Below are 52,541 nucleotides of genomic sequence, written 5' to 3'. Positions count from 1 at the left end.
GCTGTTTTTAGCGGCTTCGTTGCCTGCCTCAAACGTGGGGCGCATTTTAGAGATTTAACTTGTCCCGTCAAGCGCTTTTTCAGAGATTTCTTTGCTTTTTTTGTCGTTCGCTGGGTTTTTCGTCAATTGTTAATGAAAGCAACAAAAAACACCCGCCAAATGGCGGGTGTCGGATTTTTAAAAATACCCTTAGGTATTAATTTTTGGTGTTTTTAGGGCCGCCTTTGCCGCCTTTACCACGACCATTACCACCAGTTGTTCCACCAGTAGAAACGGTAGGGCAACCATTCGAGGTTAACTCGTCAACTGCCGCTTTTGCTTGAACCAGACCAAAACCATAAGCATTGTCACGTCCAGCAGTGCCTAAGTCTTCTGCAGTCATATCCAATACCTGACGGATTTGTGGCGCTGTACATTCTGGGAATTGGCTCCAAACTAATGCCGCGACACCCACAACATGCGGTGTAGCCATAGAGGTACCATCAAAATATGCCCAGTCACTGGCTTCCACAGACACACTCGCAGTTTGTCCCAATAGGTTCAACAATTGCGCACCCGCAGTATCGCTAACACCCACCGAAGGGATTGACGTGACTGTAGTACCCAGCGTGCCCGAAAGAGGACCTGCTTCGTTATTGTAAATGATGGCAGCAACACCACCACCAGCTTCACAGGCCTGTACCTTCTCAGCAAAACTAATTGTGCCACGCTGAATTAAGCACACATCACCTTGAGCATTGGCACATGGCGCGTCGCCAATACCGCAATCGCTCAATAGACCGGTTGCACTACTCTGTGGTGAGCCTTCCATTGCCAACGTGTCGAAATCGGTGCCGGCAACGTTTGCAGAGGACGTTTGCCCAGTACCACGAGGAACCGTAGACAATACCGCTACACCCGGGCCAGATAACTCAACTTGGCTGGTTTGCTGTGAAAAGCTAGCGACTTGCTTGTTGCTATCGATAGCGGCAACTGAAACTACGCTATCGTAAGAGGCAGGGTATGAATCACGGGTGTTGCCGTCGTTACCCGCAGCAGCAATGCTCAAAATGCCGTTGGTATATAATGAGGCAAACGCTTGATCTTCCGTACGGCTAGCACGTGTTCCGCCTAAGCTCATGTTGATCACGTTCGCACCTGCGTTCTCACATTCTGATGCAGCCGCAACAAGCGATGATGAGTAGCCCCAACCATCCGCATTGAAGACTTTTACAATGTGCAAGTTAATGGTGCCGTTCGGCATTACACCGACTACACCAGATCCATTCGCTAGTGCAGAAATCGTTCCCGCAACGTGAGTACCGTGGTGATTGAAATCTTCGTACCAGTTGCCTGTACCACTATCAAATGAACCAGTGACAGTTGCGGAAGGCAAGTCTGGATGGCCTAGATCGATGCCCGAATCGATAATACAAACGGTACGGTTACCCGCAGCCGCGTCACTGACTAAGTCAGCTTGGACTTGCTCAATACCGTAAGGCTTGTTCGGCTCGAACTCATTAGTCGATAGCAACTTACGCTTAACGTCTTCTTCTACGTAAAGCACGTTTGGATTATTGCGTAATCCGTTCAACGCAGCTTCGGGAACCGAAATTGCCATTGCATCAAAACGTGATAAGTCCACTTTTAGATGACCACCCGCCGCTTTGACCGTTTTTTCCACAGCCGCTTTTGCACCAGGTTGGAATTTAACGATAACACGCTGTTGATCCGCTTTAGCAAACGCAGACGCGCTCATTCCCGCAGCAACAAGTGCCGCGCCAACTAAAAGATGGCTCTTTAACTTTTTAGATAACATAGATAATTAACCCTGTTTGTTTTATTGGTTTTTTCCTTCAGGGCCAACACAACATGAGCAAGGGAGATTGCTCGGAGGCGAAGTTAGTATGACATCAAATGACGTAAATGTAACAAATTGTTACATAGCTTTACTGAATAATTACATAGCGTTGCTGCATAAGTGGCGTTGAAGTTGGACTTTAAGCGCTAAAATTCTACAATGCGCCTCGGATTAACGAGGGAGTACTCATGACCTATAAAACGATCGACCCAAGCACTTACGAACAGCAGTTAGCGCAAAAGGTGCAACGGTTAACAGCAAAGCTTGCCGCATTTGATGCGCCAGCACTTGAGGTATTCCCCTCTCCGCAAACGCACTATCGTATGCGCGCAGAATTTCGCGTCTGGCATGAAGGTGATGACCTTTACTACATCATGTTTAATCCGGAAACGCGCGAAAAAATCCGGATGGATGAGTTTGTTCCGGGCTCTCGCTTAATTAACCAGCTAATGCAACAGTTAATAGAACGCCTGAAACCCAACGATATTCTCCGTCGCAAACTATTTCAGGTCGATTTCCTCACCACCAGCACCCAACAAGCGGTTATTTCATTGTTGTACCACCGGCCGTTAGATGACCAGTGGCAACAGCATGCTGAGCAACTTCGTTCGCAATTAGAGGATGCTTGTGAACTCGAATGCTTGCACATTATCGGCAGGGCGAGAAAGCAGAAGCGAGTGCTGGAAAGTGACACAGTTACCGATAAAGTAAACGTTGCAGGACGTGACTATTGGTTGCGCCAAACCGAGAACAGTTTTACTCAACCAAACCATGCCATTAATGAAGCGATGCTAGCTTGGGCTGACAAGCACACCCAATCTAGCGACGGCGATCTGCTCGAGCTTTATTGCGGTAATGGTAACTTCACCATTCCCCTTGCGCGCAATTTTACCAAAGTGCTAGCCACAGAAATCAGCAAATCTTCCGTTGCAGCCGCTCGCGAGAATGCGGCGCTCAATAAGGTCGACAATGTGACTGTGGTAAGAATGTCGGCGGAAGATTTTACCGCAGCGTTGAAGGGGGAGAAAACCTCGCAGCGGATCGCCGAAGCACAACTCGAGCAATTCTCTTGCCGCACGGTGTTAGTGGACCCACCGCGAGCAGGTTTAGACGAGCAAACACTGGCACTAGTGGCTAACTACGACACGATTCTCTATATCTCGTGTAATCCTGATACGCTCAGCGCGAACTTAGCGACGTTGTGCGAGAGTCATGACGTGGCTGCGGCAGCATTATTTGATCAGTTCCCGTACACTGAACACATGGAATCGGGGGTATTACTCCGACGGCGCAGCAGTTGACGTGTGTTGCGCCCTTAACCGTAAAGACCAGCGCAAGTTTACCCAGTGGGCGTAAATGATCATTCCCGCGCCAAGCAAGATAATAACCGGTTCACCCCAAGGGCCGAAAATATCTCGATTAGAATAAATCACGGCGCCGCCTAACAAAAGCAGCATTAGCCACCATTTTTTGTGCTTCCGAGCGCCCATGAAAAGCGCTAGTAAGCCAATCGCGATGCTGAAAGAAAGCACCGTATTTTCCAACAGATCTTCGCCAATAAATGATAAGCCGATAACGGAGAGTAGCGGTAAAATCAGCGGTAACAATAGGCAATGGATAGCACAGACAGTGGTCACCCACATGCCGGTTTTATCCAATTTACTTTGCGCCAACTGCTGTTCCATAACCCACCTTGCCGAAACCCTTTATGTAATATTATAACATACTTAGGTTTTCAGCAAGGGGATCATTCTAAGCAGATGCAGTAGTGAACGCTAAAACCTCTTCAATATGCTCAGCGCCGGTGGCGATCATTAATAACCTATCGAATCCCAGCGCCACTCCAGCACATGAGGGTAAACCATGTTCCAGGGCCGCCAACAAATACTCGTCAGCGGCCTTAGGCGGTTGTCCATGCTGCTGACGTAAACGGTTATCTTCCGCAAAGCGTTGCCGCTGTTCTTCCACGTCGGTCAATTCAAAGTAGCCGTTCGCTAACTCCACACCACGATAGTAAAATTCAAAACGGTGTGCAGTTCTGGGATCATCTGCAGCTATCTTTGCCAGTGCAGCTTGGGCTTTAGGAAAGTGTGTAATGCAGACCGGTTGGTGCGGCGCAAAAGCGGATTCCACCCATTCATAAAAGGCGACCTGCAACACCGTGCTATCGTCTTCGTTAGCAATCCAGTCACGGTATTTCGGGTCGTTGGTTAAATCGCGCCTTAGTGCGCTAATCCCTGAGTCAGTTAATGGATCATGCCCGGTGGCGTCGATAAATGCCTGTTGATAGCTCAGGTATTTAGCCGCAGGGGCATCACAGGTAAGCTGCAATAAGGCTTCCACTTCTTGCGCTAATTGCCGATCGTCGAAGCCAACCCGGTACCACTCTAAAAGCATAAATTCCGGATTGTGATAACGGCCGACTTCATCGTCTCGGACCACATGTGAAAGCTGATAGATAGACTGTTGGTAGGCTGCCAAAATACGCTTCATGGCGTACTCTGGAGAAGTCTGTAGCTGTAACTGTTGATGCCCTGCAGGAAAGCGATGGGCAAAACGGCTGGTTAAATTTTCTAGGTGCCGATCAGTCACCCCAAAGCGACACAGCAGTGGCGTATCCACCTCGGTTACGCCACGCTCGGCAAAGAAGCCCCGGATTTGCTGCAACAATTTGGCCCGTTGTTGTAACAACGCCCAACTTGCTGACGGTTGCCAGGGCAACTGCGCCATAATTACTTATTCGCTCGAGAGACGTACTCAGCCGAACGGGTATCGACTTTAATCACTTCGCCGATTTGGATAAATAGTGGTACGCGAACCACCGCACCAGTGCTCAGCGTTGCTGGTTTCCCGCCCGTTCCGGCAGTATCACCTTTCAACCCTGGGTCGGTTTCGGTCACTTCTAACTCGACGAAATTCGGTGGTGTCACCGCAATGGGGTTGCCGTCCCAAATGGTGAGCGTACACACGTCCTGCTCCACCAACCATTTGGCTGAATCGCCAACTGCTTTAGCATCGGCAGCAACTTGCTCAAAAGTATCGTTGTTCATGAAATGCCAGAATTCACCATCGTTGTACAAATAGGCTAATTCGACGTCAACAACATCTGCCCCTTCAACGCTTTCGTTAGACTTGAAGGTTTTCTCAACCACTTTACCGCTGATCAACTTACGGATTTTCACCCGGTTAAACGCCTGGCCTTTGCCCGGTTTAACCACTTCGTTTTCAACGATGTTGCATGGCTCGCCATCTTGCATAATTTTCAGGCCAGCTTTGAACTCGTTAGTGCTGTAATTTGCCATCTCTATTCCCTTTATTTATCCCTGATGGATTGTCGCCAATAATAAAACAAATGATCGACGATTTCAGTTAAAATAATGCTTTTAGTGAATTCTACTGGGGTCATTGTGACGCAACAAGCGACAACCACAACAGTATCTGTGCGAGCGCTTTGGCAGCAACAGCTTGCCGAAGCCTACCGCGATCCTGAGGCGCTCCTGCACGCACTTAAGCTTGATCCTTCGGCATTCAAACAACACAGCAAAGCACGTCAGTTGTTTCCGCTGATGGTTCCCAAGCCCTTTGTTGCGCAAATGCGCCCGGGGGATCCAAACGATCCGTTGTTGCGCCAAGTGTTGCCGCTAAGTGACGAATTCCATAGCCCCGCTGGTTATTCGGCTGACCCGTTAGGGGAACAACAATCGCCGATACCAGGCATGCTGCATAAGTATCGGTCACGGCTATTGTTAATCGTTAAGGGTGGCTGTGCGGTAAACTGCCGCTACTGTTTTCGGCGCCACTTTCCGTACGCAGAACAACGGCTAGACAATGCCACCCTTCAACAGGTGTGCGAATACATTGCGCAACACCCAGATATCAACGAAGTGATTTTAAGCGGCGGCGACCCGCTGATGGCCAACGATCGCCAGCTCGATAACTTACTCGATCGCTTAGAACAACTCCCGCAGCTACGCCGGCTGCGAATTCACTCGCGGCTTCCCGTCGTTATCCCCGCACGACTAACCGATACCTTGCGACAACGCTTAAACGCCTCTCGTTTGCAAACTATTTTGGTGTTACATGCTAACCATGCCAATGAAATCTCAGCAGAGCTAACCACAGCGCTCAAGCAATGGCACCAAAGCGGCATTCATTTACTGAACCAAAGTGTGCTGTTGCGCGGAGTTAACGATAGCGCCGAGGTACTGAGCCAGCTCTCTGAAGCATTGTTTGCTGCCGACGTGATACCCTATTATTTACATCAGTTGGATAAGGTAGATGGCGCCAGCCACTTCGCGGTCAGCGACGAACGCGCGCGACAATTGTGGCAACAAATGTTAGCGCAATTGCCGGGCTTTCTGGTGCCCAAGCTGGTGCGCGAAATACACGGCGAAGCCAGCAAGACCCCGATCATGCCGAATTTAGAAGACTCAGGAGTATAGAATGAACGAAGCCCAACAACGCGTCGACGAACAGTTGCAAAACCATCTCCAAACCCTTTATCGGCAAGTGATCGATGCCGACAAATACCTTGATGATTTGCGCAAAGAGGGAAAGGCCAAGTTCCAATCCGTGTTTGCCGACGAAACCCTGTTCGAGACCAAAGGCAATAAGCTTCAGCCCTACTTACAAGAGGTCACCGCAGACGTCGAAAAGTGGCGCGAGCAACAAGACGACGAAGCGCTTGAGAGCATTGTTAAAAAGCTACAACTGCTCACTGAAACCGTCGCCCGCTTAAAACACGTGCGCCAAGCGGGATAATTCGCAGCGCCAACCAAATATAAAAAAAGGAGCCCGCAGGCTCCTTTTTTAGTGACGTGGGAACGTCGGCTTACATCATGCCGCCCATTCCGCCCATGCCACCCATGTCGCCGCCAGGCATACCACCTTTATCATCTTGTGGTAATTCGCTGACCATCGCTTCGGTGGTGATCATCAACGCGCCCACAGAGGCTGCGAATTGCAGTGCTGAACGGGTTACTTTGGTTGGATCCAAGATACCCATTTCTAGCATGTCGCCATAAGTGTCGTTGCCCGCGTTGTAACCGTAGTTACCTTCGCCGTTGCGAACAGCGTTGACTACTACAGAGGCTTCAGCGCCAGCGTTGGTTGCGATTTGACGCAATGGTGATTCCATTGCCCGCAGTGCTAAACGAATACCCACGTTTTGGTCTTCGTTGTCGCCAGTGAGTTCACCCAGCTTGCTTGCTGCGCGAACCAAGGCAACGCCACCACCAGGAACCACGCCTTCTTCAACCGCTGCACGAGTTGCGTGTAGGGCATCTTCAACGCGTGCTTTCTTCTCTTTCATTTCCACTTCAGTCGCTGCACCGACTTTGATAACGGCTACACCGCCAGCCAATTTAGCCAAGCGCTCTTGCAGTTTTTCTTTGTCGTAGTCTGAAGAGGTTTCTTCAATTTGCTGACGAATTTGCGTTACACGGCCTTCAATGGCTGCTTCATCGCCGTTACCATCAACCACAGTGGTGTTATCTTTAGTGATAACAACGCGTTTAGCTGTACCTAGGTCTTCAAGCTGAGCTTTTTCAAGGTCCATGCCGATTTCTTCCGAAATCACGGTACCGCCAGTCAATACGGCGATATCCTGCAACATGGCTTTGCGACGGTCACCGAAACCAGGGGCTTTAACCGCAGCCACTTTAACGATGCCACGCATGTTGTTCACCACTAAGGTTGCCAAGGCTTCGCCTTCAACGTCTTCAGCGATAATCAACAACGGTTTACCCGCTTTCGCAACACCTTCTAATACTGGTAACAATTCACGGATGTTCGATACTTTCTTGTCGATCAACAAGATGTAAGGCGAATCCAGCTCTACGCTGCCGCTTTCTTGGTTATTAATGAAGTAAGGCGACAAATAACCGCGGTCGAACTGCATACCTTCAACCACTTCTAATTCGTCTTGCAACGCTTGACCTTCTTCAACAGTGATAACACCTTCTTGGCCTACTTTATCCATCGCATTGGCAATGATTTCACCAATGGTTGCGTCAGAGTTAGCCGAGATCGTACCGACTTGCGCAATCGCTTTGTTATCTGCACACGGTTGAGAAATTTTCTTCAATTCCTCAACGGCCGCGATAACGGCTTTATCGATACCGCGTTTAAGATCCATCGGGTTCATACCCGCAGCAACAGCTTTCAGACCCTCGTTGACGATGGCTTGCGCCAAAACAGTAGCGGTGGTAGTACCGTCACCGGCTTCGTCGTTTGCTTTAGACGCCACTTCTTTAACCATTTGTGCGCCCATATTCTCGAACTTGTCTTCTAGTTCGATCTCTTTCGCAACAGACACACCGTCTTTGGTGATCAATGGCGCACCAAAAGACTTATCTAAAACAACATTACGGCCTTTTGGACCTAAGGTCACTTTAACTGCATCAGCCAGCGTGTTAACACCTTTCAACATCTTCTGGCGTGCTGAGTTACCAAATTTCACTTCTTTCGCTGCCATGATTCTTTTCCTCTATCGAAATGGGTTAAGACTATGCTTATTCTTCAATCGCCAAGATGTCGGCTTCGCTCATGATCAAGAACTCTTCGCCGTCGATCTTCTCAGTTTTCACGCCGTAACCTTCATTGAACAAGACGTGGTCACCCACTTTCACATCCAATGCGCGAACGTCACCGTTGTCTAGGATCCGACCGTTGCCCACAGCAACGACTTCACCGCGAGTCGACTTTTCGGCGGCAGAGCCAGTCAGGACGATACCGCCAGATGACTTGGCTTCTTTTTCAGAACGCTTAATGATCACACGATCATGTAAAGGACGAAGTTTCATTGTTGATAACTCCTCAACCTATTGTTGTTACGAATGCGCCCGTTCGTAGTAATAAAACGAGCAGTTAAAAATCTTGTGGCATTTAAATGGGGGAGATTTTTTTCACTTCAAGGGCAAAAGCAAAATTTTTTTATGCTAAATTGGCGCACAGCGTTGTTCATCAACTCAACGAGGAGACACCGTGAGCACTGACATTAAGTTGTGGTTTTGCACTTGTCCAGATGCCAATACAGCCAATGAAATTGCCCGTGCACTAGTCAACGAAGGTTTGGCTGCCTGCGTCAATATTCTGCCTGGCGTCACCTCCATTTATGTTTGGCAAAACGAAGTGCATGAGGATCCAGAGTTGTTGTTGCTGATTAAGAGCGCCGCTAATCCGCAACAGTTACAACAGTTTGTGAGTGACGCACATCCGTATGAATCACCTGAGCTAATCGCCGCAGATATTAACGCCGGCTTGCCCGACTATTTGCAGTGGGTCGTGGAGCAAAGCCAATGAGGACGTTGCGCGCCAGTTTGCTGAAATTGCTCACAGTGGCAGTGCTATGCAGCACCTTTTTTTCCGTTCAAGGGCAAAGCTTTCTCGATAAAAAGCCGGATTTTTTAACGGTTGACCAAGCCTTCCAATTTTCCGCGCTACAAGACGGCGACGAAGTCATTGTTGAATGGCAAATAGAAGATGGCTATTACCTTTATCGCCATCGCTTTGCTTTTCAACCATCGCAACTGATTCAGCAGGGTTTTGAGTTGCCCCAAGGTGAAACTCACCACGACGAATTTTTTGGCGACTCCCAGGTGTTTCGCCAGCGCTTAACGCTGACCCTGCCGCTAACGGCAATAAAGCAACCGCAACAACTCACTATTCGTTATCAGGGTTGCGCGGATAAAGGCTTGTGTTATCCGCCACAAACCCAAACCATTGATTTAACCCCGGTAGCTACCGCAGCCTTAGCTGATAACAGCTCAACCCCAGTCAGCGATGACTGGATAACCGTTGATGGGCCATCTCTGGTTAAATTGGTGCTGTTCTTTATTCTTGGTATTGGCTTAGCATTTACCCCGTGCGTACTGCCTATGTACCCAATCATTTCGCGGGTCGTGGTCGGCGCAGGGAACGTCTCTCTGACACGAAGTTTCTATTTAGCCTTCTTTTATGTGCAAGGAATGGCGATTACTTACGCGCTACTCGGTAACCTGGTGGCTGCCGCTGGAGTAGGATTTCAAGCTTATTTCCAGCATCCAGCAGTGCTCATTTCGTTGTCCATTATTTTTGTACTGCTAGCGCTCAGCTTGTTCGGCTTTTATCAATTTCAGTTACCAAGCGCGTGGCAGTCAAAACTGCAACAACTGAGTAGCCGCCAACAGGGCGGTAGTGTGGTCAGTGCAATTTTGTTGGGTATATTGTCTGCCTTAGTCGCCTCTCCCTGCACCACCGCGCCGCTATCCGGCGCACTACTTTATATCGCCCAAAGTGGTGACCAGTGGTTTGGCGGCTGGCTACTGTATTGCCTAGCCTTGGGTATGGGTGTGCCACTGATTTTATTCGCTATTGGCGGCAATCGGTTATTACCGAAAGCCGGCAATTGGATGAATATCGTCAAGTCGCTATTCGCTTGGTTGCTGTTAGCGGTAGTGGTCGACTTCCTCAGTCGACTGGTCAGCGATAACACGACCCAATGGCTGTGGTTAGCGTTACTGTTTGGCGCTACTGCGCAGTTAGTTGGGCAAGCGCGGGCGCAATTGAGTGCACGCGGTGGCAAACTGTTCAGTGCCATTGTTGCGGTGATAATGATTGTGCTCTCAGGGTTATTATTTGTCGGTCAATCCAGTCCCTCGCAAGAGTCACTGTTAAAACGTGTGACCACACCGCAACAACTAGCACAACAATTACAACAAGCGCAGCAGGCGCAACAGCCCGTAATGGTCGATATCTACGCCGACTGGTGCGTCGCATGTAAACAATTTACTCGCTACACCTTTAATGACAAGGGTGTACAACAAGCATTGCAAAACTATCGGGTGTTGCAGATTGACGTATCCGCCAACACTCCGGCGCAACAACAGTGGTTACGTCAGCATAATGTGCTTGGGCTACCCACCATTCTATTCTTCAACCGCAACGGCGTAGAACTGAGCCAATATCGCGTCACCGGCTTTCAGGCACCTGCAACCTTTATTCAATCCATTCAGCGCTTACCCGAGTAGGCGCTGAACAAAAAAGCGTTAAATCGCCGCGAAAAGCGGTGATAAGACCAGTATTTTACTGCTTTCTCACATTTTTTCTCTATAATACCTCGAACATGCAGAAATTTTCGGTTAAGTTAGTCCGATATCGTTAATGTGTAAATTTGACGGCAGATAGCGACAAGATGACGGAAAATATGAAAGTTTTAGTGCTAAATGGTCCTAATTTGAACCTGCTCGGCAGTCGTGAACCCGCCATTTATGGCTCACAGACCCTCGCCGACATCGAGCAACAGTTGCAACAGCATGCTGCAGACCATAATGCCCAGGTTCGTTGTCAGCAGAGCAACCACGAGGGTGAGTTGGTCAGCATGATCCAACAGGCGGCACAAGACAACATCGACGCCATCATCATTAATCCTGGTGCCTACGCGCACACCAGCGTTGCCATTCGCGACGCTCTGCTTGCCGTCGCTTTACCCTTTTATGAAGTGCACTTATCGAACCCCCATGCACGGGAACCCTTTCGCCATCATTCGTATTTGGCAGATATTGCCCGTGGCGTGATCAGCGGTTGTGGTGCATTGGGATATCATTTAGCGCTGACCGCGGCACTCACGCATTGCCGCGCAGCTTCACAGTAAAACACAACAAGGTAGCAAGGTAGATCGTGACCATGGATATTCGCAAAATCAAAAAACTCATTGAACTGGTTGAAGAATCAGGGATTGCCGAATTAGAGATCACCGAGGGTGAAGAGTCGGTTCGTATCAATCGTTACAGTCAACAACCTGCTCCAGCGGCACCAATGCAATACAGCGCGGCGCCAATGCCTGCGCCACAGCAAGCTGCAGCGCCAGCAACAGATGCGCCTGCGGCTGAAACTGCGAGCGACGAAATCAGTGGCCATGTGGTACGTTCACCAATGGTCGGTACCTTCTACGAAGCGCCATCACCAGATGCTAAGCCATTTGTGGCTGTTGGTTCGCGTGTCAATGTCGGCGATACGCTGTGTATTGTTGAAGCAATGAAAATGATGAACCAAATCGAAGCGGATAAATCGGGCGTGGTTAAGCAAATCCTTGTTGCCAATGAAGAGCCGGTTGAATTCGACCAACCATTGTTTGTGATTGAATAACGGCGGGAAGCAATCATGTTAGATAAAGTAGTGATAGCAAACCGGGGCGAAATTGCACTCCGAATTTTGCGTGCCTGCAAAGAGCTCGGCATCAAAACGGTTGCAGTTCACTCAACGGTTGACCGCAATTTAAAGCATGTGCTGCTTGCCGATGAGTCTATCTGCATTGGTAAAGCCGCATCGTCAGAGAGTTATTTAAATATCCCTCGCATTATCAGTGCAGCGGAAATTACTGACGCAGCAGCGATTCATCCAGGCTATGGCTTTTTGGCAGAAAACGCTGACTTCGCTGAAGCGGTAGAAAATTCTGGCTTTATTTTTGTTGGCCCAACCGCCGACGTGATCAAATTAATGGGTGACAAGGTGTCAGCCATTAAAGCCATGAAGAAGGCAGGTGTGCCTTGCGTGCCTGGCTCAGATGGTCCGCTAGACGATGACAACGAGCGTAATTTAAAAATCGCTAAGCGTATTGGCTACCCGATTATTGTTAAAGCCGCTGGTGGCGGCGGTGGCCGAGGTATGCGTGTTGTTCGCCAAGAAAGCGAGCTACTGAACGCGATTTCCATGACCCAAAACGAAGCACGGGCAGCGTTTGGTAACCCCGTCGTTTACATGGAAAAATTCCTCGAAAATCCGCGTCATGTGGAAGTACAGGTACTGGCTGATGGGCAAGGTAACGCTATCCACTTGGGTGAACGTGACTGCTCCATGCAGCGTCGTCACCAAAAAGTGGTGGAAGAAGCACCAGCGCCCGGCATCACCCCAGAGATGCGCAAATTTATCGGCGAGCGCTGTGCCAAGGCCTGTATCGAAATTGGCTATCGCGGCGCGGGAACGTTCGAATTCTTATACGAAAACGGTGAGTTCTATTTCATTGAAATGAACACTCGGATTCAGGTTGAACACCCGGTAACAGAAATGGTGACCGGCATTGACCTGATTAAAGAGCAGTTGCGGATTGCTGCGGGTCGCCAACTTTCGATCAATCAAGAAGATGTCGTTATTCGCGGGCATGCAATAGAATGTCGGGTTAATGCCGAAGATCCTGAAACGTTTACTCCGTCCCCTGGTACAATCTCGCGTTTCCACGCGCCAGGAGGTTTTGGCGTACGCTGGGAGTCGCACGTTTACACCGATTACAAAGTGCCACCCAACTACGATTCCATGATCGGCAAACTGATTACTTACGGTGAGAACCGTGATGTCGCGATTGCGCGCATGCGCAATGCCCTAAACGAAGTGATCATTGAGAATATTAAAACCAATATTCCGCTACAAAAGTCGATTATGGCTGATGAAAACTTCCAACATGGTGGTACCAACATCCATTACCTAGAGAAGAAACTTGGCATAGGCGGCCACTGATCCATGCCGTGGATTCAGTTAACCCTATCAAGTTCTGAAGAGCATGCGCCCCGCGTTGGGGACATGCTCATGGGTAACGGCGCTCAGGCCGTCACCTACCGAGACGCCGCCGATACGCCGATTTTTGAGCCACCCAAAGGCGAATTGTTACTCTGGCAAGAAACCCTTGTTACCGGTTTGTTCGACGCCGACCATGATATGCAAAAAGTGGTGAGTAACCTTGAGAAGGCGAGAATGCTTCCCTCACCGCTAAAGTACAAACTCGATGGTTTGGAAGATAAAGACTGGGAACGCGAATGGATGGATAACTTCCATCCTATTCGCTGTGGTCAGCGATTATGGATTTGTCCAAGTTGGCGCGAAATTCCTCAACCTGATGCGGTGAATGTTTTACTCGACCCCGGCATGGCTTTTGGTACTGGCACCCATCCCACTACAGCACTGTGCCTGCAATGGCTCGACGGCCAAGATTTACAGGGCAAGACGGTGGTCGACTTTGGCTGCGGTTCAGGCATTCTTGGCATTGCCGCATTAAAGCTTGGTGCTAAGCGTGTGGTCGGTATTGATATCGACCAACAAGCGTTAATTGCCAGTAAGGACAATGCTGAGCGTAACGGCGTCGCTGACCAGTTCGAGGTCTATTTACCCAGTCAGCAACCGACTATGGCAGCCGACGTTGTGGTCGCGAATGTGCTTGCCGGACCATTGCGCGAGCTAGCCGAAACCATTCTTGGCTATGTTGGCCAGCACGGTGACTTGGTCATGTCGGGTATTCTTGAACGCCAGATTGACTCGGTAAAAGCGGCCTATCAACCGACTATCGCATTTGCTGAAGATCAATTGTTAGATTCTTGGGCGATGCTGCATGGTAAGCGTGTAAGCTAGGTATGCCGCCGCTTTTGTCAATAGTGAAAAGGCAAAAAAATGCATAAATTGGGTACTTTTTAGCCTTTTCTTTCCCCCACAAATTCCCTAAAATTCTCTCCCCTTTCGCTGAGTAGTTTTTAACCGATGCGGATTGGTCCATATCAACTCGACAACCCGATTATCTTAGCGCCCATGGCGGGTGTGACTGATCGTCCTTTCCGACAGTTATGTCGTGAACTTGGGGCCGGGTTAGCAGTGTCCGAGATGTTATCGAGTAACCCTAAAGTATGGGATACCGATAAGTCCCGGCAGCGTATGGACCATAGTGGTGAACCAGGAATTAAAGCTGTACAAATTGCTGGTTCAGAACCCGAATTGATGGCCAAAGCGGCGCAGGTCAATGTGGCCATGGGCGCGCAGATCATTGATATCAATATGGGCTGCCCAGCGAAAAAGGTGAATAAGAAAATGGCAGGTTCGGCGCTACTCCAGTATCCGGACTTGGTCGGTGAGATTGTCAAAGCCGTAGTCGCTGCCGTAGAGGTACCGGTTACGCTTAAAATTCGCACTGGCTGGGATCCTCAACATCGTAATGGCGTGGAGATAGCCAAACTTGCCGAGGCGTCTGGTATTCAGTCTCTTGCGGTACATGGTCGAACCCGTTCGTGCATGTACAAGGGCGAGGCCGAATACGACACCATTAAAGCGATAAAGCAAGCGGTATCGATACCGGTGGTCGCAAATGGCGATGTCACCACACCTGAAAAGGCCAAACAGGTGCTGGAGTATACCGGAGCAGATGCCATCATGATTGGTCGCGGAGCGCAGGGCAATCCGTGGCTGTTTCGTGAAATTGAGCACTATTTAACAAATGGGACTCTATTAGCCAAACCGAGCGTCGAAGAAGTGACTGAAGTGGTACTCAACCATGTTAGTCGCCTCCACGATTTCTACGGTGCGTTTATGGGAGCCCGAATTGCTCGTAAGCATGTCGGTTGGTACCTCAAGGCCCAGGCACCCGCCGCAGATTTTCGTCAACAGTTTAATCAAATCGATGATGCTAGCGAACAGCTCGTTGCTTTGAAGAACTATTTTGTCAATGTAGAGAAGAGATAGAGCGCAACTATGTTTGATCAAAACCTCAACCGTGAGAATGTTTCACCTTTAACCACCGTCGGTCACAACGCGCAACCTAAGCCTTTGCGCGATTCAGTGAAGCAAGCGCTGCATAACTTCCTGCAACAGCTGGAAGGCCAAGACCCAGAAGAGTTGTATGAGCTTGTGCTGGCAGAAGTTGAAGCCCCATTGTTAGAAGAAGTCATGACATATACTCGCGGCAATCAAACCCGCGCTGCCACGATGCTCGGTATCAACCGCGGCACATTGCGCAAAAAATTGAAAAAATACGGCATGAACTAATAATGCCTGCTAAAAAAGAGTGCCTAGGCACTCTTTTTTTGTTTATACGTAAGTTAAAAAGGTCTTCATCCCATGCAATCACGTCCAATTCGTCGCGCATTATTAAGCGTTTCTGATAAAACCGGTATCGTCGACTTTGCTCGTAACCTGAGCCAACAAGGTGTAGAGCTTCTCTCAACTGGCGGTACAGCGAAATTACTGCAACAAGAGGGAGTGCCTGTTGTAGAAGTGTCAGATTACACTGGCCAACAAGAAATCATGGATGGACGGGTCAAAACCTTACACCCGAAAATTCACGGGGGCATTTTAGGCCGTCGTGGCGAAGATGATGCATTAATGGCAGAACAAGGCATTGGTGCCATCGACATGGTTGTCGTTAACCTTTATCCGTTTGCTGAGACGGTTGCTAAGCCCGGTTGCAGCTTAGCTGACGCGATTGAGAATATTGATATCGGTGGACCGACTATGGTTCGGGCTGCGGCGAAAAATCATCGCGATGTCGCAATTGTGGTGAATGCGGTTGATTACCAACGCGTCCTCAACGAAATGCGTAACCAACAAGGCTCGCTGAGCTACGCAACACGGTTTGAATTAGCGGTGTCTGCGTTTGAACATACCGCCCAATATGACGGTATGATTGCTAACTACCTGGGCGCGCGGGTGGAAGCGGATACGGTCCCAGCCGAGCAACCGGCACGGTTCTCGCGAACCTTGAACTTACAATTCCAGAAGAAGCAAGATCTCCGTTATGGAGAGAACAGCCATCAGCAAGCCGCATTCTACAGTGAGCATCAGGCACCAGCAGGTTGTGTGGCTAGCGCCGAGCAATTACAAGGTAAAGCGCTGTCGTATAACAACATCGCCGACACCGATGCCGCACTCGAATGTGTGAAAAGCTTTAGCCAACCCGCCTGTGTGATTGTTAAACATGCCAACCCTTGTGGCGTAGCCGTAGGTAAAGATATTGGCGATGCCTACAACCGTGCCTTTGCTACCGACCCTACCTCGGCGTTTGGTGGCATTATCGCGTTTAATCAAGAGCTAACCGAAGCTGTCGCGCAAACCATCATCGACCGCCAATTCGTTGAAGTGATCATTGCCCCTAAAGTCAGCAAACAAGCAAAAACGGTGGTCGCGAAAAAGGCTAACGTGCGCTTGTTAGAGTGCGGTCAGTGGGATGCTAACCACACTCAGCTCGACTACAAGCGAGTCAACGGCGGTTTGTTAGTGCAAGACAGTGACAATGGCGCAGTGCAGCTAGACGATTTGAAAGTCGTTACCGACACGGCACCGACAGATGAACAATTGCAAGACCTGCTGTTCTGCTGGAAAGTCGCTAAATTTGTGAAGTCTAATGCGATTGTTTATGCCAAAGACGGCATGACCATCGGCGTTGGCGCTGGCCAAATGAGCCGCGTTTATAGCGCTAAAATCGCTGGTATTAAAGCCGCTGATGAGAATCTTGATGTAGCAGGCTCAGTGATGGCTTCGGACGCGTTTTTCCCCTTCCGCGATGGTATCGATGCCGCCGCGGCAGCAGGCATTAAAGCGATCATTCAACCGGGTGGCTCAATTCGCGATGATGAAATCATTGCGGCAGCAAACGAACATGGTATCGCCATGGTATTTACCGGTATGCGCCACTTCCGCCATTAAAGTTGCCAGTGATGTCGCCGCGGACTAGGATGTTGTCAGGCACTTTTTTAGGAGAGACAACATGCGATTAATCACTACCCTTCAGGTTGCCGCCATCGGCGCGGCAACCTTGCTACTTTCTGGCTGTGGCCAACCGCAGGCGATGGACTTAAAGCAAGCAGTTAATAGCGATGTGCGTAGCGCTGATCATAAGGCACGAGACCAATACCGGCACCCTGCGCAAACGCTGCGGTTTTTCCAAGTCGAACCGGACATGACCGTGGTTGAGATCTGGCCGGGTGGCGGTTGGTATACCGAGATTCTCGCCCCCTATTTACACGATAGCGGCACCTTATATGCGGCTCACTTCCCGAGTGATACCGAGGTAGGCTACCAACAGCGCTCGCGCGATAAGTTTGTACAACGGATGCAGCAAACACCGGCGTTTGAAAACGTCATCGTTACCGAGTTTTCGCCGATGGGTGAAAGCGCCATTGCACCACCCGCGAGTGCTGACCGTGTATTAACCTTCCGCAACCTGCATAACTGGTATATGGATGGTGGTGAAGAGGGCGTTAAGGCAGCCTTTAAGCAGTTTTATCAGGCGCTCAAACCGGGCGGCATTCTTGGGGTTGTCGATCACCGTTTGCCGGAGGACCGGGATAGCGGAGATATGCGTAGCAGCGGCTACATGAAACAACAATGGGTCATCGATATGGCGCGCGAGGCGGGCTTTGAACTAGAGGCAAGCACCGAAATCAATGCTAACCCGGCGGATAATGCCGATCACCCAAAAGGGGTTTGGTCACTGCCGCCGACCCTCACCATGGGACAAAAGTATCGCACCGAATTCGAGAAAATTGGCGAAAGCGATCGCTTTACCCTGAAGTTTAGAAAACCTGCCCAATAACAGGGCAGTCCAGAGTTGTAGAAAAGGAGTGTTATGAACGTCTTAATTATTGGTGGCGGCGGCCGTGAGCATGCCCTAGCGTGGAAAGCCGCACAGTCGCCAAAGGTTGAACAAGTTTTTGTGGCTCCAGGAAATGCCGGCACTGCGTTGGAATTAAGCCTGACCAATGTAGATATTGGCGCTGAGGATATCGACGGGCTGTTAGCATTTGCGCAAGACAACCATATCGGCTTAACCATCGTGGGACCCGAGGCGCCACTGGTGAAAGGCGTGGTTGACCGCTTTACTGAAGCGGGACTGGCGATTTTTGGTCCAACCGCAGGCGCAGCGCAACTCGAGGGCTCGAAAGCGTTCACTAAAGACTTTTTAGCACGACATAGCATTCCTACTGCAGCTTACGGCAATTTCACTGACCCTGAGCAAGCCAAAGCGTACGTGCGTGAGCAGCGCGTTCCAATCGTTATCAAGGCTGACGGCTTAGCTGCAGGAAAAGGCGTAATCATTGCAGAAACTGTGGAACAAGCGGACGCCGCTATCGATGATATGCTGGCGGGGAATCGCTTCGGAGAGGCCGGTAGCCGAGTGGTCGTCGAAGAATTCTTAGTCGGCGAAGAAGCGTCATTTATTGTTATGGTGGATGGTGAAACAGCTATCCCCTTCGCTTCCAGCCAAGACCACAAAGCCCGCGACAATGGCGATAAAGGACCGAACACTGGCGGAATGGGTGCGTACTCGCCTGCCCCTGTGGTCACGCCGGAAATCCATCAATGGGTGATGGAACATGTCATCAACCCTACGGTAAAAGGCATGGCCGACGAAGGTCACCGCTACACTGGTTTCTTGTACGCCGGATTGATGATAGCCGACGATGGCACCGCGAAAGTATTGGAATACAACTGTCGCTTCGGCGATCCAGAAACACAGCCGATCATGATGCGGTTGCAATCGGATTTAGTTGAACTCTGTGAGTATGCTATTGCGGGCCGGTTAAACGAGATTGAAGCCAGCTTTGATAATCGTGCTGCTGTCGGTGTGGTCATGGCCGCCGGGGGTTATCCAGACAGCTATCGCAAAGGGGATGTTATCAGTGGCTTACCCAGCAATAACCAAGAGGACAGCAAAGTGTTTCATGCGGGTACCAAGCAGCTAGGCGATGCCGTAGTCACCAGTGGCGGTCGAGTGCTCTGCTGTACGGCATTAGGTGATTCCGTTACCGCTGCGCAGCAACGCGCATACCAATTAGTCGAGCAAATCCGCTGGGATGATGTCTATTTCCGCACGGATATTGCCCATCGGGCGATCCGCCGCGAACAAGGCTAGTTGTCATAAAATCGTCACGCTAGGTCGGTAGCCTAAGGCCAATTGTTCCTAGCGTGACTGATAATTTTGCTCAACCAAACCCTGCAACAATCTGCACAGCAACTTCACCAGTTGCTACAACAGCGTCAACTACGTGCGCTACTCCAACCGATAGTCGATTTACACCAACAACAGCTACTAGGTCATGAGGCTTTAATCCGAGGTCCGCAAGGTCATCCATTAGAATATCCTGACCGACTGTTTAGCGTTGCTCAGCAAACAACACAACTTTCCGATTTAGAGTTGTTGTGCCGCGAAACGGCAATTCGTCGCTTTCACCAACTGCGTCCGCAAGGCAAATTATTCATTAACGTGAATCCCAATGTGTTGCGCGACCGCCACCACCCCTATGGCAACACTCTCGCGCTCATTCGCCAACTCGGCATTGCACCAGAATCGATTGTTATTGAGTTATCAGAACGTTACCCGATCGATGATCCTAACTTGCTAAAGCAGGCACTACTGCACTACCGAGAGTTGGGCTTTAATATTGCCATTGATGATTTAGGGGCCGGCTATGCGGGGTTAAAAATGTGGTCTGAGGTAAAGCCCGACTACGTTAAGATCGATCGCTATTTTATTACTGATATCGATAGCGACCCGATTAAACAGGAGTTTATTCACAGTATTTTATTGTTAGCCCAGAATATTAGTGCCAAAGTTATTGCTGAGGGCATTGAAACCGTCGCAGAATTACGCCAATTGCAGCAGTTAGGAATTCGTTACTATCAAGGTTATTTGTTAGGTAAACCGCAAGTTCAGCCTGCCGCCATTATCCAACAGGAATGGTTACTGGCAACGCCACAGCATTGCGACCAATCACAAGCCACTATCGCAGAATTAGTGAAAGACACCTTTGTGGCACACCCTACCACGCCTGCCTTGAGCGTTCTTGAGTGGTTTCTAGCCGATAAGTCATTACGCTGTATTCCGGTAGTCGACGAGCAGATACCCAGAGGTTTAGTTCGGCGAGAAGCAGTGATGGAGATATTTGCCGCTTCTTTTGGTCGTGCACTTCACGCTCATAAGTCTGTGGTGCATTTAATGGATAAACAGCCACTCACCATAGATGGTCACATGGCTTTGGAAATCGCCAGTGGCTTAATCACCGCAGAGACCGAGGTGGACGTATTCCGCAACATTATCGTTACCGCGCAAGGCAAGTATTTGGGCGTTGTGTCGGTACGAGATATTTTGAAAGCCATTACACAACGGCGCCTGCAGCAGACCCGCAAAGCGATTATGGGTGCTGATGGCTCAGCACCCAGTTATCAACGGATTAGTCATCAATGACGATATCGTCGTCGACACTTCCGCTATCAAATGCCTCGTCCGCATAACGCGTGCGACCGTACATGCTGGCCACTTTTGGACGATTAATTCTTGTTTGGTATTTTACCCAAGTCTTTTCTACAAGGGTTTCTGGCGCTTTTTCACCTTTTGCCACTTGTAATAATGACTGCTCTTCAGCATTGGTTGGTGCTAACTCACCAGTGACTAATGCCATAATCAATGCACCGTGGCGCATTAATGCTTCGCTTTCACGAATTGAGAAGTCTCCAGAACGTGAAAAACCATACGGGTAATTACGAATATCATTGAAGGTTTTCTTCGATAATAATTCACGAGTGATAATGGTCATGGCAGCCCTTCCTACAGACTAAAACCGAGCACGTTGCATGCCGTAATCACAACGCCACTGGCGTTAACAAAAACGACAGTGACGATATAGATTTTTGCAGGAAGTTTGTCAATCTTTTTTTAATGCGAAGGGACTTCAACTTTGGTGGGGCCACCAGGACCTTCGAAAATTTCCATCGATATCCAGTTCTCATCGATCGCTTTCGACAGATCGCCTTTTAACTGATCTTCGAACTGACTAAATTCAACATGCAGGTCAGTGATACCGCAAGCTCGGTTGCGACCATGCGCTTTCCCGCTGTAGAGCGCCATATCGGCCAATTGCAGCACACGCTCCCAATCGAGTTTGGACTCATCAACACCCGCAAATGGCAGCAGAATATAGCCACACGTGGCACTCACATGAACCCGTTCCCCGTCAATGTCAATCGGATCTGCGGCGATAGTCTCCAGCACACGCTGGGCGATATGACGCAACGACGAGTTATCTACGCCTTCAAAGTAGAACAGGAACTCTTCACCGCCCCAACGGACCAAGCGGTCGCTATGCCGACACATCTTCTCCAACCGTTGGCTAAGCTCAATCAATACTTTGTCACCAGAGTTGTGCCCTAAGCGATCGTTAATGCGTTTGAAAAAGTCGATGTCTAGCAGCAAGAGGCCGTCCGTTGCTTGGCTTTTTGTTTGCGCATCGCGTTGATCCCGCTGGTCCATGGTTTGCTGCAGTGCCCGGCGGTTCCAAAGCCCCGTCAACGGGTCCCGCAGGGACTGATTTGCTAGCTGGCTATTAGCTTCTTTTAACTTAATATTGGCGCGTCGCGCAGCGCGGTACATCAGTAGCAACAGGATGATGGCAAACACAACCACAACACCCACTAGCCCCCAAATCACGCTCTGCTGTTTATTGATTTCAATAGCTCGTTGCTTCAGCTCATTTTCTTTCTTAAGCAACTCGATCTGTTGCGCTTTGTCTTTCGAGTCGTAAAGCTTTTGCAACTGGCTGATATTCTGTTGTTGTTCTGCGTTGATACGTTCTTCACGCATCTTCATCCGTTGCATTAGGGCATCGGCTTGCTTTTGGTATTGACCCATTAAAGCATAAGCCTCGGCAATCTCACCGAGCAAATCTTCTACATCCAGCGAATAATCTTTATCTTTAAAATACTGCAGTACCTCTTCCATCGCCGTTAAACCAATTTTACTGCGATTTTGTTTTACGTCGATAAAGCCCAAATTAAACTTGATGGTTTGAACCATGACTTCGTCATCGTTCTTTTGTGCCATTTCCAATGCTTGGTTCAAATACGATTTTGCTTTTGCGTAATCGCCCAAGCGCAAATATAAATCGCCGAAATTATTCAGCGCAGTCAACTCAACGCCTGGATAATTTAGTTGTCGAGAGGTTTCAATCGCATGCTGGAGTGAATCTTTCGCTTGTTCAAATTGTTCCAACGATGTCTGTGCGTAGGCTAGCAGCAGCCAAAGATCGGGGTTACTGGATAATTCATTCTGCTGTTGACCAAACTTAATAGCGGCAGAGGCAGTATCAATGGTCTTTTGCCACTGTCCTAATTCCGATTGAATTTGCGCAATGCTGAGGTTTAAGTATTGGCGACGAAGAATAGTCCGTGAATTGTGTGTTTCAGCGACAGCCTGTTGCGCAGCGAGTAAATGGGTTAACGCTTCCTCATATTTATTCCAGTTAGCGTAAATACGAGAGATGAGATTGTGCACGTAATAACGCACCCTCGGGAGCTTGGCATCCTTGAGCGGCAACTCGGCATTAGCAACGAGCAAATAAGCTTCTGCCGCCTTACCTTGGCCTTGTAATAGCTCTATTTTATTGGCATAGGCCTCGGCAATGGCATCAGGGATTTCGCTTTGTTTGGCCAACCGCAGAATGCGTTCGTTCATTTCGAACGCGGCGTCCCAATCCTGTTTATAAGCCAGCGATAGCGCCTTGTATGACAGCGCACGCACTCGCGTGGATACTGGCGTCTGTGCATCCATTTGAGCAATGATGCTGTTAAGCGCCGCTAAGTTCTTATCCGGGTCGGTCTCGCCCTTGTTTAGGTAGGCGTCGAGTTGTTGTTCAATAGACTGATCAACCGCCGGCACCTTTGCATGCACCGATGAAGCGACTAACAAGCTTATAAAGAGACAGGTAACAACAAAACCATTAAGTCGCAAAAGAAATCTTGCCACGGAGTAAACAACGCCCGAATGTAAACAAATGTTACAACCGACATTACTATATGGAGGTTTTTCGTACAAGATAAAATTGGAGCGGGAAACGAGATTCGAACTCGCGACCCCAACCTTGGCAAGGTTGTGCTCTACCAGCTGAGCTATTCCCGCGCTTCAATTTTTTGGAGGGTGTGTTTGGAGCGGGAAACGAGATTCGAACTCGCGACCCCAACCTTGGCAAGGTTGTGCTCTACCAGCTGAGCTATTCCCGCAAACACGGTTCGCTGTCTTAGCGACAACGACCGCGCATTTTACGGTTTTTCTGAGGCTTTGCAAGTGATTTTGTTAGCCTTGCGCTTAGTTGCTGAAAAAATGTTCACGGTAGTAAGCTAATTCTTCAATTGACTCTCGAATATCAGCTAAAGCCTCATGCGCTCCGGACTTTTTGACCCCTTTCGCTACCTCTGGATACCAACGTTTAGCTAACTCTTTAAGGGTACTGACATCAAGGTTACGATAATGGAAAAAGGCTTCTAATTGAGGCATGTGCCGCGCTAAAAAACGACGATCTTGACAAATACTATTACCACACATCGGAGATGCGCCCGCCTCGACATATTGCGCCAAAAACGCAATAGTCGTAGCGCTGGCAGACTGCTCATCATGCTCGCTTGCCTTCACCCGCTCAACCAATCCGGACTGCGTATGCGTTCGCACATTCCAGTCATCCATCCGCTGCAGGTACTCATCAGGCTGATGAATCGCCAGCACCGGTCCTTCAGCGATAACGTTAAGATCGTTATCGGTAACAATTGTCGCGATTTCGATAACATGATGCTGCTCTGGGATTAACCCAGTCATTTCCAAATCAATCCAAATCAAGCGTTGTTTTTGTTCAGTCATTGCTCTGCTCTAGTCGCTATTTTGATGTATCATAACGATATTCGCTTAACGACAACAGAGTCACACTTTGGCAAAACGGCAAAAACTGAATAAAGGCCAGCAGCGCCGCGTTCGAGCCAATCAGAAAAAACGTCTGCAGCAAGACACCGTAGAATGGCAATCTGACCAACTCGGCCCGTTACAACAAGGGCGGGTGGTGAGTCGTTACGGTCAACACGCGGATGTGCTAACAGAAGACCAAAAGTGTGTGCGCACCCACATCCGCCGCAATATCGAATCGCTGGTCTGCGGTGACATAGTCGGTTGGCGCCCAGCAACCGTTGAACAGCAAGGCATGCAAGGCGTCATCGAAGTGGTTCATGAACGCGAAAGTTTATTATCGCGGCCCGATTATTACGATGGACTTAAACCGGTTGCCGCCAATATTGAGCAAATTTTTGTTGTCAGTAGCTTGTTACCGGCGTTTTCTTCGCAAATTATTGATCGCTATATTGTTGCTTGCGAAGACATTGGCATCGAACCCATTCTCGTGGTGAATAAGATCGATTTGATGGATGAACTGAGCGCTGAACAACAACAGCTTATTGACGACTGTTTAGCGGTTTACCAGAACATCGGTTACCAGGTTATTAAGGTGAGCAGCCAAAGCGGCGCTGGGCTTGCCAAGTTACAGCAGGCGCTCAAAGACCATACTTCGGCATTTGTTGGTCAGTCTGGCGTGGGTAAGTCTTCACTGATTAATCAAATTCTGCCCGAGGTCGAAGCGCCCACGCAAATCGTGTCGGAAAACTCCGGGTTAGGCCAGCACACCACCACCGTGGCTACTTGGTACCCTTTGCCACAAGGGGGCGCAGTTATCGACTCCCCTGGGGTTCGGGAGTTCGCGCTGTGGCATTTAGCAGAAGAACGCGTAGCTTGGTGTTACGTCGACTTCCGAGAGTACTTGGGGCACTGTAAATTTCGCGATTGCAAACATCGCGACGACCCCGGTTGTTCGTTGCAACAAGCAGTCGCCGCAAAAGAGTTGCCAGCATGGCGCTTGGACAACTATCATCGCATCATAGAAACCATGGCATCACAACGGCCATCACGCGCAGTAAGAGGAAATTAAGGTGTCGTTTTCCGACCGTATTAAAATTTTTGCCCAGTACGCTACCCCAAAGCATGCTCTGTCTCGTATAGTGGGGGCCTTCGCTGCTGCTAAAGCGGGTATTTTTACGCAATGGTTTATTCGTTGGTTTATTAAAAACTACCAAATCGACATGAGTGAAGCTGTTGCCGAAAACCCCAGCGACTATAAAACCTTTAATGCGTTCTTCACTCGGCGTTTAAAGCCTGAGCTGCGCCCCATTGATGGCAACGACAATCATCTTGCGCACCCTGTCGATGGCGCCATCAGTCAGCTTGGTGCCATCCATCAGGATCGGATTTTCCAAGCCAAAGGGCACGATTACTCGTTGCAGGATCTGTTGGGGGGTAATAGCAAAGACGCCGAGACCTTTGTCGACGGCCAATTTGCGACAATCTACTTGGCTCCCAAGGATTACCATCGTATTCACATGCCTTGTGACGGTACGCTGACCAAAATGGTCTATGTACCGGGTGACTTGTTTTCGGTTAATCCTTTAACCGCTCGTTCAGTACCCAATTTATTTGCTCGTAACGAAAGGGTGATTGCCTTTTTCGACGGTCCGGCGGGACCATTTTCCATGGTCTTGGTCGGTGCCACCATTGTCGCCAGTATTGGTACAGTCTGGTCAGGTACCGTCACTCCGCCAACCGGTATGCGTGTACAATCATGGTCCTATCCAAGCAGCGGCCCTGAAGCTGTGCATCTGAAAAAAGGTGACGAGATGGGGCACTTTAAACTCGGCTCGACCGTGGTGATGACCTTCGCCAAAGACGCTATCGAGTTCGACCCAGCGCTCCAAGCCGGCAGCGTAACGCGCATGGGCCAAGCTATGGGAACCCTAAGCCAGTGATTATATGGGCGCATCGGGGCGCTAGCTTCGAAGCGCCTGAGAACACCTTAGCCGCTTTCAGTCGGGCGCTGGATGCCGGCGCCGATGGCATTGAACTTGATGTATTTGCGGTTGATGGCGAACGCTTCGTTTTCCACGACCGTTACCTTGAGCGGCTCACTGCAACTGCAGGGCGGCTGCAAGATCTAACCGCTGATCAAATCCGCCAATTGAAAGTGTTTGGCCAACAGACCATTCCAACCCTGCGCGAAACGCTTGCACACATTGCTGGCCGTTGCTTAGTGAATATTGAATTAAAAGGTGATGTGCCGGCGGCGGACTTACTCAGCGACGTTCAATATGGCATCGAACACTGCCAGTTTAGTTGGTCGCAACTGTTGGTTTCATCGTTTAACCATCACTGGCTTAAGCGCATAAAACAGCAGTGTCCGCAGTTATCGATTGGTGCGCTAACAACCTGTTGTCCGCTCGACTACTGCGAATTTGCCGAACGCCTGCAAGCAACCTCAGTGCATATTGACGTTGGCTTTATCACCCCCGAGTTGGTCGCCGATGGGCACCAGCGTGGATTAAAAGTGTATGTCTTTACCGTGGACGAGGCTCACGACATCGAAGAGCTGCACGCGTTAGGCGTAGACGGCATTTTTACCAACCATCCGAACCACACAAAAAACGTCCTGGCGGGGCTACCGACCCGCCCAGACGAAACCTTGCTACACCTGCGTTAACCCAAGGTATAAGTGCTCGGTTAACGTTGGTAAGGATACTCTTTTTCCAGCTTTTCTAAACGTTGGCTGCGTTCTAAAGGCGATTTGGTGTTCTTCGCGAAGAGCAAATATAACGCTGGCACTACAAAAATCGTCAAAAACGCCGACACCGCGACACCGGCAAAGATCACCATACCAATCACCATTCGGCTTTCTGAGCCGGGGCCTGTTCCAATGATCAGCGGCACAGCACTCATCACTGTAGTGAATGCCGTCATTACAATGGGCCGGAGGCGTTGTTTCGCCGCTTTCAACACGGCCGAATATATTGGCATGCCCGCATCGCGCAACTGGTTAGCAAATTCGACGATCAAAATACCGTTCTTCGCTGCCAAACCAATCAACATAACAATACCGATTTGCGAGTAAATATTAATGCTCATTCCTGAAGCGTAGAGCCCGATCATCGCACCAAGTAACGCCAGCGGAACCGCCAACATGATGATAACCGGGTGAATAAAGCTCTCAAACTGCGCCGCCAGCACCAAGAATGTCACCAGCAGGGCGAGCACGAACACAAAGATGATCGACCGCCCGCTTTCTTTGTACAGTTGTGACTCACCCTTGTAGTCAATCGAGACATCGCCCGGAAGCTTTTCTTTCACCACGTTTTCCAAGAAACTCAGTGCCTCGCCCAAGGAATAGCCTTCGGCAAGATTGGCTTCAATGGTCACGCTGCGCATTCGGTTATAACGATTAAGCCGTGCCGATGTTGCTTGTTCGGTTACGATAACCACGTTGGATAACGGAATAAGCTCATCGGTACGACTCGAACGCACGTAAATGTTATCGATTGCTTGCGGGCTGCGGTAATCCGATTCTTCCCCCTCAAGCATCACTTCGTATTCTTCACCACGGTCCAAATAACGCGTCACACGGCGTTGCCCAAGAATGGTTTGGAGTGTGGTACCAATGTCGCTGACCGAAACTCCTAAGTCGGCGGCCCGCGCTGGATCGATTTTAATGAGTAACTGTGGCAAGGTTTCTTTGTAGTCCGCATCGACTTGCTGTAACCCCGGATTCTTGGCTGCCTCTTCCAGCACGATATCGCGATATTCAGCGAGCTTTTCATAAGTGTTGCCCTGCAACACGAACTGTACCGGACGGCCACCACCACCACTAATACCGCTCCGCATAAAAGCAAAGGCCTGAACGCCAATAACCTTATTCAGCTTCTCGCGAATTTCATCCATCAGCGTAAAGGTCGACCAATCTCGCTCTTCAAACGGCACGGCTCCGACAATCGCGATACCGGCCGAGCCTCCCCAACCGGGGGCACGAACAATCACTTTGTCTACTTTATTCTGGTCGATGTATGGCAGCAGAATTTTTTCAATTTCATCCATTCGCTTGGAATTAGACTCAAAGCTTGCTCCTTCCGGACCTTGGATGCTGACGTAAAAGGTACCCCGGTCTTCTGGTGGTGCAAACTCTTGTGGCACCCAGCGCATCACACCATAGGTGCAGACAGCACAGAGTAGCACCAACACCAATGCCAACCACGGGCGGTGCAAACAACCTTCAAGTAAACGCTCATAACCTGCTTCCAATTTATCGAAACCGCGTTCTAGCCATTGCCCGAACTTGCCATTACGCGATTGCTTCTGCAGGATTTTAGAGCCCAACATTGGGGTCAGAGTGAGTGCAGCGATTGCCGAGAATACCACCGCGGCGGCAATGGCTAGCGCAAATTCGGTAAATAGCCTACCGATATTGCCATCAAGAAACGCCAATGGCACAAACACCGCAATTAATACCAAAGTGGTAGCGATAACCGCAAAGCCGACTTCACGGGCTCCGCGATATGCCGCCAGTAACGCCGGTTCTCCTTGCTCTACCCGACGATAAATATTTTCCAGTACCACAATTGAGTCATCCACCACCAAACCGATGGCAAGCACCAGCGCCAACAATGTCAGCAGGTTGATAGAGAAACCCAAAGCAAACAACATGATATAAGAGGCAATGATCGCCACCGGAACAGTTGCCGCTGGAATCACTGTGGCGCGCAGGTTACCCAGGAACAAGTAGATAACGATCACCACCAGCGCCATGGCAATCAATAGGGTGTTGTAAACCTCATCAATCGACCCCTGAATAAATACGGAAGAGTCATAACTGGTAGCGAGCTCCATGGTGGGTGGCAATGTTTGCTTCACCAATGCCATTTCTTCGCGCACATTTTCAACCACAGACAACGTATTGGCCTTTGATTGCTTGATAATACCCAAGCCAACCATGTTAATACCGTTACCACGGAAGTCGGTTTTATCGTCCTCAGAGCCGAGCTCCACCCGAGCGATCTCACCTAACCGCACTAAGTAGCCATCAGCACCTTGACGAATCACCAAGTTGCGGAAATCTTTTGGACTCAAGTAGGCGCGTGCCATTCGTACCGAGAATTCACGGTCACTGGATTCTACTTCACCGGCAGGAAGTTCAATATTCTCTTCTCGCAAGCGTTGTACAATGTCAGTCACCGTCACCTTGCGTGCCGCCATGGCGTCACGATCTAGCCAAATCCGCATCGCGTAACGACGGTCACCACCGATAATCACCCGTGCCACACCATCAACCACTGACAGCCGATCAACCAGGTAACGCTCAGCGTAGTCAGTGAGTTCTAAAATCGACATTGCGTCGCTGCGCAAGTTATACCAAACCACGGTAGTTTCGTCGGAAGAGGCTTTTGACACTTCAGGCGGGTCGGCTTCTTCCGGGAGGTTATTTAACACCCGCGACACACGTTCTCGAACGTCATTCGATGCCGCATCAATATCGCGACTCAAATTGAACTCAATACTGATACTGGAGCGACCGCTGCTACTGCTCGACGAGATATTTTTAATCCCTTCAATACCACTAATACGGTCTTCGATAAGCTGGGTAATTTGGGTTTCTACAACCTCGGCAGAGGCACCAGGATAGTTGGTATTAATAGAAACCACTGGTGTATCGATATCAGGAAATTCTCGCAACGGCAGCATGGTAAACGCCACTGCACCAAACACCAGCAACAGAATATTGATAACGGTCGCGAAGACCGGCCGCTTTACCGAAACATCAGATAACCACATTACTTCGCTCCTTGCACCGTGACCGGAATACCATCACGTAAGCGAATAATGCCTTCAACAACAACCTCATCACCTGGCTTTAAACCGTTGGTGATTTCCACAATACCCGGTTTACGCCGGCCAATGGTTACTTCTACACGTTTGGCGCGTTGATCAGGGGTTACCACAAACACATATTGGCGGTTTTGAATCGGTAATAAGGCTTTTTCAGGAAGAATGATGGCGTCGTCGATGCTGCGTAATAAAATAATTTGCAACAGCATGCCAGGGCGAATGCGGCCGCTTTTGTTATCAATAATTGCCCGTACTTTGACGGTTCGAGTAATCGGGTCGATACGCGAATTGATGGTTTCAATACGACCATTGAACTGCTCGCTTGGATAAGCCGCAGAACGCGCAATAATTTCTTGGTCCACAGCCAAACTAGCAAAATACAATTCAGGTACAGAGAAATCCACTTTAATGGGCATCGCGTCATCTAGCGTGGTGATTGTGTCGCCCGGGGTGACTAACGAACCAGGACTCACCGCGCGCAAACCCAATTGGCCATCAAATGGCGCATATATGTTCATTTGCGCCAGTTGCGCCTTGGCAACTTCGAGTTGTGCTTGAGTTTGGTTAACTAACGTCTGTTGCTCTTCTAATTGCTGTTGCGACGTAACTTTTTCTCGTGCCAAGTTTTTTAAACGTTCAAGCTGTCGAGTGGCTTCGCCAAGACGGAACTGTAATTCCTGAACCTTTGCCAGTTCTTCGCGCGCATTGAGTTCGACCAACAACTGTCCTTGTTTAACGTTGTCGCCGTCTTTGAAGTAAATTTTGTCGACAACGCCCTGCTGTTGCGAAGTAATTTCTACCGACTCATTGGCTTTTGCGGTACCGAGCGCTTCGATCACGTCTCGAAATTCTTCAATAGCGACCGTTTGTGTGCGGACGGGCACAGCCGATTGTTGTTGTTGACCATTCAATTCAGTTTTTGGCTGCAAAAATAAATACGCAGCAAAACCTGCCAATAACACAATAATGATCGTAATCGGAGTAACCCAAGCGCGCTTCGCCATACACAAACCTTCTAATACTGCGGTAGTCTTTGCCGACATTGTAACGGACACGCTGTTAAATGCGTGCCCGCTTAACGCTCAGATGGCGGGGTTTATCGCAAATTAACGATGGTAGGCGGGGCTCAGACGCTGTACCGCGTCAATAAAGGCACCAGCATGCTCTGGATCCACTTCTGGATGAATACCGTGACCCAAGTTGAAGACATGGCCGCTGCCTTGACCGTAGCTTGCCAAAATGGTCGCTACTTCTTCTTCAATGCGCTGTGGTGAAGCGTACAGGATGCTAGGGTCCATGTTGCCTTGTAATGCCACTTGCCCACCAACGCGCGCTCGTGCATCAGCAAGGTTGGTTGTCCAATCAACCCCAAGCGCATCGGCGCCGGTCGCTGCCATTGCTTCTAACCACTGTCCACCGTTTTTGGTAAACAGCGTCACAGGCACTTTGCGACCATCCGCGTGCCGTGTCAGGCCATTAACAATTTTCTGCATCGGTGCCAGCGACAGTTGTTGGTAATCACGAGGTGAAAGCACCCCACCCCAGGTATCAAAAATCATCACCGCCTGCGCACCGGCAGCAATTTGTGCATTGAGATAGTCGATGACCGAGTCCGCTAGCTTATCCAATAGTAAAGCCATTGCTTGGGGCTCGCTAAACGCCAGCTTTTTCACTTTCGAAAAGTTTTTCGTGCTGCCACCTTCGACCATGTAAGTGGCCAACGTCCATGGGCTACCAGAAAAGCCGATCAAGGGTACTTCACCGTTCAGTTCTCGCCGAATGGTCCGTACCGCATCCATTACGTAGCCTAAGCTTTGCTCCATATCGGGTACGGCAAGCTTCTCGATCTCAGCCAAGCTGCGCACTGGCTTGCCAAATTTTGGACCTTCGCCCGCTTCAAAATACAATTCCAACCCCATAGCGTCGGGGATGGTTAGGATGTCTGAAAACAGAATTGCCGCATCCAACGGGAAACGTCGCAACGGTTGCAGCGTGACCTCACAGGCTAGCTCGGCATTTCGACAGAGGCTCATAAAGTCTCCGGCTTGCTGACGCACTTTGCGATATTCCGGCAGGTAACGCCCAGCTTGACGCATCATCCAGATTGGCGTGCGGTCAACAGGTTGTTTCGCCAATGCGCGAAGGTAACGGTCGTTTTTCAATTCTGTCATTTCATCCACCTAGGTCGCGCTGGCAGCTACCAGCGCCATAAAAATGTGCCGCCGAAGTTTACCAGCCTAGCCGCTATGGCTCCACGAAAAATCACTCGTCGGCGGCGCTTCGGTCATTAATTAATGTATCAATTAATTCACGGGCAATCGTTCCTGGCGGAGGGATTTCCGGTAGCTCATCAAAGGCAAACCAATCTCCGGTTACCAATTCATGCGGATCAATGTGTAATTCACCGGATTTCCAGCGCGCGGTATAGCCCATCATCAACGAGTGTGGAAACGGCCAAGGCTGACTGAAACGGTAACGTAAATCGGTGATTTCGATACCCGCTTCCTCCATGACTTCACGGTGGGCTGCCTGTTCTAATGACTCGCCGGTTTCCACGAATCCGGCCAGTATCGAATAGCGCCCAGTCTTATGCCGCTTGCCTTGAGCCAATAAAATCTGTCCGTGTTTTTCGATCGCCACAATCACGCAGGGAGAAATGCGCGGGTAACAACGGTGTTGGCAGCGCGGGCAGTGTGCAGCCAGTTCCCAATCCACCCAATCCATGCGGCTTCCACACTGACCACAAAAACGATGCGTTTGAATAAAATGGGCAATTTGGCTGGCACTGCCTGCCATCGCAAACAACTCATCATCACCGTGGCTCAATAATTCTCGTAACGGGACGAATTCACCACCTTCAAAACGGCTATCTTTATAGTCGGCGATGATCAGATAACAGTGCCGTTCGCGCAATTCGCCAATGAACATCACCACATCGTCTGCCAAGTCGGGAAATGACATTTGCTGCAGTTCACCAAACGGAACGTGCTGTTGTTCGGTCAGCCAAATTTCGCCTGCGGACACAATAAACCACCAAGCGGGCTCGTCTTTACTGGGTCTGCGATTGGGTTCTACCATGATTTGTCCTTAACTACTGGGCGTAAAAGCGGTTGACGCCTGCGCCCTGCAATTATAGATTGGTCGGAAATATCAGTACAGACTGGAGAATAGCAATGCTCAGCCGCAGTGAACAGGCAAAAAAACGTTGGGGAGGCTCTCACCAAGCGGTTGACCATTGGTTGTCAGAGCGCGCAGAGCTGCTAGTCAAATACTGCACGTTAGCAGGCTTACCGCCCTATGAACGCAGCGCGCGGCAGCTTCCTGAAGTTGACGAAATCCGAGACTTTTGTGGTGTACTAGTGGATTACGTTTCAACGGGACATTTCGAAGTGTACGATCAGATTGTCCGTGAGAGCTCGCGCAAAGGTCGCGAACTGGACGAGTTAGCCGAAGAATTGTTTCCACTTATTTCAGACACTACGGAGATCGCTCTAGACTTCAATGACCGCTACGGTGCCTTGGAAAACACCGACAATTGCTCGCAATTTGATCGCGACCTATCGGCGTTAGGCGAAGCCATTGAACTGCGTTTAGAGTTCGAAGATCGGCTGTTGGGTCAATTGGAAGAAAACGAGCTACTTCTGGCGTAAATCAAAAACGTTGAGCAATAAAAAAGCGCTGCATCGGCAGCGCTTTTTTTGTGCCTTCACGGCAACACCAATTACTCAGCGCTGTCAGTCTCGCTATCCGCTGTTGGTGCTTGTTCTTGTGGCGGCTGAATGTCTAATAACTCAACAGTAAAGATCAAGGTTGAGTTCGGTGGAATTTGACCACCACCCACTTCACGGTCACCGTATGCCAATTCAGGTGGCACAACGAAGCGATATTTCGCGCCCTTACTCATTAACTGCAGGCCTTCAGTCCAACCTGCAATCACGCGGTTTAATGGGAATACGGTTGGCTCGCCACGCTCATATGAGCTGTCGAAGACTTCGCCGTTCACCAATTTACCTTCATAATGCACTTGCACCGTATCGGTCGCTTTAGGGTGCTCGCCATTGCCTTCCTTCAATACTTCGTATTGCAAACCTGAATCAGTCACTTTTACGCCATCTTTCTTGGCATTTTCTGCAAGATACTTCTCGCCTTCTTCTTTGGCTTTTTTGCCCAATACGTTCTGGCGCTGTTCCATGGCTTGTTGGCGTAACTTGTTCAACAACTCTTCGGTTTCTTTATCGTCCAGTTTAGACTCGCCTTTCACCGCGTCGATAAAGCCGGCAATCACAACGTCACGGTCTAATACCAATTCCGCTTGTTCTTGTTGGTCTAAGTTACGACCGACAAAGCGGCCCACTGAAGCACCCAGTGCATAGGCTTGTTTCTGCTTTTCCGTTTCAGGCTGCTTTTTCGTCACCTGATAACCATCAGACTGCGAGCAGGCGGCTAATGCCAGCGCCAACGCCGAAATGGCGAGGGGCTTTGTTAGTTGTTTCATGCTATTCTCCATTGATAAAGGCCCGTTATCGACGGGGCTTCTAATAACTTATTTATGACGCCTTGGTTATACTACACAACATACAGGGGCTTGCCTATGGCTTTACCGAAGATGCTCGGGTTTGTCAGCGTAGTGGTTACCTTACTGTTAGCGGGTTGCCAACCCGCCCCCGATCTCATTGCCCAACGTTTACATTCAAACACTGGCAGTTACGTGGCTGATATAGCCGATGATGCCAGTTTCAGCGTAGTCGCAGCAGATAATTTAGGCGTCGCCTTATGGCAAGACAAGGCAAATCAGCCAAGGTTCCGTTGGTTAATCGATGCCAATGGCATGGAACAAATCATGTCCGTTGATATTTCCGCGGACGGCAGCGTAGTTGCTGCGGCCAACCGCCATACTTTTTCACTGTGGCGGGTGGAAGATGGTGAGCAGCTTGGATATTGGAAAATCAATGATGGTGAAATCGAACAAGTTGTGGTTAGCGATAAAGGCTCAACCATCGTGCTCGCCAAAGGGGATGGGACACAAATTGCCTTTAACCCGCTGTCCGGTCGGCGGATCGAATTTTATGGCCATAAAGAACGCATTAATGGTTTAGCGATTTCGCCGAACGGTTTTTACGTGCTGAGCGGCAGTAATGACTTCAAAGCGTTACTCTGGGACACTCGTAGCGGTCAGGTAATACGTTCCTGGCAACACGAAAGTCGTGTGACCCAAGTTGCCTTACAAGAAGACGGTGAATTTGCCTTTACCGCCGATAGCAAGGACAATGCCCGCATCTGGTCGATTGCCAGCGGTAAAAAGGTAAGCCAACTGCAGTTTTTTGATCGCCAGAGAATCTTCAGTGCCGCTCGGTTTGGCCACGAAGGTAAGTATTTACTTACTGGTTCGCCTTCGCGGCGAATCACCATCTGGCGCACCAGCGACGGTGAAGCGTTGCGCCATTGGCGAGCTTCGTTGCCAGAGGATACCCCGCAACCTGCCAGCGCTGCGCTGCTATCGGTAGCCGTTAACCCAAAAGCCACTGTTATTATGACCGAAAACTCCGCCGGTTTAGCGGAGTGGTGGAATATCAACCTTGCGTCACAAGAGGAGCCCTAATCGGTGTCAGACGACGTTCAGAAGCAACGCATGAATGACTTGGAAAGCCAGTTGGCGTTTCAAGAGGATATCATTGAGCAGCTCAATCAACAGGTCTATGACCAGTCACAGCAGTTGACTGAGCTACAACAGCACGTTCGCTTTTTAGCGAAAAAATTAAAACAAATTCAAGAAGATAATAGTAGCGCGGGCGTAGATCCAAGCCACGAACCGCCACCACCCCACTATTAATTCCGCACGGGTAAAGACGCTTGACCTGAGCCATCGCCAACACGTATAACAGGCGTTCAACATTTTTTTAGGATCCTTATGTCGGCTAAACATCCCATCATTGCCGTAACCGGTTCATCGGGTGCGGGGACAACGACAACCGGCCAAGCGCTGCGGCATATTTTCCGTACCTTGGACGTGACCGCGGCATTTGTCGAAGGGGATAGTTTTCACCGCTACTCTCGCCCAGAAATGGACTTAGCAATTCGCAAGGCGCAAGAACAGGGACGCCATATCAGCTACTTTGGTCCTGACGCGAACGATTTTGAGCGCCTGGAAGCATTGTTTCGCGAATATGGTGAGAGTGGTCAAGGCGAGGTCCGTCGATATCTACACAGCTTTGATGACGCTGTGCCTTACAATCAAATGCCAGGTACTTTTACTCCATGGGAAAACCTCCCGGAGAATACCGACGCGTTATTTTACGAAGGCTTGCACGGCGGTGTTTGTGGCGATAACTACAACGTCGCCCAACACGTTGACCTGCTGATTGGCATGGTGCCCATCGTTAACTTGGAATGGATCCAGAAGCTGGTTCGTGATACCGCTGAACGTGGTCACTCGAGGGAAGCCGTCACGCAAAGTATTGTGCGCAGCATGGAAGATTATATTCACCATATTGTGCCTCAGTTCTCGCGCACTCATATCAACTTTCAGCGGGTGCCAACTGTGGATACCTCGAACCCATTTAGCGCTAAAGATATTCCTTCATTGGATGAGAGCTTCGTGGTCATTCGCTTCCGTGGCATGAAAGACGTGAACTTCCCCTATTACCTGCAAATGATTGATGGCTCATTTATGTCGCGCACCAACACCTTGGTGGTGCCCGGGGGCAAAATGGTATTTGCTATGGAATTGATTTTGATGCCGTTGATTGAGCAAATTATCGAACGAAAACGGCTCGGACGCACTCAAGTCGACTGGGTTAGCGGCAACTAACCCTACTCTTCGATCAACCAATCGATGCGATAACTGGCGTCTTGGTCTTGGGCAAGGCTTTGTACCAGTAATTTCAGCATTGGCTCTAATTCGTTAAGCATACCGTATGGTGGGTTTACCCAAACAAAGCCACAGCCGTGCATGCCCTTCTCTGGGGTCACTGCGCGTGGCATAAATTCGATCACCAAGGTTTTTTCCAGTTGCGGTATGGCGCTCACATCGCGATGAAACTCGGCAATCTTGACCCGGTCTTTGATCGGATACCAAATCGCATAGCTGCCATGACTCCAGCGTCGGATGCCTTTGCTCAGCGCATCAATCACTTGGTCAAACTCGTCGGTTTGTTCAAACGGCGGGTCAATCAGCACTAAACCCCGTTTCTCTAGCGGTGGCAACGCCGCCGCCAATGCTTGATAGCCATTGGCAGGCGCTTCCACTTTAACGTTGCTGAATGCTGCTAAGTTTTGCCGCAACTGTTCGCCGTCTTGCGGGTGTAACTCAAATACCTGCAACCGGTCTTGGCGACGCAATAAACTGGCCGTCAGCCACGGTGAGCCTGGGTAAAAGCGACCACCGTTATCAGCGTTTAGACTATCTACTACGGCAAGGTAGTCTTGTAATAGCGGATGCTCGCTGTGTTGACGCAAGCGCACGATGCCCTGCATGGCTTCTTCGGTACGGCTTGCCTCGTTGCCTTGCAAATCGTAACAGCCAATTCCGCCGTGGGTATCAAGCACAAAAAAGGGCTTATCCTTTCGCTTCAAATGCTGCACCGCACTCACCCATAGCAGGTGTTTAAATACGTCGGCAAAGTTACCAGCGTGGAAGGCGTGACGATAATTCATTAAGGCGTTTCAATACGATATGAGTGGGTTATGTTTACGGCCTTTTCTAGCATTTTTGCCACTGAACAGTACTTGTCGGCAGATAAGCTAACCGCCCGTTCAACATGTTTTTCCGCGACATTGTCTCCGCTGACTACGAAGGTCAGGTGAATATCGGTAAAAACTCTCGGCGCCGAGTCGGCCCGCTTAGCACATAGTTCACAATGCACGCCGCTAACGCGTTGCCGCGCTTTTTGTAAAATGCTAACCACGTCGACCGAAGCGCAAGTACCGGCGGACATTAACACCATTTCTAATGGGGTGGGGGCTTTCAATTCGTCACCCGCATCCATAACTACGCGGTGACCGCTGGCTGAAGTTGCCAAAAACGTCATTTCACCTGTCCATTGGACAGATGCCGTCATATCAGGTTTTTCCATGGGACTATCTCTAACGTTGTCTAAGCACTAATGGTCTGGTGAATTTTGTCATCAAACAGGTTTTTCACCAAGCCAATAAATTCGTCAACGAACTGTTCTTGTTCTGGGGTAGGTTTGTTCTCGAGCACCGAGGACAGTACTTCTTCGAGATCATAGAGCACGGCATCGGCTTCGCGAACCACGTCTAATCGAACCTCTTGGGGGATATCTTGCTGCTGACAAACGGCCATTATTTTTTGCGCAAGCTGCTCTTCAAATAGCTCTCTTAAACTATAATCAGCAGTCTCAACACCTTTCTTTGATTGCTCAAAGAGCGGCAATTGTGCGGTTAAATATTGGACTAACTCAATGTAGCCGTCTGTTTCTACGATCATTTGACCTTCCGGTTCCGATAACCTAGTGCGCTTAGCAACATAACACGTTTACTATCACTTTTGCAGTAGTCTGAGCCATCAGGCTCAGACTACAAGGTTATCGGCCGCAGTGCTTAAAATTTCAGCCCTGGAGCCAAACTTTCTGGCAAAGTGGAACGTTCTGCTTCCACCGACGCTACTGGGTATGCGCAGTAATCGGCCGCGTAGTAAGCACTGGCACGGTGATTACCGCTAGCGCCAATACCGCCAAACGGCGCCGCACTGGATGCCCCAGTGATCGGTTTATTCCAGTTAACGATGCCCGCACGAATACGTTTGAAGAAGTAGCGATAATCACTCTCGGCATCACACAAGATACCCGCTGATAAACCGTAACGAGTATTGTTGGCTTCTGCGATTGCCGCGTCAAAGTCGCCGTAGCGATACACTTTCAACAATGGTCCAAAGTGCTCTTCGTCTGGCATATCATCCACGTTAGTGACATCAACAATACCCGGTGTTACGAAACCTTTTTTATCGTCTAGTTGCTTCATCCGCACTAACGAGGTAGCTCCGCTCTGCAACAAGGCGTTCTGGGCATCCACCATCTGCGCCGCAGCTTTGGCTGAAATCATTGCACCCATGAACGGTTGCGGGTCGGCTTCGTAATCATCCACCAAAATGTTCTCTGTCACTTCAACCAGGCGTTCAATAATCTTCCGACCTGATTCGTTATTTGGCACGAACAACCGACGCGCACAGGTACAACGCTGGCCCGAAGTGATAAATGCCGACTGCACGATGTTATGCACGGCAGCATCAATGTCGCTGACGTCTTTTACAATCAATGGGTTATTACCACCCATTTCTAACGCCAAAATTTTGTCTGGGCGACCGCCGAACTGCTTGTGCAACAAGTGCCCGGTATTCGACGAACCGGTAAAGTACAAACCATCGATTTGTGGGTGCGCAGAAAGGGCTTTACCCGTAGCGACCTCGCCTTGAACCAGGTTCAATACGCCCGCTGGAATACCCGCTTTTTCCCATAATTTCACCGTTTCTTCGGCAACCATTGGAGTCAACTCACTCGGCTTAAACACTACCGTATTGCCTGCCAGCAACGATGGTACGATATGGCCATTCGGTAAGTGGCCTGGGAAGTTATACGGACCGTACACTGCAACCACGCCATGCGGCTTATGGCGAATAAAGGCCTTTGCACCTGGCATAGGGTTTTCTACCGTACCGGTACGCTCTTTATACGCTTTTTCAGAAATCGCCACTTTGCCGATCATCGCGCCAACTTCGGTACGTGTTTCCCATACCGGCTTACCGGTTTCACGTGCTATCACCATGGCTAAATGTTCTTTATTCTGTTCCAGTAATGAGGCAAATTTCTGGCAGATGGCTAAACGGTCTTCAAAAGCCATATCAGCCCATCCCACAAAGGCTTCACGAGCCGCCATTACTGCTTCGTTAACTTGTGCTTCGGTCGCTGAACCTGCTTCCCAAATCACTTCATTACGAGCCGGATCGATAGATTTAAAGCTGTCACCAGCACCGGCTTGCCAACGACCATTGATAAATTGATTTTCCGCTGTCATAGGATCTCCTTATTACAGCGCGACCACGCGCGCAGTGTCGCCGTGTTGTAAATGTAAGGTTTCTGCCGTTTTCGCATCTAAGCGCACGACGCTTGCATCTCTTACTAAGCTTACTTGCCCAGCTCGGAACTGGGTCACTGAGGTATTGCAAACAATATGCGGTTCGCCGTTTGCATCGGCTTCGCCCACTTCAACCGGAAGGATACGACTATTACGCACACTCCGCAGGTTGGAAACTTCCGCTTCTACCGTCGGTCCCGCATCAAAAATGTCGACGAAACCACGGAAACGGAAACCTTCAGATTGCAACAGTTTTAACGCTGGGAAGGTATTGTCATGAACCCGACCGATGACCGCTTGTGCCTTCTCTGGGAGCATATTGACGTAAATTGGGAAGCGTGGCATCAACTCAGCAATAAAGGCCTTACTGCCAACACCGCTGAGGTAATCCGCTTTCGGGAAGTCCATGGAAAAGAAGTTATCTTCTAACCATCCCCAAAACGGCGACTGCCCATCGTCGTCACAAACGCCGCGCATTTCCGCTATCACCCAATCGCTGAAACGCTGCCGGAACTGGGCTAAAAACAGCATCCGAAAACGCGACAAGGTTCTACCGTTTAGACCTTTGCGATAGGGCTCTCGCAAAAATAGCGTACACAACTCTGATACCCCAGTGTAATCGTTACACAAGGTCAGCGTTTCGAGTGTGTTATGAATCCCCAGCTCGGCGCTGTGGTGCACCACTTTGCCTAGCCGATAGTGCCAAAACGCATCGCTTTTCCCAACCGCGGCTTCGATGCCACTTACTCCAGCGATTTCGCCAGTTTCGGTGTCTTCCATGACGAACAGGTAACCCTCTTCGCCCGGTGCTTCCAAGCTTTCCGCAGAAAATGCATGCTGAGCGCGTTCGATGCGACGTTCCAGCAAGGCTTGGTCAATCGGCAACGAAGTAAATCCATGCCCCGACTCAACGGCACAATCGTACAGTGCCGCATAGTCAGATGGACGTATCGGTCGAATTACCAACATAACGGTACCCCGGCGTTAGCCTGCGACTTTTGCCACGGCTTGTTCAAAGCGTTTCATGCCTTCCACGATATCTGTTTCAGGAATGATCAGTGACGGCGTAAAGCGTACAACGTTAGGGCCTGCAACTAGCACCATAACGCCTTCAGCGTTACCAGCTTGCAAGAAATCTCGCGCCCGGCCTTCAAACTTCTCGTTTAACGCCGCGCCAATCAACATGCCTTTACCACGGATTTCGTCGAATACGTGATATTTATCGTTGATACGCTGCAAGTGTTCTTTCACTAACGCTTCGCGGTGTTTTACACCCGCTAATACGTCATCAGTGTTGACTACGTCGAACACCGCTTCTGCAACCGCACAAGCCAGCGGATTACCGCCGTAAGTACTGCCGTGTGTACCCGGTTTCAGGTGTTGCGCGATAGCGTCAGTGGTTAACATAGCGCCGATCGGGAAGCCGCCACCTAACGATTTTGCTGATGCCAAGATATCCGGTGTCACGCCTAGCTGTTGATAGGCATACAAAGAACCGGTACGGCCAAAGCCCGTTTGCACTTCATCAAAAATTAACAGTGCATTGTGTTGGTCACATAACTCGCGCACGCCTTTTACAAAATCAGCGTCAGGGGTGATCACGCCGCCTTCGCCTTGCAACGGCTCCATCATTACCGCGCAGGTGTTGTCAGAAATCAGTGATTTCAGTGCCTCTAAATCGTTATATGGAACGTGTTCAACAGCGCCTGGTTTAGGCCCGAACCCGTCAGAGTACGCCGGCTGACCACCAACAGTGACGGTAAAGAATGTGCGACCGTGGAAACCTTTACTAAAGGCAATGATTTGCTTCTTGTGCTCACCATGCTCTTCCAGCGCCCAGCGGCGTGCCAGTTTCAACGCGGCTTCGTTGGCTTCTGCACCTGAGTTAGCAAAGTAGACCCGATCAGCGAATGTTGCGTCGGTTAATTTCTTGGCCAAGCGAATGGCTGGCTCATTGGTGAATACGTTACTTAAGTGCCAGAGTTTTTGGCTTTGCTCTTGAATGGCTTTCACCATTGCTGGGTGGCAATGGCCTAAGCAGTTAACAGCAATACCGCCAGCAAAATCAATGTACTCACGACCTTCTTGGTCCCACAACCGCGATCCTTCACCTTTCACTGGGATCATTGCCGCTGGGTTGTAGTTCGGCACCATTACATCGTTAAACATTTCGCGAGATACAGACATTTTGTCAGTCATTCGTTTGCTCCTCTGTCGCTAGGCGTAAACACCCGTTATGCGAGTCAAATGGGTTCAAATTAGCCCGTTATTATCGCAAAATTTCGGCTTGATGTCTGCGCCATTTGGCATAGGCACAGGAAAACCGCGTAACTTTTCAGAGAAACTGAATAGATATTTAGGCTGGTCGAAAATCCACCGAATGAATAGTCAAAAATTTTTTATTCGGGCACCACGATTTTCGGACGTTTGAGGTTAAGGTTAAGCAACTGGCTCAGTAATTCGGCGGGCAGCTTGTATTTGTTCAACAAATGCTTCGCTTCTTCTGCGGTCACCATATCCACATCTTTTAACATCCGATACTCGCTGTAAGCATTGGCTTGCGCCAAGGCTAATGCGTAATCGCTATAGTCTTCTAGGTTGCTGGCTTGGGTAAAACTCACCAAATGCGGGCTTAACGGCACGCGTTTGAGCTGCCAGCCTTCAACCACAATATGGCTCGCTCGTTTATCTTGCTCTAACATTAAATCGCGCAAAAACTGTTCATCAGCGGTTAGCTGAACAATCGCGTTGTGTTTGTCTTGTGCTTTATCATTGACCGTTTTTATCGACCACTCGCGTTGCACTTCGTCAAACACTTTTAAGTAAAGCTTGGTCAACGCGATTTTGCCGAGTTCATGGAACATCCCAATGGTATAAGCAATGCCTGGATCTCGCAGTCCCTTGTGTTGCGCTATTTCATGCGCCACGACTGCGGTCGCTAAGGAATGGTCCCATACTTTGCGGCGAAATAAGGTAAAAGGTTCAGTCGAGGGGGGTAACCAGTTTTGCATCACGAATGCGGGCGTTAACAGGCGCAAATTCTCAACCCCGACAAAGCTCATCGCAACCCGCAAGCTTTCAAGTTTAATCTGAGTATCTTTGCGTTTGGTACTGAACGGTGGATTGTTGACCACGCGTAAGACGCTATCATGAAACCACGGCATATTGCTTACTAGCTGCTCAACTATCGCCATTGACGCCGCTTTAGTGCTTAGGGTATCCAACAGCTCGGGTAACATTTTCGGCATCGGCACAAGGCGTTCGCGCACGTATTGTGGGTCTTCTAACGCCTTCAACACGCGGTGATACACTTCTTCATGAAGCTCTCGCGAAACGCGATTAATAAAATTTTCCCGAGCGCGCTTTAACCGCGCCCGCTCGTCGTAGTTAATTTGTTCGACTTGCAACAACTCACGGCGGCGTTCCTCCTCAGTACGAGGCTTACCATCGGCCTGATCGCGCTGCTGACGAGCAAAGGGAAAGCTGATCAAATAATTGATAAAGCGCTTTTCCAGCCGCTGCGCCGGATCTTTACTACCACCTGAAGTGGATATGGCAAAAAAATCGTACATGAAACATCCTAACGATTATGCTGCTGGCTTACGCACAACATCGATAAAATTAGCCAGCAACGGGTGTCCAGCGTCAGTCATAACCGACTCTGGATGAAATTGTACGCCGAACAACGGCAATGTCTTGTGGCGAATCGCCATAATCTCTTCTGCACCGCTTGGCGCTTGGCTGACACTATCGACAATAAACTCTGGCGATAGGCTTTCTGGTTCAATCAATAATGAGTGATACCGCGTCACCTCTAACGGTTGGGGCAATCCACTGAACAACCCCTGTCCGGAATGCTTTAGCATCGAGGTTTTGCCATGCATCACTCGTTCTGCTCTAACAATTTTAGCACCGAACACTTGCGCGAGCGCTTGGTGCCCTAAACACACTCCAAGTATGGGTAAACGCTGCGCAAAGGCGTCGATAAGCGCCAGCGATAAACCCGCTTCGTTCGGCGAACACGGACCCGGCGAAATCACAATTGCATCCGGTTTCATAGACTCTACATCGGCCAATGTCACTTGGTCATTACGACAAACCTCAACTTTTTCGTTCAATTCACGAAAATAACGTGCCAAGTTAAAGGTGAATGAGTCGTAGTTATCAAGCAGTAAGATCATCTGTTACTGGCCTTTTCTATAAAATGCAGCGAGTATTGTAATGATAACCCGTTAGGACTCAACTCCATCAAAAAAACGCCATAAATAACAAAAAAGAATATATATATTCCATTATTGACTTAAGGGTGAAAATTTAATACGCTCAAAAAATCAGCACAGCAATAATAGGAGTATTCAAATGAGCGCGGTGCAAGTAAAAGCGTTTTTGGATAACGATAGTGAAACCTTTAGTTATGTCGTCTACGACAGCAACAGCCGTGATGCCGTCATTATCGATCCGGTATTAGATTTTGACTACAAATCGGGTCGCACCAAAAATGAGGGAGCCGATAGGATTCTAGCGTTCGTTGCCGCTGAAAGTCTCAAAGTTGCATGGATATTAGAAACCCATGCCCACGCCGACCATCTATCGGCAGCGCCATACCTGCGCCGAGCGTTGGGCGCTAAAATCGGCATTGGCGAGAATATCAAGAAAGTTCAAGCCATCTTCAAAGACGTGTTCAACCTTGAGAAATCGTTCTTGCCGAATGGCGCCGACTTCGACCACCTATTCAGCGATGGCGAAACCTTTACGGTAGGTTCGATGGAGTTCCGGGTGATGCACACTCCGGGGCACACGCCAGCGGATTTAACGTATGTATTGAACGATAGCAAAGCGTTTGTCGGTGACACACTGTTTTTACCGGATGTTGGCACCGCCCGTTGTGACTTCCCCGGTGGCAGTGCACATCAGCTGTTCCAGTCGATTCAGAAAATTTTGGCGCTGGGTGACGATGCCGAAATTTATATTTGCCACGACTATCCGCCAAAGGGTCGCGAACACCAGTATGTGACTACCGTGAAAGCGCAAAAGCAGAACAGTATTCATGTGCACGACGGAGTGAGTGAAGACGAGTTTGTCGAAATGCGCGAGAAACGCGATGCGACATTAGAAATGCCGCGACTGATTTTACCCTCTATTCAGGTCAATATTCGCGCGGGTAATATGCCCCCAGCCGATGACCAAGGGCATACCTACCTGAAAATACCGATTAACCAGCTTTAACCGGCTGGATATGGCACAAACCCGACCGCGTCATACACGGCGCGGAGGGTTTGCGCAGCATCTTCACGCGCTTTATCAGCGCCTTTGCGCATCACTTCATCCAAGTACGCACGGTCGTTACGGATGGCGTGATACTTCTCTTGTATGGGCTCTAGCAATGCCACAACGGCTTCTGCCACATCACCTTTAAGGTGACCATACATCTTATCTGCGTAGCGCGGTTCGATATCACTGATCGCCTCGCCCGTCGCCGCCGATAAAATCGATAACAGGTTAGATACCCCAGGCTTCGCCGCTGGATCAAAAGCGACGCGAGGCGGTTCTTCAGAGTCGGTTACCGCGCGTTTGATTTTTTTCGTCACTTTTTTCGGATCTTCGAGCAAACCAATGAAGTTGTTCACGTTGTCGTCTGACTTCGACATTTTTTTCTCGGGATCTTGTAACGACATGATCCGTGCACCCACTTTAGGGATCATCGGCTCTGGTACTTTGAAAACATCGCCATAAAGGTTGTTAAACCGGATAGCAACATTACGCGATAACTCCAAGTGCTGCTTCTGGTCATCGCCAACCGGCACTTCATCGGCACGGTATAATAAGATATCGGCAGCCATCAGCGCTGGGTAGGTGAACAGCCCGGCATTAATATTATTGGCGTGGCGTTGGGATTTATCCTTGAACTGTGTCATACGGTTCAGTTCGCCCATTTGCGTATAGCAGTTCAGCACCCACGCTAACTGCGCATGCTCTGGCACTTGTGACTGCACAAATAGGGTACTTTTTTCGGGGTCTAAGCCACACGCTAAATACAGCGCTAAGCCATCAAGCGTCGCTTCGCGTAGTTGCTCAGGTTGTTGCCGCACAGTAATCGCATGTAAATCAACCAACATGAACTTGCAGTCGTGGGTTTGTTGCATTTGTACCCACTGCCGCAGAGCGCCCAAATAATTCCCAATCGAAAGTTGCCCTGATGGCTGACAACCGCTAAGTACAACAGGTTTGGACATGCGTGTAATCCTTATGCTTTTATCTAATGCTATTAATCTGAGTTAACGCTTTGCAGCGCTTTGCGCATCTCGCTAATGACAGCGTGGTAATCATCGTTGTTAAAAATGGCAGAGCCTGCAACAAAGGTATCTGCACCCGCTTTCGCCACTTCAGCGATATTATCAATTTTTATTCCACCGTCGACTTCTAAACGGATAGGCCGCTGCTGTTGGTCAATACGCTGCCGCACTTGACGAACTTTTTCCAGCGTCGACGGAATGAATGCTTGTCCACCAAAGCCAGGATTTACCGACATCAGCAGAATTAAGTCCAACTTATCCATGACAAAATCCAAGTAGCTCAACGGTGTCGCTGGATTCAATACCAACCCCGCCTGACAGCCATGGTCACGAATTAACTGTAGCGTTCTGTCTACGTGCTCTGATGCTTCTGGATGAAATGAGATTATCGAGGCTCCCGCTTCGGCAAATTGCGGAATCAGGGCATCGACCGGTTTCACCATTAAGTGCACATCAATCGGTGCAGTCACGCCGTGATTACGTAGCGCTTTACAAACCATCGGGCCGATAGTCAGGTTTGGCACATAGTGGTTATCCATGACATCAAAATGAATGATGTCTGCGCCGGCGGCTAAAACATCATCGACTTCTTGGCCTAACCGAGCAAAGTCGGCAGACAAAATTGACGGAGCTATCCACTCTTTCATGGCAATTACCTATAAAACTTGACGTGCTAACGCATTAGGCGCGACAGACAATGAAAATTGTCGCATAGTGTATCAGGTTGTTTGCGACAAAAAAATTCATCTAATTGACTAGAATTTGTACGCAATAGCTGATATGTTTTGCAGTAATCGTCAACCAAGGAGGTTTCCGTGAAAACGACTATAGCGTCTGCCGCTCTAGTAGTATGCGGGCTTGCAGTCATTTCGACTGTGGCATTGCCTTCTTATGACCTTTTAGCAATGAAGAACAGCACCCAACGCTGTGAAGACGTGTTAAAAACCACCGAAACCACGACAGCCAGCCAGCAGTGTACTGCACCGGCAGAAAAGATCTCGTGGCAAAGCTGGCTAACGGGTGAAAGCCGCTCTACCCAATTCCATTTTTTCGACTTGGTAGAGTTGTTGTTTGGAGACCAACAGTCTTCTTACGATAAGAAACTCTAAACTTTCGCCTAGCAATGACTGAGTCATCGCAACAATCGCCACAGAAACCTTCTCTGCTTGATGTATTTTTCAGCGTGGTAGCCGCCTTTTTTGGTGTGCAAAGCCAGCGCAATCGTGTCCGCGACTTCAGCCAAGGCAGCCCGTTACCCTACATTATTGTGGGCGTGATCATGGCCGCCATTTTGGTTGGCGGCCTGATTTTATTGGTCAATATTATTCTCGCCAATAGCCAGCTTAATTAAGCAGCTATGCCAGAGTGGCGCAGCAGAGGCTCAATCTCTGGTTCACGTCCGCGGAAGTTCTTGAACAAGTTCATGGCATCATCACTGCCACCTTTTTCCAAGATCTCGTGGAGGAAAGAGCGTCCGGTCTCGACGTTGAAGATACCTTCTTCCTCGAACCGTGAGAACGCATCCGCCGATAATACTTCTGCCCATTTGTAGCTGTAGTAACCTGCAGCGTAGCCCCCGGCGAAGATATGTCCAAAGCTATGCTGGAAACGCTGATACTGTGGTGGCATCCGTACCGCAACCTGCTCACGAACCTGCTGCAGAATATCGGCAATACGCGCCCCCTGTTCCGGGTCGTACTCAGCATGAATGCGCATATCAAATAGTGAGAACTCCAATTGCCGCACCATTTGCATAGCAGCTTGGAAATGTTTTGCCGCCAACATGTTATCCAACAAATCTTGCGGCAGCGGCTTTTGGGTTTCGTAGTGGCCAGAAATTAACCGTAACGCTTCAGGCTCCCAACACCAGTTTTCTAAAAACTGACTCGGTAGCTCTACCGCGTCCCATGCCACACCATTAATGCCAGAAAGCCCAGCAACATCGACCTGGGTTAGCATGTGGTGTAAGCCGTGACCGAACTCGTGGAACAAGGTCACTACTTCGTCATGGGTAAAGAGCGCAGGCTTATTGCCCACGGGTTTGCTGAAGTTGCAGGTTAAAAATGCGACCGGTAACTGCATTTCGCCGCTATCGAGTATCCGCCGAACGCGGCAATCCGCCATCCAAGCACCGCCTCGTTTACCTTGGCGTGCATAAAGGTCGAAATAAAAGGCACCACGCAACTGCCCTTGCTCATCGTGGATTTGGTAAAAACGAACGTCTGGATGCCAAGTTTCGACATCATCTCGTGGCGTGATAACCATACCGAATAGCCGGCGCACCACCTGGAACAAACCTTCTACAACTTTGTGTTCAGGGAAGTAAGGTTTCAGTTGCTCATCGGAAATCGCAAAGCGCTGTTGCTTCAGTTTTTCGGCGTAGTAAGGCACGTCCCACGCTTCCAAATCGTCGACACCTTGTTCAGCGGCAAAGTCGATGATCTGTTGATACTCTTGCCGTGCTTGTGGCAACGATTTTTCCGCTAAGTCGTTGAGAAAACGCATCACTTGTTGAGGACTTTCCGCCATTTTAGTCGCTAGCGACATTTCTGCAGCATTGCTAAAACCCAATAACTGAGCCATTTCGTGCCGCAACGCTAGGGTCTTATCCATGATCTCGGAGTTATCAAATTCACCAGCGTTAGGACCGATATCTGACGCGCGCGTGGCATAGGCATAATGCATTTCACGGCGTAATTCTCGGTCATCCGCGTACAGCATCACTGGCAAATAGCTGGGAATATCTAAGGTGAAAACCCAACCTGATTTTTCCATTGCCTTAGCCGCTTCTGCGGCAGCCTCGAGCGCGCTCTCCGGCAAGCCTGCGAGGCGCGATTCGTCCTCTATATGGCAATGCCAAGCATGAGTCGCGTCCAATAGATGGTTGCCAAAACTTGAGCCGAGTTCCGACAACTGACTAGAGATAGCCGCATAGCGCTGCTTTTTCTCTGCAGGCAAGCTAACACCCGATAACCTAAAGTCTCGCAGCGTATCAGTAATGAGTTTTTGTTGAGTCGCCGTTAACTGGGTAAATTCGTCACTGTCTTTCAGGGCTTGGTAGGCGTTGTAAAGGCCCTCGTGCTGTCCCACATAGGTGGCGTAGTCCGACAACATCGGTAAGCATGCATCATGAGCTTCACGCAATTCTGGGGTGCTAAGCACTGCGTTTAGATGGCTCACCGGCGCCCAACTTTGTTCCAATTGGTCGTCCGCCTCAATCAGCGGTTGTACCAAGTTCTGCCAGCTATAGTGCGGCTGTTGAACCACTTCCTCAATGGTTTGTTTGGCACTCGCAATACGTTGTTTTATTGCGTCAACCACGTGTTCCGGTTTGATCGCCGCAAACGGCGGAAGCCAATGAGATTCCATTAATGGATTAGCTGACATTTATCACCTCGACGTTGTAATTCGCTAATACTGTATAGGTGGGGATGATACAGGCTACATTCAAGCGAAGTTTACCGCCAGATAAACCGCATTCAACGCAACTCCTCAGGCAATGACTGGTATCTTACACAAGATGCGATAGAATCAATGGGCTAAATTCTGACAACAAGAATGGAAGGAAAACCTATGCGTTTATCCACACTTCGCCGCAGCCTAACACCTTTGGCGTTAACCGCCAGCGTGTTACTCGCGGGTTGTGCCAACATGCCAGATATGGGCATGTCTTCATCGGCTGACCAAGTCAGTGGCACGCAAATCACCAATAAAGACATCTTTGCCAGCGACAAGTTTCGCCTGCAATACCCTGCGCCAACGCGTTGGTTAGCAGACGGTTCTGGCTACACCACGTTAGAGCCCTCAGAAAGCCAGGAAGGCGGCCGTGATATCGTTCGTTACCATCCAGTAACGAATGAACGCACAGTGATGGTGAGTGCCGAACAGCTAACGCCAAAAGGCCAAGATCAGGCACTAGAAATTGCAGATTATGTATGGTCGAAAGACGGCAGTAAGGTATTAATTTTTACCAATACGAAACGTTCATGGCGTACCAATACGCTTGGCGATTACTGGGTACTAGACCGCAACAACGACGAATTAGTACAGTTGGGCGGCGACGCGCCCGAATCTACCATGATGTTTGCCAAGTTCGACCCACAGGGTGAACGCGTTGCCTACGTAATGCAGAATAACTTGTATGTGCAAGATCTCGACAGCATGAAGATCACTGCACTGACCACCGACGGTAACGACCATATTGTGAACGGTACCTTCGATTGGGTAAACGAAGAAGAATTCTCGTTACGCGACGGCTTCCGCTGGAGCCCGGATGGTAAACACATTGCTTACTGGCAGTTGGATACCGAAGGCACGCCAATCTTCACAATGATCAACAATACTGATCAGTTGTATCCAAAACTGAAACAATTCCCATATCCAAAAGTGGGCCAAACCAACGCTGCTATGCGCATTGGTGTGCTCCCAGCGGATGGTGGTGATACCGAATGGATGAAAGTGCCCGGTGATCCACGCCAACACTATTTAGTGCGGATGAATTGGGCAGGAAATAGTGATCAATTACTGATCCAGCAATTACCGAGAAGCCAGAATATTAACCGCGTTTTCTTGGCGGATATCGATGACGGCAGTGTGCGTGAAATACTCAGCGAAGACACTAAGTCGTGGGCTGAATATGTAGACGAGGTGAAATTCATCGATGGTGGTGATTCATTCGTGTGGATGAGCGAACGTAGCGGCTATCGCCATTTGTATCGAGTGGAGCGTGATACTGGAAAATTGACAGCGCTAACCCGCGGCAACTGGGATGTGGTTGAACTTTCACGCGTAGACGAGAAAAACGGTTGGGTGTATTTTATTGCCTCACCAGAAACTCCCCTTGAGCGCTATCTGTTCCGCGCTAGCTTAGATGGCAGCGGTAAGCTGGAACGCTTAACCCCTGACCAACCAGGCACGCACTCATACAGCGTGTCACGTGATGCCAAGTACGCGCAGCACACCTACAGTGCAGCAGGCAAAGTGCCAAACACTGACATTGTGTCGTTGCCGGAGCACAAACACATCCGTACCTTGGTCGATAACAGCGATGTTCAGGAAAAAGTCGATGCGCTGGCAAAACGCGATATCGAATTCTTCCGCGTACCAGCACGCGACGGGTTAATGCTTGATGGTTACATCATGCGCCCAACCAACTTCGACCCGAACAAGAAATATCCAATCTTGTTCTACGTATACGGCGAGCCATGGGGGCAAACCGTTGCCAACCGTTGGGGCGGATGGTTATACCTGTGGAACATCATGCTAAACCAACAAGGCTATATCGTAGCCTCTATCGATAACCGTGGTACTAAATCACCACGTGGCTTCGAATGGCGCCGTTCAATCTACAAAAATCTCGGTATCGTGACCGTGCGTGACCAATACGACGCGTTGCAAGAGATGGAAAAACGTTGGGATTATATCGATGCTGACCGTGTAGGCATCTGGGGCCACAGTGGCGGCGGTACACAAACCCTGAACGCCCTGTTCCGTTACCCAGACACTTACAAAATGGGTATGGCATTGGCACCAGTTCCTGACTTAACGCTGTATGACACAATTTATCAAGAGCGTTACTCAGGCCTACTGCCAGAGTCAGCCGAGCGCTATAAAGAGACCTCAGCAATCACCTACGCTAAAAACCTAGAAGGTGACCTACTGCTGATTCACGGCTCAGGCGATGACAACGTGCATTTCCAAGGCAGTGAGCGCCTAGTGAACGAACTGATCAAATACAACAAACAATTTGAATGGTTCGAATATCCAAACCGTTCACATGGCTTGTGGGAATACGAAGGCACCACCCTTCACCTCCGTACCATGATGACCGAGTTCTTAAAAGAACACTTAGAAGCCGGTGCAAAATAAGCCGCCGCAACAAAAACAAGCCCGCTTAACCGCGCAATGCTGATCAGTTAAGAAATAATTTAGCGATCCATTGACCGATCAAGTGGAGCTGTCAAACTCCAGTGATAGTAACTGTCACTGGAGTTTTTTTATGTCTCTCAGCCGCGCGCTACGCGATTCA

The 52,541-nt window shown here is 49.6% G+C and carries 52 protein-coding genes and 2 tRNA genes; 27 read left to right on the top strand and 27 right to left on the bottom strand.

Features of this window, described 5'->3' with window-relative positions:
• A partial coding sequence (locus tag CWI84_RS11775) for a hypothetical protein (protein ID WP_206750173.1) occupies window positions 1-216 on the top strand: 216 nt, incomplete at its 5' end.
• On the opposite strand, the gene CWI84_RS11520 is transcribed toward CWI84_RS11775, so the two are convergent.
• Window positions 197-1,798 (bottom strand): S8 family serine peptidase, encoded by a 1,602-nt coding sequence (locus CWI84_RS11520; RefSeq protein ID WP_126842740.1) that lies wholly within the window; start codon window positions 1,796-1,798, stop codon window positions 197-199. The genes CWI84_RS11775 and CWI84_RS11520 overlap by 20 nt on opposite strands.
• 230 nt (window positions 1,799-2,028) lie before the next feature.
• On the opposite strand from CWI84_RS11520, the gene trmA reads away from it, so the two are divergent.
• Window positions 2,029-3,141: a tRNA (uridine(54)-C5)-methyltransferase TrmA gene (gene trmA, locus CWI84_RS11515; RefSeq protein ID WP_126842739.1), complete on the top strand. Its 1,113-nt coding sequence runs from the start codon at window positions 2,029-2,031 to the stop codon at window positions 3,139-3,141.
• Here the strand turns inward: trmA and CWI84_RS11510 are convergent.
• The 3 genes from CWI84_RS11510 to efp form a co-directional block, all read right to left on the bottom strand.
• The gene (locus tag CWI84_RS11510; RefSeq protein ID WP_126842738.1) at window positions 3,118-3,525 is read right to left on the bottom strand and encodes a MerC domain-containing protein; all 408 of its coding nucleotides are present in this window, start codon (window positions 3,523-3,525) and stop codon (window positions 3,118-3,120) included. The genes trmA and CWI84_RS11510 overlap by 24 nt on opposite strands.
• 67 nt (window positions 3,526-3,592) lie before the next feature.
• Window positions 3,593-4,570 (bottom strand): EF-P lysine aminoacylase EpmA, encoded by a 978-nt coding sequence (gene epmA / locus CWI84_RS11505; RefSeq protein WP_126842737.1) that lies wholly within the window; start codon window positions 4,568-4,570, stop codon window positions 3,593-3,595.
• A gap of 2 nt (window positions 4,571-4,572) precedes the next feature.
• Window positions 4,573-5,142: an elongation factor P gene (efp, locus tag CWI84_RS11500; protein WP_126842736.1), complete on the bottom strand. Its 570-nt coding sequence runs from the start codon at window positions 5,140-5,142 to the stop codon at window positions 4,573-4,575.
• Between the two features lie 75 nt (window positions 5,143-5,217).
• Between efp and epmB the strand changes: the two genes are divergently transcribed.
• Together epmB and priC are read left to right on the top strand one after the other, a co-directional pair.
• On the top strand, window positions 5,218-6,282 hold the full coding sequence (gene epmB / locus CWI84_RS11495; protein WP_126842735.1) for an EF-P beta-lysylation protein EpmB: 1,065 nt from the start codon (window positions 5,218-5,220) through the stop codon (window positions 6,280-6,282).
• Between the two features lies 1 nt (window position 6,283).
• Window positions 6,284-6,601, top strand: a complete 318-nt coding sequence (gene priC / locus CWI84_RS11490; RefSeq protein ID WP_126842734.1) for a primosomal replication protein PriC — start codon at window positions 6,284-6,286, stop codon at window positions 6,599-6,601.
• Between the two features lie 70 nt (window positions 6,602-6,671).
• Here the strand turns inward: priC and groL are convergent, their stop codons facing one another.
• Together groL and CWI84_RS11480 are read right to left on the bottom strand one after the other, a co-directional pair.
• Window positions 6,672-8,315 (bottom strand): chaperonin GroEL, encoded by a 1,644-nt coding sequence (gene groL, locus CWI84_RS11485; RefSeq protein ID WP_126842733.1) that lies wholly within the window; start codon window positions 8,313-8,315, stop codon window positions 6,672-6,674.
• A gap of 37 nt (window positions 8,316-8,352) precedes the next feature.
• Window positions 8,353-8,643 (bottom strand): co-chaperone GroES, encoded by a 291-nt coding sequence (locus tag CWI84_RS11480; protein ID WP_126842732.1) that lies wholly within the window; start codon window positions 8,641-8,643, stop codon window positions 8,353-8,355.
• Window positions 8,644-8,824: 181 nt separating this feature from the next.
• On the opposite strand from CWI84_RS11480, the gene cutA reads away from it, so the two are divergent.
• The 12 genes from cutA (at window position 8,825) to CWI84_RS11420 (ending at window position 20,813) form a co-directional block, all read left to right on the top strand.
• Complete coding sequence (gene cutA / locus CWI84_RS11475; RefSeq protein WP_126842731.1) at window positions 8,825-9,142, top strand: divalent-cation tolerance protein CutA; 318 nt, start codon at window positions 8,825-8,827, stop codon at window positions 9,140-9,142.
• The gene (locus tag CWI84_RS11470; RefSeq protein WP_126842730.1) at window positions 9,139-10,848 is read left to right on the top strand and encodes a protein-disulfide reductase DsbD; all 1,710 of its coding nucleotides are present in this window, start codon (window positions 9,139-9,141) and stop codon (window positions 10,846-10,848) included. The genes cutA and CWI84_RS11470 overlap by 4 nt, the downstream gene beginning before the upstream one ends.
• Window positions 10,849-11,012: 164 nt before the next feature.
• Entirely contained in the window at window positions 11,013-11,471 is a 459-nt protein-coding gene (gene aroQ / locus CWI84_RS11465) for a type II 3-dehydroquinate dehydratase (protein WP_126842743.1), read from the top strand.
• Window positions 11,472-11,503: 32 nt separating this feature from the next.
• On the top strand, window positions 11,504-11,965 hold the full coding sequence (gene accB, locus CWI84_RS11460; RefSeq protein ID WP_126842729.1) for an acetyl-CoA carboxylase biotin carboxyl carrier protein: 462 nt from the start codon (window positions 11,504-11,506) through the stop codon (window positions 11,963-11,965).
• A gap of 15 nt (window positions 11,966-11,980) precedes the next feature.
• Window positions 11,981-13,330: an acetyl-CoA carboxylase biotin carboxylase subunit gene (gene accC / locus CWI84_RS11455; protein ID WP_126842728.1), complete on the top strand. Its 1,350-nt coding sequence runs from the start codon at window positions 11,981-11,983 to the stop codon at window positions 13,328-13,330.
• Between the two features lie 3 nt (window positions 13,331-13,333).
• Window positions 13,334-14,215, top strand: coding sequence for a 50S ribosomal protein L11 methyltransferase (prmA, locus tag CWI84_RS11450; RefSeq protein WP_126842727.1), 882 nt, complete (start codon window positions 13,334-13,336; stop codon window positions 14,213-14,215).
• Window positions 14,216-14,341: 126 nt separating this feature from the next.
• On the top strand, window positions 14,342-15,313 hold the full coding sequence (gene dusB / locus CWI84_RS11445; RefSeq protein WP_126842726.1) for a tRNA dihydrouridine synthase DusB: 972 nt from the start codon (window positions 14,342-14,344) through the stop codon (window positions 15,311-15,313).
• 9 nt (window positions 15,314-15,322) lie between these two features.
• Complete coding sequence (gene fis / locus CWI84_RS11440) at window positions 15,323-15,616, top strand: DNA-binding transcriptional regulator Fis (protein WP_126842725.1); 294 nt, start codon at window positions 15,323-15,325, stop codon at window positions 15,614-15,616.
• A gap of 72 nt (window positions 15,617-15,688) precedes the next feature.
• Window positions 15,689-17,272, top strand: a complete 1,584-nt coding sequence (purH, locus tag CWI84_RS11435; RefSeq protein ID WP_126842724.1) for a bifunctional phosphoribosylaminoimidazolecarboxamide formyltransferase/IMP cyclohydrolase — start codon at window positions 15,689-15,691, stop codon at window positions 17,270-17,272.
• A gap of 61 nt (window positions 17,273-17,333) precedes the next feature.
• A complete protein-coding gene (locus CWI84_RS11430) occupies window positions 17,334-18,161 on the top strand; it encodes a class I SAM-dependent methyltransferase (protein ID WP_126842723.1) in 828 nt (275 codons plus the stop codon).
• A 33-nt stretch (window positions 18,162-18,194) separates the two neighbouring features.
• Complete coding sequence (gene purD, locus CWI84_RS11425) at window positions 18,195-19,481, top strand: phosphoribosylamine--glycine ligase (RefSeq protein ID WP_126842722.1); 1,287 nt, start codon at window positions 18,195-18,197, stop codon at window positions 19,479-19,481.
• 66 nt (window positions 19,482-19,547) lie between these two features.
• Window positions 19,548-20,813 carry an EAL domain-containing protein gene (locus CWI84_RS11420; protein ID WP_126842721.1) on the top strand — a complete coding sequence of 422 codons (1,266 nt, stop codon included), beginning with the start codon at window positions 19,548-19,550 and terminating at the stop codon, window positions 20,811-20,813.
• On the opposite strand, the gene CWI84_RS11415 is transcribed toward CWI84_RS11420, so the two are convergent.
• From CWI84_RS11415 to orn, 5 genes are all read right to left on the bottom strand, one after another.
• The gene (locus CWI84_RS11415; RefSeq protein WP_126842720.1) at window positions 20,800-21,162 is read right to left on the bottom strand and encodes a MaoP family protein; all 363 of its coding nucleotides are present in this window, start codon (window positions 21,160-21,162) and stop codon (window positions 20,800-20,802) included. The genes CWI84_RS11420 and CWI84_RS11415 overlap by 14 nt on opposite strands.
• A gap of 119 nt (window positions 21,163-21,281) precedes the next feature.
• A complete protein-coding gene (locus CWI84_RS11410; protein ID WP_126842719.1) occupies window positions 21,282-23,279 on the bottom strand; it encodes a tetratricopeptide repeat-containing diguanylate cyclase in 1,998 nt (665 codons plus the stop codon).
• 164 nt (window positions 23,280-23,443) lie between these two features.
• Window positions 23,444-23,519, bottom strand: a tRNA-Gly gene (locus tag CWI84_RS11405).
• 25 nt (window positions 23,520-23,544) lie between these two features.
• Window positions 23,545-23,620, bottom strand: a tRNA-Gly gene (locus CWI84_RS11400).
• 85 nt (window positions 23,621-23,705) lie between these two features.
• Window positions 23,706-24,251 carry an oligoribonuclease gene (gene orn / locus CWI84_RS11395; RefSeq protein ID WP_126842718.1) on the bottom strand — a complete coding sequence of 182 codons (546 nt, stop codon included), beginning with the start codon at window positions 24,249-24,251 and terminating at the stop codon, window positions 23,706-23,708.
• Between the two features lie 67 nt (window positions 24,252-24,318).
• On the opposite strand from orn, the gene rsgA reads away from it, so the two are divergent.
• From rsgA to CWI84_RS11380, 3 genes are read left to right on the top strand one after another with little or no spacing between them, the layout of a single operon-like run.
• A complete protein-coding gene (rsgA, locus tag CWI84_RS11390; protein ID WP_126842717.1) occupies window positions 24,319-25,362 on the top strand; it encodes a small ribosomal subunit biogenesis GTPase RsgA in 1,044 nt (347 codons plus the stop codon).
• A gap of 1 nt (window position 25,363) precedes the next feature.
• Window positions 25,364-26,233, top strand: coding sequence for an archaetidylserine decarboxylase (gene asd, locus CWI84_RS11385; protein WP_126842716.1), 870 nt, complete (start codon window positions 25,364-25,366; stop codon window positions 26,231-26,233).
• Window positions 26,230-26,961, top strand: coding sequence for a glycerophosphodiester phosphodiesterase (locus CWI84_RS11380; RefSeq protein ID WP_126842715.1), 732 nt, complete (start codon window positions 26,230-26,232; stop codon window positions 26,959-26,961). Before asd ends, CWI84_RS11380 begins: the two co-directional genes overlap by 4 nt.
• Window positions 26,962-26,981: 20 nt before the next feature.
• On the opposite strand, the gene CWI84_RS11375 is transcribed toward CWI84_RS11380, so the two are convergent.
• The 4 genes from CWI84_RS11375 to nudC all read right to left on the bottom strand — a co-directional run bounded on the left by CWI84_RS11375 (window position 26,982) and on the right by nudC (window position 33,209).
• Window positions 26,982-30,077: an efflux RND transporter permease subunit gene (locus CWI84_RS11375; RefSeq protein ID WP_126842714.1), complete on the bottom strand. Its 3,096-nt coding sequence runs from the start codon at window positions 30,075-30,077 to the stop codon at window positions 26,982-26,984.
• On the bottom strand, window positions 30,077-31,174 hold the full coding sequence (locus tag CWI84_RS11370; protein WP_338034265.1) for an efflux RND transporter periplasmic adaptor subunit: 1,098 nt from the start codon (window positions 31,172-31,174) through the stop codon (window positions 30,077-30,079). Before CWI84_RS11370 ends, CWI84_RS11375 begins: the two co-directional genes overlap by 1 nt.
• Window positions 31,175-31,237: 63 nt before the next feature.
• Complete coding sequence (hemE, locus tag CWI84_RS11365; RefSeq protein ID WP_126842713.1) at window positions 31,238-32,302, bottom strand: uroporphyrinogen decarboxylase; 1,065 nt, start codon at window positions 32,300-32,302, stop codon at window positions 31,238-31,240.
• Between the two features lie 91 nt (window positions 32,303-32,393).
• A complete protein-coding gene (nudC, locus tag CWI84_RS11360; RefSeq protein WP_126842712.1) occupies window positions 32,394-33,209 on the bottom strand; it encodes an NAD(+) diphosphatase in 816 nt (271 codons plus the stop codon).
• A 95-nt stretch (window positions 33,210-33,304) separates the two neighbouring features.
• On the opposite strand from nudC, the gene rsd reads away from it, so the two are divergent.
• Complete coding sequence (gene rsd, locus CWI84_RS11355) at window positions 33,305-33,781, top strand: sigma D regulator (RefSeq protein ID WP_126842711.1); 477 nt, start codon at window positions 33,305-33,307, stop codon at window positions 33,779-33,781.
• 71 nt (window positions 33,782-33,852) lie between these two features.
• On the opposite strand, the gene fkpA is transcribed toward rsd, so the two are convergent.
• Window positions 33,853-34,626, bottom strand: a complete 774-nt coding sequence (gene fkpA / locus CWI84_RS11350; protein ID WP_126842710.1) for an FKBP-type peptidyl-prolyl cis-trans isomerase — start codon at window positions 34,624-34,626, stop codon at window positions 33,853-33,855.
• A 96-nt stretch (window positions 34,627-34,722) separates the two neighbouring features.
• Here fkpA and CWI84_RS11345 point away from each other — a divergent pair, with 96 nt between their 5' ends.
• From CWI84_RS11345 to CWI84_RS11335, 3 genes are all read left to right on the top strand, one after another.
• Complete coding sequence (locus CWI84_RS11345; RefSeq protein ID WP_126842709.1) at window positions 34,723-35,730, top strand: WD40 repeat domain-containing protein; 1,008 nt, start codon at window positions 34,723-34,725, stop codon at window positions 35,728-35,730.
• Window positions 35,731-35,733: 3 nt separating this feature from the next.
• On the top strand, window positions 35,734-35,961 hold the full coding sequence (locus CWI84_RS11340) for a SlyX family protein (protein ID WP_241968792.1): 228 nt from the start codon (window positions 35,734-35,736) through the stop codon (window positions 35,959-35,961).
• A gap of 78 nt (window positions 35,962-36,039) precedes the next feature.
• Complete coding sequence (locus CWI84_RS11335; protein WP_126842708.1) at window positions 36,040-36,939, top strand: phosphoribulokinase; 900 nt, start codon at window positions 36,040-36,042, stop codon at window positions 36,937-36,939.
• 2 nt (window positions 36,940-36,941) lie between these two features.
• Here CWI84_RS11335 and CWI84_RS11330 read toward each other — a convergent pair whose 3' ends face one another.
• The 8 genes from CWI84_RS11330 to CWI84_RS11295 form a co-directional block, all read right to left on the bottom strand.
• Window positions 36,942-37,784, bottom strand: coding sequence for a 23S rRNA (adenine(2030)-N(6))-methyltransferase RlmJ (locus CWI84_RS11330; RefSeq protein WP_126842707.1), 843 nt, complete (start codon window positions 37,782-37,784; stop codon window positions 36,942-36,944).
• Window positions 37,784-38,188, bottom strand: coding sequence for an OsmC family protein (locus tag CWI84_RS11325; protein ID WP_126842706.1), 405 nt, complete (start codon window positions 38,186-38,188; stop codon window positions 37,784-37,786). The genes CWI84_RS11330 and CWI84_RS11325 overlap by 1 nt, the downstream gene beginning before the upstream one ends.
• A gap of 35 nt (window positions 38,189-38,223) precedes the next feature.
• The gene (locus CWI84_RS11320; protein ID WP_126842705.1) at window positions 38,224-38,577 is read right to left on the bottom strand and encodes a DUF3802 family protein; all 354 of its coding nucleotides are present in this window, start codon (window positions 38,575-38,577) and stop codon (window positions 38,224-38,226) included.
• A 113-nt stretch (window positions 38,578-38,690) separates the two neighbouring features.
• On the bottom strand, window positions 38,691-40,160 hold the full coding sequence (astD, locus tag CWI84_RS11315; RefSeq protein WP_126842704.1) for a succinylglutamate-semialdehyde dehydrogenase: 1,470 nt from the start codon (window positions 40,158-40,160) through the stop codon (window positions 38,691-38,693).
• Window positions 40,161-40,172: 12 nt separating this feature from the next.
• Window positions 40,173-41,189, bottom strand: coding sequence for an arginine N-succinyltransferase (gene astA / locus CWI84_RS11310; RefSeq protein WP_126842703.1), 1,017 nt, complete (start codon window positions 41,187-41,189; stop codon window positions 40,173-40,175).
• Window positions 41,190-41,204: 15 nt separating this feature from the next.
• Window positions 41,205-42,407 (bottom strand): aspartate aminotransferase family protein, encoded by a 1,203-nt coding sequence (locus CWI84_RS11305; protein WP_198674521.1) that lies wholly within the window; start codon window positions 42,405-42,407, stop codon window positions 41,205-41,207.
• Window positions 42,408-42,619: 212 nt separating this feature from the next.
• Entirely contained in the window at window positions 42,620-43,792 is a 1,173-nt protein-coding gene (locus CWI84_RS11300) for an HDOD domain-containing protein (protein WP_126842701.1), read from the bottom strand.
• Between the two features lie 15 nt (window positions 43,793-43,807).
• Window positions 43,808-44,401: an anthranilate synthase component II gene (locus tag CWI84_RS11295; protein ID WP_126842700.1), complete on the bottom strand. Its 594-nt coding sequence runs from the start codon at window positions 44,399-44,401 to the stop codon at window positions 43,808-43,810.
• A gap of 178 nt (window positions 44,402-44,579) precedes the next feature.
• Between CWI84_RS11295 and CWI84_RS11290 the strand changes: the two genes are divergently transcribed.
• Window positions 44,580-45,446: an MBL fold metallo-hydrolase gene (locus tag CWI84_RS11290; RefSeq protein WP_126842699.1), complete on the top strand. Its 867-nt coding sequence runs from the start codon at window positions 44,580-44,582 to the stop codon at window positions 45,444-45,446.
• Here CWI84_RS11290 and trpS read toward each other — a convergent pair.
• Window positions 45,443-46,453: a tryptophan--tRNA ligase gene (gene trpS, locus CWI84_RS11285; protein ID WP_126842698.1), complete on the bottom strand. Its 1,011-nt coding sequence runs from the start codon at window positions 46,451-46,453 to the stop codon at window positions 45,443-45,445. The genes CWI84_RS11290 and trpS overlap by 4 nt on opposite strands.
• Window positions 46,454-46,485: 32 nt before the next feature.
• Window positions 46,486-47,160, bottom strand: coding sequence for a ribulose-phosphate 3-epimerase (rpe, locus tag CWI84_RS11280; protein WP_126842697.1), 675 nt, complete (start codon window positions 47,158-47,160; stop codon window positions 46,486-46,488).
• A 168-nt stretch (window positions 47,161-47,328) separates the two neighbouring features.
• On the opposite strand from rpe, the gene CWI84_RS11275 reads away from it, so the two are divergent.
• Window positions 47,329-47,622, top strand: coding sequence for a hypothetical protein (locus tag CWI84_RS11275; RefSeq protein ID WP_126842696.1), 294 nt, complete (start codon window positions 47,329-47,331; stop codon window positions 47,620-47,622).
• Window positions 47,623-47,636: 14 nt separating this feature from the next.
• Window positions 47,637-47,864, top strand: a complete 228-nt coding sequence (locus CWI84_RS11270; protein ID WP_126842695.1) for a DUF2970 domain-containing protein — start codon at window positions 47,637-47,639, stop codon at window positions 47,862-47,864.
• Here CWI84_RS11270 and prlC read toward each other — a convergent pair.
• The gene (gene prlC / locus CWI84_RS11265) at window positions 47,861-49,900 is read right to left on the bottom strand and encodes an oligopeptidase A (RefSeq protein WP_126842694.1); all 2,040 of its coding nucleotides are present in this window, start codon (window positions 49,898-49,900) and stop codon (window positions 47,861-47,863) included. The genes CWI84_RS11270 and prlC overlap by 4 nt on opposite strands.
• Window positions 49,901-50,086: 186 nt before the next feature.
• Here prlC and CWI84_RS11260 point away from each other — a divergent pair, with 186 nt between their 5' ends.
• Complete coding sequence (locus CWI84_RS11260; protein WP_126842693.1) at window positions 50,087-52,381, top strand: S9 family peptidase; 2,295 nt, start codon at window positions 50,087-50,089, stop codon at window positions 52,379-52,381.
• Window positions 52,382-52,541: the final 160 nt, after the last annotated feature.

The organism is Idiomarina tyrosinivorans, assembly GCF_003987475.1.
In the GTDB taxonomy this organism is placed as follows: domain Bacteria; phylum Pseudomonadota; class Gammaproteobacteria; order Enterobacterales; family Alteromonadaceae; genus Idiomarina; species Idiomarina tyrosinivorans.
This window is presented reverse-complemented; position numbering and strand designations above follow the sequence as displayed.

What these genes read in the sequence shown, in the direction of transcription:
- CWI84_RS11520 (WP_126842740.1), bottom strand. Translation starts at nt 1,798, where the DNA reads ATGTTATCTAAAAAGTTAAAGAGCCATCTTTTAGTTGGCGCGGCACTT.
- trmA (WP_126842739.1), top strand. Translation starts at nt 2,029, where the DNA reads ATGACCTATAAAACGATCGACCCAAGCACTTACGAACAGCAGTTAGCG.
- CWI84_RS11510 (WP_126842738.1), bottom strand. Translation starts at nt 3,525, where the DNA reads ATGGAACAGCAGTTGGCGCAAAGTAAATTGGATAAAACCGGCATGTGG.
- epmA (WP_126842737.1), bottom strand. Translation starts at nt 4,570, where the DNA reads ATGGCGCAGTTGCCCTGGCAACCGTCAGCAAGTTGGGCGTTGTTACAA.
- efp (WP_126842736.1), bottom strand. Translation starts at nt 5,142, where the DNA reads ATGGCAAATTACAGCACTAACGAGTTCAAAGCTGGCCTGAAAATTATG.
- epmB (WP_126842735.1), top strand. Translation starts at nt 5,218, where the DNA reads ATGCTTTTAGTGAATTCTACTGGGGTCATTGTGACGCAACAAGCGACA.
- priC (WP_126842734.1), top strand. Translation starts at nt 6,284, where the DNA reads ATGAACGAAGCCCAACAACGCGTCGACGAACAGTTGCAAAACCATCTC.
- groL (WP_126842733.1), bottom strand. Translation starts at nt 8,315, where the DNA reads ATGGCAGCGAAAGAAGTGAAATTTGGTAACTCAGCACGCCAGAAGATG.
- CWI84_RS11480 (WP_126842732.1), bottom strand. Translation starts at nt 8,643, where the DNA reads ATGAAACTTCGTCCTTTACATGATCGTGTGATCATTAAGCGTTCTGAA.
- CWI84_RS11470 (WP_126842730.1), top strand. Translation starts at nt 9,139, where the DNA reads ATGAGGACGTTGCGCGCCAGTTTGCTGAAATTGCTCACAGTGGCAGTG.
- aroQ (WP_126842743.1), top strand. Translation starts at nt 11,013, where the DNA reads ATGACGGAAAATATGAAAGTTTTAGTGCTAAATGGTCCTAATTTGAAC.
- accB (WP_126842729.1), top strand. Translation starts at nt 11,504, where the DNA reads ATGGATATTCGCAAAATCAAAAAACTCATTGAACTGGTTGAAGAATCA.
- accC (WP_126842728.1), top strand. Translation starts at nt 11,981, where the DNA reads ATGTTAGATAAAGTAGTGATAGCAAACCGGGGCGAAATTGCACTCCGA.
- prmA (WP_126842727.1), top strand. Translation starts at nt 13,334, where the DNA reads ATGCCGTGGATTCAGTTAACCCTATCAAGTTCTGAAGAGCATGCGCCC.
- dusB (WP_126842726.1), top strand. Translation starts at nt 14,342, where the DNA reads ATGCGGATTGGTCCATATCAACTCGACAACCCGATTATCTTAGCGCCC.
- fis (WP_126842725.1), top strand. Translation starts at nt 15,323, where the DNA reads ATGTTTGATCAAAACCTCAACCGTGAGAATGTTTCACCTTTAACCACC.
- purH (WP_126842724.1), top strand. Translation starts at nt 15,689, where the DNA reads ATGCAATCACGTCCAATTCGTCGCGCATTATTAAGCGTTTCTGATAAA.
- CWI84_RS11430 (WP_126842723.1), top strand. Translation starts at nt 17,334, where the DNA reads ATGCGATTAATCACTACCCTTCAGGTTGCCGCCATCGGCGCGGCAACC.
- purD (WP_126842722.1), top strand. Translation starts at nt 18,195, where the DNA reads ATGAACGTCTTAATTATTGGTGGCGGCGGCCGTGAGCATGCCCTAGCG.
- CWI84_RS11415 (WP_126842720.1), bottom strand. Translation starts at nt 21,162, where the DNA reads ATGACCATTATCACTCGTGAATTATTATCGAAGAAAACCTTCAATGAT.
- orn (WP_126842718.1), bottom strand. Translation starts at nt 24,251, where the DNA reads ATGACTGAACAAAAACAACGCTTGATTTGGATTGATTTGGAAATGACT.
- CWI84_RS11375 (WP_126842714.1), bottom strand. Translation starts at nt 30,077, where the DNA reads ATGTGGTTATCTGATGTTTCGGTAAAGCGGCCGGTCTTCGCGACCGTT.
- CWI84_RS11370 (WP_338034265.1), bottom strand. Translation starts at nt 31,174, where the DNA reads ATGTCGGCAAAGACTACCGCAGTATTAGAAGGTTTGTGTATGGCGAAG.
- hemE (WP_126842713.1), bottom strand. Translation starts at nt 32,302, where the DNA reads ATGACAGAATTGAAAAACGACCGTTACCTTCGCGCATTGGCGAAACAA.
- nudC (WP_126842712.1), bottom strand. Translation starts at nt 33,209, where the DNA reads ATGGTAGAACCCAATCGCAGACCCAGTAAAGACGAGCCCGCTTGGTGG.
- rsd (WP_126842711.1), top strand. Translation starts at nt 33,305, where the DNA reads ATGCTCAGCCGCAGTGAACAGGCAAAAAAACGTTGGGGAGGCTCTCAC.
- fkpA (WP_126842710.1), bottom strand. Translation starts at nt 34,626, where the DNA reads ATGAAACAACTAACAAAGCCCCTCGCCATTTCGGCGTTGGCGCTGGCA.
- CWI84_RS11345 (WP_126842709.1), top strand. Translation starts at nt 34,723, where the DNA reads ATGGCTTTACCGAAGATGCTCGGGTTTGTCAGCGTAGTGGTTACCTTA.
- CWI84_RS11335 (WP_126842708.1), top strand. Translation starts at nt 36,040, where the DNA reads ATGTCGGCTAAACATCCCATCATTGCCGTAACCGGTTCATCGGGTGCG.
- CWI84_RS11330 (WP_126842707.1), bottom strand. Translation starts at nt 37,784, where the DNA reads ATGAATTATCGTCACGCCTTCCACGCTGGTAACTTTGCCGACGTATTT.
- CWI84_RS11325 (WP_126842706.1), bottom strand. Translation starts at nt 38,188, where the DNA reads ATGACGGCATCTGTCCAATGGACAGGTGAAATGACGTTTTTGGCAACT.
- CWI84_RS11320 (WP_126842705.1), bottom strand. Translation starts at nt 38,577, where the DNA reads ATGATCGTAGAAACAGACGGCTACATTGAGTTAGTCCAATATTTAACC.
- astD (WP_126842704.1), bottom strand. Translation starts at nt 40,160, where the DNA reads ATGACAGCGGAAAATCAATTTATCAATGGTCGTTGGCAAGCCGGTGCT.
- astA (WP_126842703.1), bottom strand. Translation starts at nt 41,189, where the DNA reads ATGTTGGTAATTCGACCGATACGTCCATCTGACTATGCGGCACTGTAC.
- CWI84_RS11305 (WP_198674521.1), bottom strand. Translation starts at nt 42,407, where the DNA reads ATGTCTGTATCTCGCGAAATGTTTAACGATGTAATGGTGCCGAACTAC.
- CWI84_RS11300 (WP_126842701.1), bottom strand. Translation starts at nt 43,792, where the DNA reads ATGTACGATTTTTTTGCCATATCCACTTCAGGTGGTAGTAAAGATCCG.
- CWI84_RS11295 (WP_126842700.1), bottom strand. Translation starts at nt 44,401, where the DNA reads ATGATCTTACTGCTTGATAACTACGACTCATTCACCTTTAACTTGGCA.
- CWI84_RS11290 (WP_126842699.1), top strand. Translation starts at nt 44,580, where the DNA reads ATGAGCGCGGTGCAAGTAAAAGCGTTTTTGGATAACGATAGTGAAACC.
- trpS (WP_126842698.1), bottom strand. Translation starts at nt 46,453, where the DNA reads ATGTCCAAACCTGTTGTACTTAGCGGTTGTCAGCCATCAGGGCAACTT.
- rpe (WP_126842697.1), bottom strand. Translation starts at nt 47,160, where the DNA reads ATGAAAGAGTGGATAGCTCCGTCAATTTTGTCTGCCGACTTTGCTCGG.
- CWI84_RS11270 (WP_126842695.1), top strand. Translation starts at nt 47,637, where the DNA reads ATGACTGAGTCATCGCAACAATCGCCACAGAAACCTTCTCTGCTTGAT.
- prlC (WP_126842694.1), bottom strand. Translation starts at nt 49,900, where the DNA reads ATGTCAGCTAATCCATTAATGGAATCTCATTGGCTTCCGCCGTTTGCG.
- CWI84_RS11260 (WP_126842693.1), top strand. Translation starts at nt 50,087, where the DNA reads ATGCGTTTATCCACACTTCGCCGCAGCCTAACACCTTTGGCGTTAACC.